Raw genomic sequence first — 57,671 nt, forward strand, 5'->3', positions numbered from 1 at the left:
CGTCCTTCTCTGGGCATTGATCCTGGGCGCCGTCGGCGCCGGTGCCGCCAGCAGCTCGGGCCCCGCCAGTTCCAGCATCAGCCTGCCCGGCACGGAGGCGCAGAAGGCCTTCGACCTGCTGGGAGAGAAGTTCCCAGCAGCCAACGCCGAAGGAGCCACCGCCCGCGTCGTGCTGCGCGCTCCGGACGGCGAGAAGATCAGCAGCCCGGAGAACAAGACAGCCCTCGAAGCGACCCTTGCCGACGTCAAGGGCTCATCGGCCCGCATCGGGCAGGTCAGCGACCCCATCGCCTCCAAGGCTCTGAGCGCCGACGGCACCACCGCTTATGCGCAGGTCACCTACACCGCCAAGGACGCCGACCTCACCGACGGCGACCATAAGGGCCTGGAAACAGCACTCGAATCGGGCCGTGACCAGGGACTGACGGTGGAAGCCTCCGGCAACGCGCTGGCCGCCCCCGAGGAAAGCCACACCGCTGAGGCCATCGGCTTCGCCTTGGCAGCCGTCATCCTCCTCATCACCTTCGGCTCCCTCATCGCCGCCGGCCTGCCCCTGCTGACCGCGATTGTCGGCGTGGGCGTGAGCATGGCAGCCATCACCGCACTCAGCGGCCCCCTCGACCTCAACAGCAATGCCTCGGCGCTCGCCACGATGCTCGGCATCGCCGTCGGCATCGACTACGCCCTGTTCATCGTCTCCCGCTACCGCTCCGAACGCGCGGACGGCTACGACGCCCGTGAAGCGGCTGCCCGCGCCAACGGCACCGCCGGCTCCGCCGTCGTCTTCGCGGGACTGACCGTCGTCATCGCGCTGGCCGGCCTCGCGGTGGTGAACCTGCCCATCCTCACCGCCATGGGCCTCGCCGCAGCCGGCGCCGTCGTCATCGCAGTCCTGGTCGCCATCACCCTGGTTCCCGCACTCCTGGGCTTCGCCGGCGAGCGCGTACGAGGCAAGAAGCGCAAGAAGAGCGCGCCCACCACAGCCACCACCAAGCCGGGACTGGGGCAGCGCTGGATCTCCTACGTCCTGCGCAGGCCGGCCCGGATGCTCCTCCTGCCCGTGGTCGCCCTCGGCGTGGTGGCCCTGCCTGCCACCCAGCTCGAACTGGGACTGCCGGACGACGGATCCAAGGCCGCCTCGTCCACCCAGCGCAAGGCCTACGACATGCTGTCGGAGTCCTTCGGGCCCGGCTTCAACGGTCCCCTCACCGTGACGGTCGACGGCAAGGACCCGGCCGTCGCCCGCAGCGGCGCCCAGGACATGGCCAAGTCCCTCGGCACCCTCGGGGACGTGGCCGCCGTGACCCCGGCCGCGTTCAACGAGAGCGGCGACACCGCGATCATCACCGTCATCCCCAAGAGCGCACCCGGCAGCGACGACACGAAGGACCTCGTCGCCGACATCCGCGCCCTGTCCGGTGATCTCCGCTCCGACACCGGAGCCCGCTCACTGGTGACCGGCACCACGGCACTCAACATCGACATCTCCGACAAGTTCAGCGCAGCGATCGTGCCCTACCTGGCGCTCGTCGTCGGTCTGGCCGTGCTCGTACTGATCCTGGTCTTCCGGTCCATCCTGGTTCCCGTCAAGGCAGCCCTCGGATTTCTGCTCTCCGTGCTCGCCTCGCTCGGCGCCCTCGTCGCCGTCTTCCAGTGGGGCTGGCTCAAGGACCTCATCGGCCTGGAACAGACCGGCCCCATCATGAGCCTGATGCCCGTCCTCATGGTCGGAATCGTGTTCGGCCTCGCCATGGACTACCAGGTCTTCCTCGTCACCCGCATGCGCGAGGCGTACGTCCACGGCGCCGACGCCCGCACCGCCGTCGAGACCGGCTTCAAGCACAGCTCCACCGTCGTCACCGCGGCCGCCCTCATCATGATCAGCGTCTTCGCCGGCTTCGTCGGCTCCCACGACGCCATGATCAAAGCACTCGGCTTCGGCCTGGCCATAGCGGTCGCCTTCGACGCCTTCGTCGTCCGTATGACGATCATCCCCGCGGCCCTCGCTCTCCTCGGCAAGCGCGCCTGGTCCCTGCCCACCTGGATCGACCGCATCCTGCCCAACGTCGACATCGAAGGAGAGAAGCTCACCAAGCACACCCCCACCGCCCCTACCGTCCGCGAACCCAGCTACGCCGGGACCACGGACCACAACCACTGAGACCTCCACCCACGGGCCCGCGGCGCCATGGCGCCGCGGGCCTGCCCCCTGCCCGAAGGACACGCCGATGCACCGAGTGGTCCTCGCCGGCGGCCCCACCCTGGTCCGAGATGCCTACGCGCACGTCATCGCCGCAGCCCCCGCCTTCACCCTCCAAGCCCACACCGCAACTCTCACCCAAGCACTGAACGGCCTGCACCCCACGGCGTGCGACCTCCTGCTCATCGACGCCCACGAACTCGCCCGCGCCCCATTGGCCCCGGTCAAGGCGCTGAGCCACGCTGCCCTGCACACGCGAGTCGCCGTACACGGCGCGGTCCCCTCGGCCGAACTGCCCCTCCTCGCGGAAGCGGGCGTGACCGGTGTGCTCGGCCCCTTCCTCGAGCCCCACGAATTCCTCACAGCGCTTGATGCCGTCTGCCGTGGCGCGATGGTCATCTCACCGGCGCCCCTCCGCGCACCGGCCGGACCACCTGCTCCCGGGGTTCTCACTTCACTCACGCAGCGGGAACGCGAAGTACTCACCCTCCTCGCCACCCAGCCCGACAACACCGCCATCGCCCAGGCACTCGGCCTCAGCCTCAATACGGTCAAAACCCATGTCAACCGCATCATGCACAAACTCACGGTGGCCAACCGATCCCAGCTCGTCGCCCTCGCCTACGAAACCGGACTGGTCGTCCCGGGGCTTCGAGCCGCCTCCGGTGCACCGCTTGAGTAGCCTTCGAATCACCGAATCGTTGGTCGGGCGTTTCGCCGGATACCGGGCCCGGATTCTGGAGCTGACCGCTCAGGTTCTGACACACCCGTACTGGGAGACGCTGGAGGGCCCGGACCGTGTGGCAGCCCGTACCGCCCTGAAGCACGTCCACGACACCGTCGGCCCCGACGCGTAGCCATGACCGACGACATGCCGACCTCCCACGCCATCAGCGACCTGGAGAAGAACAGAGTCCTCCTCGACTGGCTGCGGTGGCAGGTCGGGCAGACCGAGCGCCGCGTCCGGGAGCTGGAGATCCAGGAAGTCCAGGAGCGGACACGCCGCGAGCGGGCACGGGCCGAGATGGCGTGGAAGATCCAGCCACAGCGCTCCTCCTCGGTGGCGCTGCTGCACCGTGGCGGCTGCGCCACCTACCCGGACCAGGTGGGGCTGATCTCCCGCGAGGACGCCATGGTGGCACTCGCGCAGCCGGACATCGAGCCGTGCGAGGTCTGCCGACCGCAAACCGGACTCCAGGGCTGATCGGGTTCTTCCCCTCGAAGACCGGGAAGCCGTGGGCCGTGGCGCTGCTATCTCCAGTATCCGCCCCGGCACCGCCCCAGCCAGAGCTACGCCGCCGCGTACGTGTGCGCCCGCCCGCCCCGCCACTCCACCCACTGCGGCAGGTCGAGCAGCTGGTCCGCGTCCGGGAGCCCGGCACGGCGCAGGAACTCGACGACGTCCTGGTCCTCGTAGGCCAGCCCGGCGATCTGCCCACGGACGGTGACCCGACGCCCGCCCGTGGGAGAGGGCCGGTGAATGACGACCGGTGCGCTCATCTCTCCAGAGTGCGTCGCGTCGCCAGTCACAGCATGCCGGGGAGTCCCGGAGTCACGCGGCCCTGGGGTGCCGTACACAGGGGGCATGCGGGTGTGAGCTCACGCGCGGAGCCAGGGGCTCGAGTGGGCCGGGCAGGCGGCGGGGCGGCTTCATGCAGGGCGAGGCGACCGGGTCCTCGATCCCGGCCTCTGCCAGGACGAGGTCCTGCCGGGCGGTCGACTGCTGGTCGGTCGAGACCCGCTTGTAGACCAGGAGGGAGTTTCAGGCGTCCAACATCGGTGGTGCGTTGGCCGCCCGGCACCCAGGACGGGGGTGGTCGTTGTACTCCGTGGCGCATCCGCTGTCGCCTTCCGTACCGCGGGTGCGAGACGTCTACCTGAAAGGGCTCATTTCTATGAGTGCCGCACTCTCTGATGATCTCCAGAAGATCATTGACGAGACTCCTGTCTTCGCGACGGTGGCCACAAGCCAGCCCGACGGCAGCCCGCAGTTGTCCGTGACCTGGCTCAAGCGCGACGGTGACGACCTGCTGATCTCCACCACGGTGGACCGCAGGAAGTATCTGAACCTGCGCCGAGACCCGCGGATCAGCGTGATGATCAACCCGGCCAACGCGCCGTACACCTACGCCGAGGTGCGTGGTGAGGCAGAGATCTCCACGGATGGCGCCTCGGAGCTGATCGATGAGCTCTCGCGCAAGTACACGGGCAAGGACTACGCGGACTTCAACCCAGCTTCCGCCGACGATGCCGAACGCGTCGTTGTCCGGATCACTCCGCGCAAGATCGTCGGCTCGCTCTAGCCCTGCCCCCTGCCGTCGCCTTCGACACCAGCGCATACCGGGACAGCGCCGCCATCCGGTTCGGAGGGATCTGCGACAGCCTCAACCTGCCGAGCCGGTACGCGCTGATCTCGTCCACCCGCTCCAGCGCACGGGCGAACGCCGTCCCGGTAGTCCGCGTCGGCGGCCGGCGCAGCCGCTCCAGCTCCGAGAACCGCGAGCCCTCCGGCGTCTGTCTTCACGCCGCCATGGCGGAGAAGCGGCGCCCTGCGGCTTCTGGAGTGATCCGTATCCGCCGTCCACAGCGATCCGTTACGCACCCCTGCGGTGCGAAATCTGAAGCTTATATATCTATGGCCGAAAGATGATCACTGCTTTAGGTATCAGCGCATGCGTCGAGATTTGCTGAGCATGTCTGAGACGGGCGTTTGCTGGCCCTGGGCCTCGCAGGCCGGACGGAGCGGCATCAGCCCGATCCATCCACCCCCCTAGTGCAGGGAGAGCTTTCGCATGGCGACCGATGTACAGGACAGCTTCTACCGGCGGATCGACGCGGTTCTGCGTTCCAAGGACGAGGGACACATCGCCTGGATCTTCAAGGACCGCAACTACATCCGCTACGACCTCAAGGCCGACCAGGGGGTGAGCGGCCCGAGGGAGATCGCCGGGAACTGGCCCGGCCTGCAGGATTCGTTCACCCGCAGCGTCGACGCCGCGCTGAACCGCAGGGACCAGCCGGCCGTCGGCTACCTGTTCAAGGACGACCAGTACGTCCGCTACGACCTGGAATCCAACACCGTCCCTCCGGGCTACCCCAAGGCGATCGCGGACGGGTGGACGGCGCTGCCCGCGCCGTTCCAGCTCGGCATTGACGCCGCGGTCAACCACCCCACCGACCCGCAGGTCGTCTGGCTGCTCAAGGACGACCAGTACGTCGGCTACAACGTCGCCTCCGACAAGCTCCTGGGCGGCCCCAAGCCGATCAGGGGCAACTGGGGGGGGCCTGCCGGACTCCTTCACCCGCCGCATCGACGCCGCCGCGCCCCACGTCACCGACCGTACCAAGGTCTACCTGTTCAAGGACGACCAGTACGTCCGCTACGACCTCGCCGCCGACCGAACCGACGCCGGCTACCCCAAGCCCATCCGCGGCAACTGGCCCTTCTTCAGCTGAACCGGGCCCGCCCCGCCGCCTGCGCCGCCAGCCCTGCCTGTGCTGAGCGGGCTTGACGCGTCGTCGTAACACCGGGAGCGCGGGGGCCGTTCGCCGGAGTTCGCCTGAAGTGCTCGGCCGGGACATCCCGGCCGAGCACTTCTGGGAGGACGCTGTGCGGCTCAGCGGCCGCATCCAGGTCACTCGATGACGTCCTGGTCCTCCTAGGCCAGCACGGCGATCTGCCCACGGATGGTGACCCGGCGCCCGCCCGTGGGGGAGAGGCGGTGGATGACGATCGGCGCGCTCATCTCTCCAGGGTGCGACTCCAGGCCGGTCCCGGCATGCCGGGCGACCCTCCCGGTCGCGCCCCGTGCGGAGGGTCGTACACCGGTTACATGAACGAGGAACAGGCATCGTGCACCCGGGCGAGATCGTGCCGGAGAGCGGCATCTACGTGTGCGACTGTGGCGCGGGCCACCACTGGAGTACCGACGTGAAGGGACACCGTTTCCCGCCGCTCCCGGAGGGCTGCCCAGGGGGTTCGTGGACGCTCCAGACGGACGCGCACCCCGACTCCTGACCCAGGCACCCGACCGCGCTGGAGGGAGTCTTACGTGGTCCTGAGGCCTCCCGTGGAGCCGATGCTCGCCCGCGCCCGCGAAACCCTCCCGCCCTTCACCGGACGGATGGCGGTCCAGCCCAAGTTCGAGGGTTCTCCAGACATCTGAAGGTGTTTCATAAGGGCGCCCCAGCCATCCCAGCAACTGAGCCGCTTGGTGGCGCATCTGGCCGCCTTCTACTGAGATCTCAGTAGGTGCTCCTGCAGTTGCAGTACAGAGCGGTGTCCGTAGCCGCATGACGACGGGGCGGGGTCTGCCGAGTGAGCCTGGAACGGCTATCGGAGACGGATACGGAGACCCCTGACGTGGCAACTTTTCTTTATCGGCTAGGTAGGAATGCCTTCCGGTGGCGGGGCTATGTCGCCCTGGTGTGGCTGGCGATTCTCGCCGCGGTCGGCCTGGGCGCCATGCAGGCGCCCGAGGCGTCCGGTGGGGACGAGTCGATGCCGGGGATCGAGTCCCAGCAGGCGTACGACCTGATGCAGGAGCGTTTCCCCGGGGCCACCCCCGACAGCGCCGGCGCCACGGTCGTCTTCGTGGCCCCCGACGGGCAGAAGGTGACCGCGAGCGACAACAAGAAGGCCATCGAGGAGACGGTGGACGCGCTGGGCGGCGGCGCGCAGGTGGCCGGTGTCGCGGACCCGTTCACGTCGAACGCGGTCAGCAAGGACGGATCGACCGCGTACGCGAGCGTCACGTACAAGGTGGGCTCCGACGATGTCACCGACGCCAGCCGCACTGCGGTGGAGGACGCCGCTGCCCAGGCACGTGACGCGGGTCTGACCGTCGACCTGGGCGGGTCGGCGATGGAGGCCGATGACGGGCTGAGCGGGGTCGCCGAGATCGTCGGCATCTCCGTGGCCGCCCTGGTGCTGCTGGTCACCTTCGGTTCGCTGGCCGCAGCCGGGCTGCCGCTGCTCACCGCGATCGTCGGCGTAGCCGTGAGCCTGTTTTCGATCATGCTGCTCGCCGGGCCGCTCGGGCTGTCCTCGGACGCCAGCACCCTGGGCATGATGCTCGGCCTGGCAGCCGGCATCGACTACGCCCTGTTCATCGTTTCCCGCTTCCGTGAGGAACGCGGCAAGGGCCACGCGCCCAAGGAGGCAGCGGGCCGGGCGGTCGGTACCGCCGGTTCGTCGGTCGTCTTCGCCGGACTCACCGTGATCATCGCGCTGGCCGGTCTTGCAGTGGTCGGGGTGCCGAGCCTGACGCAGATGGGACTGGCTGCCGCGGGCGCGGTCCTGATCGCCGTGCTGGCCGCGCTGACCTTCGTGCCGGCCATCCTCGGATTCTGGCCGAATGCCGTACTACCGCGCCGTATGCGCAAGGGCGCGGAGCGCGCAGCTAAGGGTTCCCGTAAGCGCCGCAAGCAGCAGGGCTCCAGGGAGACGGACGCGGTTGCCGCGTCCACCACGCACGCTCCGGTCGCACAGTGGGCTGGCATCGCCGAGGCCGCCTCCGAGGCGTCGAAGAAGGACCGTGGCAATCTCGGCACCCGCTGGGCCCGCTTCGTGCTGCGCCGCCCGCTGCCCGTGCTGATCCTCGGTGTTCTGGGCCTGGGCGCGCTGGCTGTTCCGGCGGCGAGCCTGCAGCTGGGCATGCCGGGCGACGAGGCCCTTTCGACGTCGACCACCCAGCGCCGCGCCTACGACGAGCTCGCCGAGGGCTTCGGCCCCGGCTTCAACGGGCCCCTGACCGTCGTCGTCGACGCTCAGGGGGCATCCGACCCCAAGGCGGCCGTCGCCACGATCAGTGACAAGATCGCCGACACGGGCGGGATCGTGTCCGTCTCACCGGCGAACTTCAACAAGGCCGGTGACACCGCGGTGTTCCAGGCCACCCCGTCCACCGCCCGACCGACGCCAAGACCAAGGACCTGGTCAACTCCATCCGCAGTGAGCGCCCGGCTCTGGAGTCGGACACCTCCGCCACGTTCGAGGTCACTGGCACGACCGCGCTGAACATTGACGTCGCCGCCAAGGTGCAGTCCGCTCTGGTGCCCTACCTGATCACGATCGTGGGCCTGGCGTTCCTGCTGCTGATGGTGGTCTTCCGGTCCGTGTTCGTGCCTCTCAAGGCGGCGCTCGGCTTCCTGCTGTCGGTCCTGGCGGCCCTGGGCTCTGTGGTGCTGGTCTTCCAGCAGGGTCACCTCGCGAGTCTGTTCGGGATCCAGCAGACCGGCCCGATCATGAGCCTGATGCCGATCTTCCTGGTGGGCATTGTGTTCGGCCTGGCCATGGACTACGAAGTGTTCCTCGTGGCGCGGATGCGCGAGTCCTACACCCGCGGCGAGAGCGCCCGGCAGGCCGTGGTGACTGGGTTCCGGCACAGTGCCCGGGTCGTGGTGGCCGCCGCCCTCATCATGATCGCCGTGTTCTCCGGCTTCATCACCGAGACTGGCTCCATGATCAAGATGATCGGGTTCGGCCTGGCCACGGCGGTCCTCCTGGACGCTTTCGTCGTGCGGATGGCGATCGTGCCCGCCGTCCTGGCCCTGCTCGGTGAGCGGGCCTGGTGGCTGCCGAAGTGGTTGGACCGGCTCCTGCCGCGCGTCGATGTGGAAGGTGAAGCCCTCGACCACCAGTCGGCGTCCGACGACCAAGACGGGGAACCGGGCCCCACCGCCGACAAGCCGGACGCCGTGCACGTCTGACCCGGCCCACCCGCCCTGTGCGGGCCGCACCGAGAAGCCTTCTCGGTGCGGCCCGCACAGCCGTCCTCCTGATCATCGGCGACCATGGACCCAGCACAGGCACTCGGAGAACAAGCGATGACGAGCTACCTCGAACGGTTTGCAGAGCGCCATCCGCACCTCGCGGATGCCGTCCTGACCGTCGCCCTGTGCGCCTGCATGGTCTTCGGAGCCGAGGTCAGCACCACCGACTCCACGGCCCCGGCCAACCCGTGGCCCGCCCGCCTCCTGGCCCTCGCCTGCGCCGCCGTCCTGTTCAAGGCACGCAGCCATCCACGCGCCGCGCTCGCCGTCACCGCCGCTTGTGCTGCCGTCCTCACCTTCCTGGGCCACCTGCCCAGCCCGCTGCTCCTGGCCCCGGTCATGGCCGCCCTGTACTGGGTGGCCACCCTCACCGACGCACGGACGACCAGCTGGTGCGCGTATCCGACCATGGCCGTTCTGGTGGCCACCTCACTGTCGGCCGCGCCGATCGGCGACGACTTCATGCTCCGCTCCGTGGGCACCGTCTTCTGGCTCCTGCTGCCCCTGGCCCTGGGCGGCCTGAGCCGCTTCCGCCGCGCCTACCTGGAATCCGTCCAGACTCGCGCCGCGCACGCCGAACGCACCCGCGAGGAAGTAGCCCGCCTGCGGGTCACCGAGGAACGCATGCGCATCGCCCGCGAACTGCACGACGCGGTCGCTCACCACATGGCCGTCGCGCACGCTCAGGCAGGCACCGCCGCCCATCTCGCCCCCACCCAGTCCGAGCAGGCCCAGAAGATCCTCAAGGAGCTGGTCGGCACCACCTCGTCCGCGCTCCTCGAACTGCGCGCCACCGTCGGAGTGCTGCGTCAGACGGGCAACCCAGAAGTCGACACGTTGGAGCCCGCCCCGGGGCTGGAGCGTCTGCGAGCTGGTGGCCGCGTGCGCGTCGGCCGGTCTCACAGTCACGGTCACCACTGACGGCGAGCGGCGTCCTCTGTCCCCGGGTGTGGACCTGACCGCGTACCGGATCATCCAGGAAGCCCTCACCAACGCCACGAAACACGCCTCCGACCACCAAGCCCAGGTCCACCTCAGCTACGCGCACGCGCGCCTGCGCCTGGCCGTCACCAACTACGGCCCGCCCGTCGCCCCCGCCGTGCCCGGCGGCGGCTACGGCCTAATGGGCATGCGCGAACGCGCCGCTTCCGTCGGCGGGGCTCTGCACGCCGGGCCCCGCTCCCAAGGCGGCTTCCAGGTCACCGCCACGCTCCCGCTCCAGCCTCTCAGTCAGGCGGAAGCCCTGGCCGACCGACCAGAACCAGAGGAACAGCGTTGACCATCCGTGTCCTGCTCGCCGACGACCAGGCCCTGCTGCGGGGCACGTTCAAGCTCCTGATCGACTCCTGCACCGACATGGAAGTTGTTGGCGAGGCCGCCGACGGCAGGGAAGCGGTCGAGCGCGCCCGCGCCCTCCACCCTGACGTCGTCCTCATGGACATCCGCATGCCGGGCACCGACGGCCTGGCCGCCACCCGGACCATCTGCGAGGACGTCGACCTGGCCGGCACCCGCGTCCTCGTCCTCACCATGTTCGAGACCGAGGAATACGTCGCCCAGGCCCTGCGCGTCGGCGCGAGCGGCTTCCTCGGCAAGTACGTCACCACCGACGCCCTGCTCGACGGCATCCGTACGGTCGCCGCAGGTGAAGCGCTCCTCTCACCAGGTGCCACGCAGGCCCTGATCACCCGCTTCCTCACCACACCTGCCGCCGGAACGCCCCTGGCTCCGGTGGAACGTCTCGGCGACCTCACCCCGCGCGAGCAGGAGGTGACCGTCCTCGCAGCGCAGGGCAAGTCCAACGACGAGATTGCCGAAGAACTCGTCCTCAGCGTCCTGACCGTACGCACCCACATCCAGCGCGCCATGACCAAACTCGGCGCTCGCGACCGCGCCCAACTCGTCGTCATCGCCTACCAAAGCGGGCTGGTGAAACCCGAGTCGCCCAATCTCTAACCGGCTGGCCAGCGCCGTGTCTCATGAGACACGGCACAGTCTGGAGAACGACGGCTTCCGGGCCCTGCTCTACACCCCACTCCACGCGGGTGACCCGGTGCTCGTGCAGACCCGGCGCGGGGCGCTGGTCCAGGACCGATTCCCGACCTGACCACGGCCGCACGCAGCCTCCCGAACGGACTCGTCCTCGACGGCGAGCTCGCCGTCCTCGACCACCACGGCCAGCTCAGCTTCACCGCCCTGCAACTCCGCGCGACCGCCGGCCGCAACGCCCGTGCCCCGGCCGCCGAGCTCCCCGCCCACTTCATCGCGTTCGACGTCCTGCAAAACGACGGCCAGGAGCTCCTGGAGGAGCCGTTCGCCCACCGCCGCGACGTCCTGGAGGAACTGTTCGCCGGGCACCAGCTCGGCCCGCCGTGGACGCTGTGCCCCTCGACCACCGACCCCACGGTTGGGGACGAGTGGCTGCATGAATGGACCGACGTGCCAGGAGTCGAAGGGGTGGTGGTCAAGAGCCTGACGGGCCGCTGCCGGCCGGGCGTGCGCGGCTGGACCAAGGTCCGCCGCAGGAATACCACCGAAGCACTCATCGGCGCCGTCACCGGCTCCCTCCACCGCCCCCAAGTGCTGCTCCTGGGCCGCTACGACACCACCGGCCGCCTACGCCTGGTCGGCAAGACCGTCCCGCTCAAGCCCGCCCCGGCCCGGGACCTCGCCGAGCACCTCACCGCGGCCGGCCCCGAACACCCGTGGACCGGCGTCCGCTTCACCGCCTCCTGGACCAGCCGCACACCCCTGGAACCGGTCCTCGTCGACCCCGCCCTCGTCGCGGAGATCAGCGCCGACGTGTCACAGGACCACGGAGTATGGCGCCACCCCCTGCGCTACGAACGGTTTCGTCTGGACGCGGACGAAGCGGATGTTCCGCCGTTCGGCGAGACGTGAACTCACGTGCCGGGGGCTCCCATGAGTCGAGGCGCGTTCGGCCCGCAGCTCGCCGTACGGTGCCCCCGGGAAGCCCGTGCGCTCCAGGGCGTCCGAGGAAGCACTTGCGGGGCTAGCGCCGTCGGGTGTCACTTTGCTGCCGGAGAGGCCGCTGCGTGAAGTGCATCACAGGGGTGTCTCAATCTGGTCAGAGTGACACCTACGTCATTAGTGAGAGTGAAAATTCGAGACCTTCCCGACCTGCGTCTTCCTGTTCTCCATACCCGTGGGTGTCTGGCATACGCCAGACACCCACGGGTATGCCGTAACCGCAGGTCAAGACAGGTGTGTGGGTTCTCGTGATGTGTCATTGTGATGTGGCTCGGCCTGGTCCTGATGTGTCATCAGAGAGGAAGTTAAGCAGCCGCGTTGCCTATGAATCTGCCAGCCTGACCTGATCCGTCGGGCATTCGACTCGCTCTCACTCTTGCGAGAACTCACCTCCCGCTCCGTAGCACCGCCCGGACCTCCATTCAATGCCCCACCGATCGTTGAAACCGCAGGTCAGCCAACTTTTGCGTCGCTAACCCGCCCTTCGTGCACTGTGCTGCCCGCACCCGCCCTGCCCTCCCGGCCCGGGACGCAGGGCGCTGTTGTCTCCACACCCAGCCCGAACCCACAGGGATGCAGCACCAGCTGCTCACCCGTCATCAACCCAGGGGGAAACCATGACCACGACCGCCCCGCAGCCGCCCGCCGGCACACCTGCCTCGCCCGCCGCACCGGCTCAGCCCGTGTGAGTTCTCGGCTCTTTCGGGGCAGTTGAAGCAGCTTCGATCTGCTGCTTCGTGACTTGAGTTGGACGGCTGCACGGGATGAGGTGCCTCGTCTGAGCAGGGAAGTCTCAAGTAGCGCCTACAGCTGAAGGCTGTGACCTGTGACTCCGCTGAATGAGTAGATTCTCGTAAGCATCGCGAGAATCCCATAGCTTCGTCTCTCTATATGTGCAGGTCAGAGGCATAGTAGGGAGTGCGTCGCCTTTTCCCGAAGTTCGGTACCCGGCTGAGCGAGGTGGCAGCCATGCCACTCGGGTGCAGTCGGCCTGGACGGTGTTTGGTGCGCCGCGCAGACTGGGGGAGGCGCGACGCTGCTGACCGGTCTCGGCCGCTACCTGGACGGGTGCAACTGCCTGCGCGACGCCTACATGACGACGATGGCCGACCTCGGCGTCACCCACCGACCTGTCACCCGCCGACTTTCTGGCGGCCCCCGCCACGAGCACCGGGCCATCTACTTCGTCACCGAGCAGTGAGGACCACGACCTGAGTGACGGCCTGAGCCCCGAGGCCAACACCTGCCCGCCCGAACTGCTGAACGCCACTACGTCTTCGGCCTGGCACCCATCAGCTTCAAGGGCGGGGAGCAAAAGAGCGCACCCGCACGTCCTTCTCTCTCGCTTGTTCGATAGGAGGCCCGTAGAGCCTGCCGCTTGCGCACCCTGACGGGCTCCACCATCAGGGTCCAGCGTCAGCGCACCACGAGCCCGCAGCAGCTGGGGCCTGGCACGAAGCAACGCGGGACGCCGCCCTCAGCTGATGAGCTCTGGCCCCCATCTCCCCAACAAATGGGGCGCACTTCACCAGACAGCGGTCTACCGTCAACATCGTGACAACTGATGCCTGGCACCTGCTGAGCCACTCCCTGCGGCAACTACGCTCGGAGTTCGACGACACCTACGGTCGCTATAACGGCATCGCCGTGCCAGGTTCGCCGGCTGAACTCGAACCGCAATATGACTTGGCAGGCGAGTGGGGAGCGACTCCGGAGCAGGATGCCCACCTGGCTGCCATATCCCCTGTCATGGCTGTGATGGACCATCTTGACGGCCTGGCCGTGCTTTTCACTTCCCCCAGCGGTCTGATGGCCTCTCACACGGTTGCCCGCAGCACATTGGACATTGCCACGAAACCTTGGTTCCTTCTGGAGCCCGAGATCGGTTCACGGGAGCGAGTGCGGCGGTACATGAATTATCGACTGCAGAGCCTTAAGGAACAGTCGGCAATGGTCTCAGATGCCACAACGCCGGGAGCCGATCGTGCGCGCGAGTACCTGAGAGAACGCATGGAAAGAATTCTTCGTGCTGCTCGTCACCATGGGTTCTCTGTCAAGGGGAAAATCGCAGACAAATATCGGCCCTGCTACCTCGGGCCAAGCTCGGCGCCGACCACGACAGCGATGGCAAGCAAAATTATCGGGACTGGTAACTCCGATCTGGGCGTGCTGCTATGGCGGGCCACCTCGGCTGTAGCGCACGGGCAGCCTCATGGACTAATGATGTTCGTCGCAGAGGCTCCAGGTGCCCCTTCGACAGGGCCAGACGACCACTTTGCTTACCGACAGATTCAGTACAGCCCGCAGGACGCCGCTATCCGGTGCGCGGGCGCTCCACTTTCGACTCTGTCGATGTTGGATCGTCTGTACTCCCATTGCGGCTGGCCCGCGACCAACTTGGAGATGACCAGGCAGGAAGTTCTCAAGACCTGGCAGCAGGTCATGAGACAACCGGAGCTTTCCGAGAGCTGAACCGCCCGTTCCTCAAGGCGGTGCCCGCATGACCATCCCCCGCGACTGCTGGCGTCTCAGCGGCACGGATACCAATAGTGCCCATCCCGAACACCGAGCCCTGCGAGTGGGAGCCGTGACCGCCCGCAGCAGGCCCCCGCTTCCAAGAGCTGTGCCCTGTTCGGCAGCTTTCAGCTCTGCAGGCCGCGTTCGAGACGGTGCGCTGCCTCGGCGAGGGCCCCACCGGCGCGGGACTCCGGAATTCTGCCCCGGGAAAGGCCTTAGACGTCGTTTCTTATGGTGCAGGCAGGAGCGACTGCGGGCGCCTATGTGGTGGTCCACCCGGCTGTGTTGGAGTAGGACTCGTAGCTGTAGCGGGTGCTGCGGTCCCATTCGTCACCGGTGAGGTGCTTGTACGCGTTGTCGGGTACGTAGAGCAGGGCTTCGGCCCAGACGAGGTCGCTGGCGTACGGCATGAACTGCTCTGGGTCTCGAAGTACGCGCTCGAACTCCTCACGGCCGGCCGCGACGACCGCAGCCCGGGTGTACAGGAACTGATCGCTCGACAGGCCATCACCGTTCTCCTTGCGGTCCAGCCTGTACAGGGCCCAGGAGAGCTGCTCGGCGAAGCCGACCACGTCAGATACAGGGCCGTTCGTCAGGCGGGCGGTCAGGGCAGCGGCAAGCTCATCACCCTCAGGATCGGGGACAGAGGGACTGCACGCTTCGATGAGCTGCCAGAAGGCGTTCTCGTTCATGTCGGAGAGCATGGCGGAGGGGTGTGACAGATCGGGGTGTCAGGTGCTTGCCCTGGCTAGTCGGCGGTAGCCGATGAGGGCTGCGGCTATGCCGACGAAGGCGAGGAAATGCTCGGCCTTGCGTTCGTAGCGACGGTGGAGGCGTCGGCAGCCGGCCAGCCAGGACACGGTTCTCTCGACGACCCACCGATGTCGGCCCAGCCTCGTGGAGGATTCGACGCCTCTGCGGGCGATGCGGTGGCGGATGCCCCGCGAGCGGAGCCATCGGCGCAGGTGGTCGTAGTCGTATCCCTTGTCCGCGTGCAGTTTCGCCGGCCTTCGGCGCCGGGGCCCGCGGCGGGATCGGATGGGTGGGATGCCGCGCACGAGCGGCTCCAAGCCCTGGCTGTCGTGCATGTTCGCGCCGGAGATGCCCAGGGACAGCGGCAGCCCGTTCCTGTCGGTGATCAGGTGGATTTTCGATCCCAACTTGCCGCGGTCGGTCGGATTCGGTCCCGTCAGTGGCCCCCTTTTGCGGCCCGCACACTGACCGAGTCGATCGCGCACCGCGACCAGTCGAGCTCGCCCCGTGCCCCGAGTTCGTCGAGGATCACGCGGTAGAGCCTGGCCCAGACCCGGTCCCGGCTCCACTGGGCGAACCGGCGGTAGACCGTGGGCCACGCCGGGCCGAACACCGGCGGAAGCTGCCGCCAGGTGCAGCCCGACGTCGCCACGAAGATGATCGCCGCCAGCGCCTCACGGTCACCCGCCCGGCGCCGGCCGCCGCCCTGCGGACGTATCACCTCAGTCGGTGGTACCACCCGCCTGAACAGCACCCACAACTCGTCCGGCACCAGTCGCTCCACGAGATCCGTCATGCACGGATCAACGAACGATCACACCATAAGAAACGACGTCTTAAGAGCCGCTTCTCTCCACATGCCCTGAAGGCTACCCAGCAGCAGGCCCAGCCCCGAATGAAGGCGCCTGGGCCACGCGCCAACACCAGGTGGACGATCTCAAGCCGGATGCTCCGCCCAGCTGCGCCGACATCACGAGTTCAGATTCAGTAGACGCCCTGCCGACCGAGATCGTCGGAGACAAGACCCACAACGCAACTCTGAAACGATCAGTTAATCTGGCACCTCCTCATACGGCTGATTGGCTTGCATTCGCAGCCTATTGGCCTTGTCCTGCTGGGCCCTGTTGAATGTCTCCTGCAGCTTGGCGCGTTGCGTTTCGTCCTTTTCCTTCTCTATCATCCTCCTCAGCTCCTTCAAGTGCACGGCGCTTTGCGATCTCGCCATGCGGTTGTCCACGCGATTAACGAAGGCGGCGAAGATGATCGGAAGTAGAAGGATGAGGAGAGGCGTTGACCAGATGCAGATTTTCCCGGGCCAAGTGGTCGCACCGAGGTTGTAGCCGACTGTCACGACGGTCCCGGCAATGCTTGCACTACTGAAGTCTGCGGGAGTGAGTAGCTTCTTCGATTTGATGGCCCTAGTCATTGATCGACTCACCCCGCGCCGGGTCTTGATCTCCCGCGAAGCCGTCGAACTCGCCGTTGCTGGAATTTCGTTCGTTCACCGAGCGCGTGTGAATGTTGAACACGATGCCGCCGTGAACGTTGATGACGCTATGGGTCGTATCGCTTCTATGGCTGCTGTGACTGTGCCTTTGGGAGAAAACCGAGTGCTCAACAGGGACGCCCTCTTGGTCCACGATGGCGGAGAAGACGGCCGTGGCTGCGGCCTCGTCAGCGCCATTTCTAAGGGCGGCCAAGGCCTCTTCCTGCGCCTTGAAGAAAACCCCTTCTCGCTCCCGGCGGCGCTGAGTCAGGACGTGTTGGAGCGCGGCAAGGTTCACGATCACGGCTGCTGCCGCGACGAGGGCGGTCACTAGATCCACGTACCGAGAGTAGACCGGCAGGTGCGGGCGCAGGCCCCAAGTCTGCAAATATCAATCGGAGGTCAATCATCCACTTGCGAATGGAGTCGCAAGTGATCAAGCTCCACTTCGAGGACGACTGTGCGCCCCGCGAGAGGGCTAGAAGAGCTTGTTGTCCTGGCGGGAGTGTTTGGCAATGCAGCCGTTCCGTTCAAGCCGGAGCAGCAGCGGCAAGCGGTTGACCTGTCAGCCCGTCTCCCGGACCCCCGCCGGAAGGGCCCGCGGGCGACAAGATACGGGCTCCCGCGCGGCGACGGAGCGCGCTGAGAGGGTCCTGCAGCGGCCGGCCAGCCCAGGAGCCGTCGCCGCCGCAGCGTGGTCCCGGCAGCAGCTCAGGCAGTGTTTACCGGTTCGGCGTAGGTGGTGAAGAGCCGGTCGCCGGTGAGCTTGTGGTGCGTGAGCTGTTCCCCGACGGCCTGCTCGTCTGCCCACCGGTCCGGACTAGAGGCGAGCGCGGCCGTGTAGGCCATCACGGCCTCCTTCAGCTTCCCGAACAGCTCGGGCGTGATGACGCGCATGCCCGGCACCGCGATGGCCTCGGGGTCCTGTCCCGCGCGCCGGGCCTCGGTGGCCATGTCCGACCGTACGGAGTGGCCGGTGACGAGTTCCTCGAAGCCGGCGCGTAGGGCCGGCCGCCGTGCTCAGGTCGCCCGGCCCGCTGCGGGGTGAGGCCGGGGGCTGGACGGCGGCGTTCTGCCGACCGTGTGAAGGCTGATTGTCAGTCCACCTTGCTACAACACGACTGTGAAACGCCCCAAGACCGATCACTTAGCCGTCGCCCTGGAACTGCGTGCCTCCGGCCTTGAGCCGGTAGATCACTATCCTGGCGTGACTTCGAAGCCCTTCGCCGTGCGCTGCACCCAACCAGGGTGTCAGGGCCACACGGAGCCCTTCCCCGTTTACCTGAGTGTCGTCCGAAAGCTAGCCACGAAAGGCCGGGTCGGATGCGTTCACTGCAACAAGAGGAACCGGGCGATTTGCCGCCGAGGGGACATGATCCGGCTCGGACACGTATTGCCCATTGTGGAAATTCCCGACGTCAAGACCGCGGTGCGGTCATGGTGCTTGCGGTGCTGGAAGATCTGCGAGCCTGGCCCCCGGCTGGACAACATCAGGAACGGCAAGCAAGGAGGCTGCGGCCACTGCGGAGGGAAGCGACGCCTCCCAGACAGCGTGGCCCGGGAACGCGCTCGAGCCTGGGGCTATGTTCCAGATCCGAACATTCCCTACACAAGCGACGCCAACAAGTGGCCCGGCCGGTGCCTCGCCAAGAATCATTACTGCGACCCCGTGCTGAACTCTCACAAGAGGCAGGGCCCCTGCGCTGCCTGCGCCGCGAACGGCTTCAAACCGCACCTCCCCGCTCTCCTGTACCTGGTCACGAAAGCTGAGCTCGTGGCGGCCAAGATCGGCATCTGCGAAGACAGTCCCAGGAACAGACGGCTCTATGAACATCGGCGCAACGGCTGGACCACGATCGAGACGATGCGTTTCGCCGTCGGTTCTGATGCCCGCAAGGTCGAGGACATCATCGTCCGATCCTGGCGCAGTCGGCTTTTGGCGCCCGTGCTCGACAACGGTTACGGGTACAACGGATACACCGAGACGGTGTCGCTCCAGGAACTTCGCATCAGTGAGATCTGGTCCGAGGTCTGCGCCGCCACCGATCAAGTCATGGCTGGGGCCAAGTGACTGTCACTCGCTCCGAGCAGCTCGTCCAACTTGGAGGACAGGCGATTCATGGGGTCGGTGTCACCCGCCGACTTTCTGGCGGCCCCCGCCACGAGCACCGGGCCATCTACTTCGTCACCGAGCAGTGAGGACCACGACCTGAGTGACGGCCTGAGCCCCGAGGCCAACACCTGCCCGCCCGAACTGCTGAACGCCATCGGAGACGTCCTCGCCACCGCGCACCGCCATCAGAACGGCGTTGCTTTCGAACCAGACGGCGACGGATGGCACCTCCACTACCTCATCGATGAATGGCCGACTGTTGAAAAGTGCGAGCTCGCTGTGGTCGATGATCTGCACGAATGCCGTGCGGCTGGAGCCCTGGTAGCGGGCACACAGCTTGCCGTCTGCCTGGATACCGGGCGCGAAGCTCGCGACGAGCCAGTCACCGCGGTGTCAGGGGGTGAGGGTGTGCTGCCGGCCGCCGGGCTCCATAACGAGCCGGCCCCCGCGGAGTACCGGTTTGGCCCCGTACTGTCGACCCGTCCGTAGGTGTGGCACAGGATCCGCTGCGGTGAGGTGTGGGCGCTGGGTCGCGCACGAAGCAAATGGTGCTCGATAAGCGCGTCCTGGGATGGAACAGGAGGAGTGCTGGCGAGACCAAGGCATCTGCATCCCAGCACCACCGGGACCTCGAGAGGCGCCCGTCTCATCAAAGCCGATTCATATAGCACATGAAACTTCATCAAGGCAGGCGTAAACACCCACTCAAGGATGACCTGGTCATACTCGCCACGCTGGTCTGCTCGGCGGTGGCGCAGGTCGAAGCGGTTGGCGATCTCGAAGAGGGCGCCTTCGTCTTTCTCGAGCATCAGAAAGGAGAGCCGCAACATCAACAAGATCGGCTGGCCGAGGGGCGCGGTTTGGCTTGCACTTGTGCGTGGGCTGATTCCCGAAGCAGGGTCCTTCCTCCTCAGCGGAGGAGGAAGGACCCCATGGTGTGCTATCCGCTTTGGTTCAGTTGATGGCTTGGAAGTCGAGCCATCCGCCGGTTCCTACGACGACGCCGCTGCCGGAGAGGTTGGGGTAGACGTAGAGCTTGCCGTCTTCGCCTGTGGCGAAGATGTCGGCTTTGTTGTCGGCGCCCGCATCGGGGAAGGCGGTGAGCAAGGGTCGGTAGGTGCGCGTCCAGCCGGAGCCGATGACGGTGGAGGTGGTGCCGCTGCCCAGGCCCTCGCCGGCGGGGCCGGTGCCTTCGTAGAGCCGAAGTTCTCCGCTCGTCTTATGGCGGGCCAGGAGGTCGACGTGATTGTTGCCGGTGCGGTCGCCTGGGGCCAACAGGTCGTAGTTGGACCAGGAGCCGTTGCCGACGAGGACCGGGGCCTGGGTTGCGTCGAGGTAGAAGGACTCCGAGCCGTAGTAGAGCCAGAGGAGGTTGCCTTCCTTGACGAGGAGATCGGGGTAGCCAGCCACGTCGATGGTGCCGTCGTTGTCGACGTCGAGAGGGCCGTCGACGTCGCCGATGGCGAGGATCTGGTCGGCGTTTGCCCAGTGGTTGTTGGCGTCGTCGGAAACGGCGAGTTCCTGTCGCTCGTAGAGGCAGGAGCGGGAGTGGCCATCGGCTTGTTCGTCGCGTTCGGTGCATGCCCAGCCGACCCCGTTGTTCGGGTAGAGCTGGAGGGTCTTGCCGCCGTCCCCGGGGATGGCGGCTACGAGGTCTTCGAGTCCGTCGCCGGTCCAGTCACCGCGGTGGGTGATGCTTGCCTGATCGAAGTCGCTGATGCTCGCGGTGGTGCCGGTTCCGACGTATCCGTTTCCCTGGCCCGCGTAGAGCCACAGCTCCCCGTCGGTGCGGACGCCGTAGAAGTCGGCGTGGTCGTCGCCGTTGAGGTCGCCGGCTTTGTCAGGGATGGCCAGACCGTTGGCGTAGAAGAGGTAGGAAGCTCGGTCGGAGCGGTTCTGTGCGGCGTCGAGGCTGCGCACGTAGAGCCGTTGTGATCCGGCGGCGGGCGGAGTCAGGGTGATCTTGGCGTCGACTTTTCCGTCGCCGTCGAGGTCTGTGCTGGGCAGGACGTTTCGGACGGTGGGGTCGTAGTCGGTCCAGTACTCGTAGGATTTGACGTCGCTGACGTTGCCGTTGCCGAGGATGAACGTTCCGGGGGTCCTGGCCTCACCGGTGACGGCCGGCCAGCCGTCGGTGCCGTCGGGAAAGTCCTGAGAGCTGATGGTCGGCGGGGTGCTGGGCCGCGTGGGGTCGAAGTCGAACCGGCAGGTGCCCGTGCTGGGGTTCCATGCGGAACTGGTGCTTGAGTCGAGGGTCTGGACCTTCCAGCCGAAGTTGCCCTTGGCTGCTGTCAGGTACTGCTGGAGGGTGGCTTTGGGCACCTTGACCTTGGCGACGGTGCCGGATGTGGCGGAGACGATCTGGTTGAAGATCTCACTGCCGCCGGAGAGGTCGTTGGTACCCCAGAGCCGGAACTGCGCGCGGACCGTTCCGCCGTCCGGGTCGGAGACCTTGGCGGTCAGCGTGACATCGGTGTTCCCGATCGTGGTGTAGGGCGCGACCGTGTCGCAGCCGCCTGAACTGGGGATGGTGTCGAGGCTGCTGGGCACGTTGGGGGTGGTGTTGTACTCGGTGGACAGGACGGCGGATTTAGCGTCGAACTTCTTCCACGAGTATTCGTCGCTCTCGTTGGTGGCCCGTATGCCGAGTGTGAGGTTCGGCCACTTCGAGCTGGCTGCTGTCTTGGCTCCGGATGTGACGTCGAAGGCAAGATTTCCGGCAGGGCAGTTCGCTCCCCACCCTCTGGAGTCGTCGACGGTGGAGAGTTTCTGCTTCCAGAATGCGTCCGTGTTGGTGTTGGTCCAGTTACTGGATGCAGAAATCGATCCTGTCAGCCACGTCTCCACCTTCCGGTTGTCGCATGACCACGACCAGGTGTTCTTGATCCGGAATGTTGAAGCCGTAATCTGCTTTTTTGTGTTCCAGAGGTTGTTGGTGTCCATGCGGAAGATTGAGCGACCGAGGCCGTTGGTCTCGTTTTCGTATCCCGCTCGGGCAACGGAGGTGGTCTTCCCGTCCCAGCCAGCCCCGTTGTAGTAGCCGGAACCCGGTGTCTTCTTGTAGGCGATGGTCCAGGCTTCACGCGCGCCGCTGACGGCGGGGTCGATGTACACCGGGTACGTCGTGTTCTCGCCGGTGAGGAGGGTCTGATCCGGGGTGAGGAGCATCTGGTCTGAGGAGACGTCTATCGGTATGACGGCTTCCTGCGCTCCGTGCCCGGGCTCGAACTCGCCTGCGGGAGGGGCTCCTTGTCCGGGTGTGATGCTGGAGCGGGCTGCCTCCTGGGGTTCGGATGCGCTGGTGCTGTCCCACATGCGGGGCGCGGGTGCGACAAAGACCTGCTGTCCGGCTGGGTCGATGGCGGAGAGGTTGCCGTGTTCGTCGGCGGTGATGTCGAGACCGTCCGCTCCTAGGTCGAAGGCAACAGTCTTCAGCTCGGGCTGGGCGGCGGCCAGGGCGGACTTGACGACCAGGAGCTGGCTGAATCCGTCGTTGTCGGCTCGTAGCTTCAGGTCGACTCCGGGCAACACCTCGGGGTAGGTGACCGTATCGTCCTCGAGCACGGGCTTTGGCAGAGGAGACGGCCACTTCAGGGACATGGTGCGGCCATCACGGACAACTTCGGCCACCGGTTCCGTTCCACCGTTGGAGAAAGTCACACCGACAGAGGTTGCGGTTGTACCGAGCCGACCGTCCCCGGTGGCCTTGAGTCTGGTGTCGATATCTACCAGCTTGTTGTTCTGACGCGTCCACTGCGCTGTCGCGTAGGCCTCTTGGGTGAAACTCCCCGACGGGTTGGCAAATACCCGGGACGTCTCGCTCCGCTGCTCTAGCACTTCGACGGGCTGTCCCAATTCCTTGGCTTCCCGGAACGCGTCTTCCTCGGCGCTCAACTGCCGGCCCGAAGCCCCCGCCCCTTCGCTGGCCGGAGCCTCCTCTGGCGCCGCGGTAGCCGGCACCACGATCCCAGGCGCGCCGAGCACACAGGTGGCCATGAGCGCTACCACAGCAAGCCGGATACGAGACGTGTCGTTTTTGGCTATATGTCTAGTTAGTGCCATTTTGTCAATTCCCCTCCCTGGTGTGAACGAGTCGCACCTTAGAACGTGAAGGAACTGTGGCGAGTGCGGGTGTGATGTGCCCTGCTATTGATTGGCCTGGATCTGAGGTGGCGCTCCCGGCATTTGCTTGCATATGCCAATCAAATATCTAGCCAGTGCACGATGTCTTGGCTTGAAGTAGCTCTGACGTCGCCGTCTTTCTGTGTTGCAGGTGTAAGAGCCCTGCTAACTTCCGTGACCAACTGTGATCTTTGGTCAATGGGTGGGGAGTCTTACGGATGTCGTGGGGTGGGGGCGTCGGTGTCGGACGCGTGAAGAGACGGGTGCGGCTGATAGCTGTTGCCCTGACCGCGTTCCTGTTTGTGGGGCTGCTGAGCGGACCCGTCGCGGCAGCTGCCGAGCTCAGCCTGCGGAAGCTGGCGAAGCCGGACCCCGTACCGACCGCGAAGGTCGAAAAGCGGGAGGCGGGGAAGCCTGACCAGGCCGGCCGCCACCCGTGGGCGAAGCCGAAGGTCACCTGGCCCAAAGCAGACACCGCATCCTCCGCGCTCCCTGAGGCCGGCAACCCGGTCAAGGCAGGATCCCTCCCAGTCCAGCTGAAACGGTCCCCAGGAAAATCGGCCAAGGCGACGAAGGCGAAGTCCTCCGGCCCTCAGAGCGTTCAAGTGCAGATCCTGGACCGGAAGACGACCGAGTCGCTCGGCGTCGAGGGCGTAGCACTGGCACTTCGTCCCGCCACGGGAACCAAGGGCACCGTAAACGTCAAGATCGACTACTCCGGCTTCCGCAACGCCTACGGCGGCGACTGGGCCTCCCGCCTGACCTTGCGCGCCCTCCCCGCCTGCACGCTCACCGATCCCGGCAAGAAGGGCTGCACCGCCGGTGCAGCGCTGACGACCAAGAACGACACCAAGGCTGGCTCCCTCACCGCCGAGGTTCCGCTGCCAGCCGCGGTATCCGCACCCGGAGCCTCCGCAGGTGCCGATCCCGTCGCACCAGCGGGCGCCTCGCACGAAGTTGCGGCCAACACAGTGCTCCTCGCCGCCACCGCACAGGATGCCGGACCGTCCGGCAACTTCGGAGCGACCTCGCTCGCCCCGTCCGCCTCCTGGGCGGCCGGCGGATCGAACGGATCCTTCTCCTGGACCTACCCGATCGGCACCCCTGACGTCGCTGGCAGTCTCACCCCCGACCTGCAGCTCGGCTACTCCTCCCAGGCCGTCGACGGACGTACCGCGGCGACGAACAACCAGGCCAACAGCATCGGTGACGGCTGGTCTATGGAACCCGGCTACATCGAACGCCAGTACATCTCATGCTCCGAGGACACGAAGAACAGCAACACCACAGCCAAGGTCGGTGACCTGTGCTGGAAGAAGGACAACGCCGTCATCAACCTCGGCGGCCAGTCCAACACCCTCATCAAGGACACCACCAGCGGTACATGGCACTTGGAGAGCGACGACGGCACAAAGATCGTCAAACTCACCAATACCGTCCTGGCCAACGGCGACGACAACGGCGAGTACTGGCGGGTAACGACCCCGGACGGCACCCGCTACTACTTCGGCTACAACCGACCCCAAGGCTGGGCGGCCGGCAAAGACGACACCAACTCCACCTGGACCGTGCCCGTCTACGGCAACCAGACCGATGAACCCTGCCACGCCACCGAGTTCAAGGACTCCTGGTGCCAGCAGGCGTGGCGTTGGAACCTCGACGCCGTCATCGACCCGCACGGTGACGCCATGACGTACTACTGGGACAAGGAAACCAACTACTACGGCCGCAACGTCAACCCGTCGACCGGCGCCTCCACCGCAACCCCCTACATCCGGGGCGGATCCCTCAAGCGCATCGAATACGGACTGCCCTCCAGCAACTTCTACGCCCAGCCCGCAGCCAAGGTCGACTTCACGACCGCCGAACGCTGCCTCAGCGACTGCACCACCTTCGACACCGCACACGCCAAAAACTGGCCCGACGTCCCCTTCGACCGCTACTGCGCCTCCGGCACCGAATGCAAGGACCGCTACTCGCCGTCCTTCTGGAGCCGCAAGCGCCTCACGAAGATCGACACCTCGGTCCTCGTCGGCACCGCGTACAAGCCGGTCGACACCTGGGCCTTCACCCACCAGTTCCCTGCCACCGGCGACGGCAGCGCCCCAGCCCTATGGCTGGCCTCGATCACCCGCACCGGACACGGCGGAACCGGCGACATCACCCTCCCCGCCGTCACCTTCAAGGGACTGACCCTTCCCAACCGGGTAGAAGGCGCCACCACCGGCGGTGACCCCGACCCGGTACCGCCTCTGTGGCGCTACCGCGTCTACGGCATCAACACCGAGACCGGCGGAACCATAGGCGTCACCTACTCCGCAGCCGACTGCAAAGCAGGTGACGTCCCCACCCCGACGTCCAACACCCGCCGCTGCTACCCCGTCAAGTGGTCCCCGCCCGACGCTCCCGCAGCGAACTACGAGCCGTACCTAGACTGGTTCCACACCTACGTTGTCACCCAGGTCCTGGAAACCGACAACACCGGCGGCGCGCCCGCCAAGGAGAGCAACTACACGTACCTGGACGGCATGGGTTGGGCCAAGTCCAAGGACGACGAGTTCACCGACGCCAAACATCTCACCTACGGCGACCGCAAGGGCTACGGCCGCGTCCAGGTCCGCACGGGCACCACACCGGACCAGCCCACCCTCGAGGAGTACCGCTACTTCCGCGGAATCGACGGGGCAGCCGTCAAGGACCACGAAGGCGTAGCCGTCACCGACCGGGAAGCCTTCGCCGGCATGACCCGTGAACTGGCCGTGTACAACGGCGACGGCGGCAAGCTCGAAAGCACCACCAGCTACGAGCCGTGGCGCTCGGCTGCCACGGCTACCGAAACCCGCACCGAAGAACTGCCCACACGCTACGCCTACGCCACCGGCAGCAAGAGCGAGCAGACGCGCACCGCTGTCGGCTCCGGCTGGCGCACCATCCGCACCGAGCGGACCCACGACGAATTCGGGCAGGTCCTGACCGAGTCCTTCCTCGGTGATACGGCGGAGACCGGCGACGAGGAATGCACCACCACCACTTACGCCCGCAACACAGCGAGCAACATCCTCGACCTGGTATCAGAAACTCGGACAGTCGCCAAGGCCTGCGGCACCACGCCCAGTCTGCCGGCCGACCTCATATCGACCGCTCGGCACTTCTACGACGGCGCCACCAGCCTCACCACGGCCCCAGTCAAGGGTGACGAGACGCGCCTGGACGAACAGGACGCCGAGGGCACCGGCTACCTCACCATCGCCACGCGCACCTACGACACCCACGGCCGGGTGACGGCCTCCACGGACGCGGCGAAGAACACCACCACCACCGCCTACACCCCTGCCACCTTCCAGGCCCCCATCACCACCACGGTGACCAATGCCCTCAAGCACGTCTCCACCACCACGCACGATCCGGTCCGCGGCGTCGTCACAGCCGCCGTCGACGCGAACGGCAAGCGAACCGACGCCGTCCACGACGGTCTCGGACGCGTCCTGAAGGTATGGCAGCCAGGGTGGGCCAAGGCCGACCACGCCGACAAGCCGTCCGCCGAGTACGCCTACACGATCTCCCGCACCGCCGCGAACGCGGTAGAAACCAGGACGCTGAAGCAGAACGGCGACTACCGCACTGCCTACACCCTCTACGACGGACTGCTGCGCGAGCGCCAGACACAGGCACCTGCCACCGGTACCACGAACCGCATCATGACGGAGACTCACTACGACACCAGGGGCTGGGCCTCGCAGGCCTACTCCGCCTACTACGCGACCGGGGAACCGTCGGCGAAGCTGGAATCTGCCGCCGTCAACACGATCCCCGCCGCGACACAGAACCTCTACGACGGGATGGGGCGGATCACTGATGCCCTCTCCCTCACCTTCGGCGACGAGAAATGGCGCACCAAGACGCTCTACGAGGGTGACCGCACCACGATCATCCCGCCCAAGGGCGGCACCGCAACCACAACCGTCACCGACGCGCGTGGACGTACATCAGAGCTGCTCGAGTACACCGACGCCGCACGGACGGCATCGCAGAAGACGACCTACACGTACGGCAAGTACGACGAGCCCACCGCGGTCACCGACCCCAGCGGCAACACCTGGACCTACACCTTCAACAACCGCGGCCAGAAGACAAGGTCCGATGACCCGGACCAGGGCACCGTCACGACCACCTACGACGTCCTCGGCCGCCCGGTCACCGAGACCGACGACCGTGACATCACCCTGACCACGGTCTACGACGCACTCGGCCGCAAGACCGACACCAAGCAAGGCGACACGGTCCTTGCCAAGTGGACGTACGACACCCTCGCCAAGGGCCAGCTCACCAGCAGCACCCGTTACGTCGACGGCGCCGCCTACACCACAGCCACCGACGCCATCAACGACCGCTATCAGCCCACCTCCACCACCAGCACCGTCCCCTCACAGGCGGGCGGCCTGGCAGGCACCTACACCTGGACATACGATTACAACGAGGAAACCGGGGCCCGGCTCTGGACCCGCAATCCGGCCGTGGGCAACGTCCCCGCTGAGCTCGTCGCCACGAACTACAACAGTGACGACCAGCCCTACCGCACCAGCGGCCAACTCGGGGCCCTCGTCGGCAACACCCAGTACGACGTCTTCTCCCGACCCGACCGGATCGAATTCGGGGCGACGCTCGGCAAGAAGGCATACCGCAGCCAGGTCTACGACGAACACACCGGCCAGGTGATCCAACAGACCACGGACCGCGACCTCGCACCCAAACGCGTCGATGACACCCAATACACCTACGACCCGGCAGGCAACCTCACCGGCCAGAAGACCACCAGCGGCCAGGACGAACAGCAGTCCGTCGACACTCAGTGCTTCACCAACGACCCCCTGGGCCGCCTCACCGAAGCCTGGACCGCCAAAACAGACTGCACCACCGCACCCACCGCCTCCACCGTCGGCGGCCCAGACGCCTACTGGCACACCTACGGCTACGACAAGACCGGCAACCGCACCACCCAGACCGAACACGCCACCACCACCGGCAGCACCGACGCCACCACCACCTACACCCACCCCACCCCCGGAGCCAGCCTGCCCCACGCTGTGCAACAGGCCACCATTGCCGGCGGCCCCGACAACGGCCGCACCAGCACCTTCAAGTACGACCAGGCCGGCAACACCATCAAGCGCACCATCGGAACCACCACCCAGGACCTGACCTGGGACTCCGAGGGGCACCTCGCCAGCCTCACCCAAGCCGGCAAGACAACCAGCTACACCTACGACGCCGATGGCAACCGCATCATCGCCAAAAACGCCGACGGCTCCAGCACCCTCACCCTCCCCAACGGCGACGAACTCACCCTCGCCGCGAACGGCACCAAAGCCGGCACCCGCTACTACACCCACAACGGCGAAACCATCGCCGTCCGCACCGGCGGCACCATCTCCTACCTCATCAGCGACCACCAGGGCACCGCGATGACCGCCATCACCGCCGGCACCCTCGCCCTGACCCGCCGAAAGCAACTCCCCTTCGGACAACTCCGAACCGAACAATCCACCACTTTCGGCACCCGCGGATACGTCGGCGGAACCAACGACACCACCGGCCTCACCCACCTCGGCGCCCGCGAATACGACCCCGCCCTCGGCAGGTTCCTGAGCGTTGACCCCATCATCGACATCAGCCAACCCGCCCAGATGAACGCCTACAGCTACGCCCACAACAACCCCCTCACGCTGTCCGACCCCGACGGCCTCTGCCCTGCAGACCTCTGCGGCAACGGATACCCCATCGGGGGCACCGGCACCAGCAAGAGCAATCCCACCCGATACGTTAAGAACGCGTCCACAGGGACTCGGTTCGAACTCGGTTCGTACATCAGCCGGAGCGGGAAGTCCGTTGTCACTTTTCCGAACAGAGCGACCAGGGCGCAGGCTCAGGCACAGCGAAGAGCGCAGGACGCAATAGATGCCGCCCGCAAGGCGCGACAGCGGCAGGAAGCTCGGGCGCGAGCGATCCTAAGTGTCATTGATGCGGAAAACGCAGAAATGAACGAGGGTATATATGCCAAGGCTAAACGAGGCGACTGGAAGGGAGCGCTCAAGCTGCTGGTGACCGGCCCAGAGTGCCACCAGCCCTCAACTCCGTACATTTGCGCAGAAAACTACAGCGTTGCTGTGCCGGGGCCGATGGGGCGACCCGGACCCCCGAGGGTCCCGCAGCACGTGGACGATACACTCAAGCACGTCGACCAGCATGGTCATGCGCCCCGTTCACATGGACTGCCACGTTGGCAGGGCAAGAACCGCCCCTACGCGAACGATGGTCGACAAAACGGCCAGATATTGCCTCAGACGGTGAATGTGAACGGGGCAACCGTCAGCGTCCGATATACGGAGTATGACGTGCACGCCTTCACGGGCGCCAATCGCGGCATGGAACGACTGGTAACCGGCAACGATGGGTCAGCGTGGTATACATCTGATCACTACACATCATTTAGGCGACTAAGGTGAATTAATGAAGTGCGACTGGTGGACCGACTTGCCCCCCTGGGTGCATGGCGTATCGAAATCGAAGGCAATCGAAGTCATCGAAAGGTCACCTTCTTCGATCGTGATTTTTCGGCTACAGGGATCAGGTATGAGGGATACTCATGACCTCTTCCTCGAGTTCAAGCGAAAAATGTCCTTCCCGGGGTATTTTGGGCACAATTGGCCTGCGCTGGAGGACTGCCTGTTCGATATGACATGGCTACCCTCTCCTGGTGGGTATCTATTGCTGATCGACGATTGGTCTCTGGTGCTCAGCGAATCGAAGGATGAGATCCCTGTGCTCTTGAGAATTCTCGAAGACGCTGGGTCCTCCTGGTCTCAGTACCCTGAAGCCGGCGTGCCATTCAATACCCTCCTCGTCAGGGAGGATGAGGAGGGGGACGTATAGCGACAGCGCACACGTCCACGCGGGCCCACCTCCCGATCCCCAAATTCCTTCAAGTCCAGTCTTGGCAGAGGGGCCTTGGGTGTGACGTGGAGCGGACGATTTGCAGCGGCTAACATGGTGACGTTGTCGATTGTGTTAGCCGTTGCCAAAGGGGTAGAGCCAGCGGTTTCCGCGCGAGCCGAGGACGCCAGCTCCGAGGGCCCGTAGGGGGTGGCTTCGGGGTACCGGCCGTGACTCCAGGGCTGGCCATGGGTCTGGGTATTCGGATTCTGAAGCACCGCACTACCGGAACTCCCCGAACTCGCAGGAGGAGGCGGGGGATCTCCGGCTCAGTGTCCGCCGCCGATGTGAATGGCGTCGAGTTCGGTGCGGGTGATGTTCTCGGTGCCGGTCAGGATGGCGAGGGTGGCTGCCTGGCAGATCAGCTGGGACAGGGCGAGGAAGTATCCGCCGGTGCGGTTGTGGAGGTACTCGTGGTGCTCGGTCAGGGCATGCTTGTTCAGGTTGTGCAGGCTGAGGTGCTTCTCGTACCCGGCCAGGACTTGCAGCCATGAGTCTTTGTCCTGGGCGTTGAACGGGATCGGGTCGAGCCAGGTGATGGGCAGCAAGGAATGGGCCTGGTCCTGCTGCTGCGTGTCTTGCTGGCCGGGGCTGTGGGCGGCACGGCGTGTGAGGTGCCTCTGGATGGCGACTTCGTGCCGGTCGGCGATCGCGCGGGCTTCATAGACGATGTCGCTGGCGCCGGTACCGCAGAAGATGGTGGTGATCCCGAGCCGGTTGCGCAGGTAGTCGAAGTAGTGCAGGACCGGGGCGAGCTGGTGGGGCAGGACGCGCTGGATGTCGTCGACGAGCAGCAGCCGCGTGAGGGCGTTCTCCAGGACGTAGTTGACCGGCACTGACAAGTCGGGATAGCTGCGCCAGCGCAGGAGATCGTTCTCGTTGAGGGGCTCGGGGTTGAGGCCGAGGAAGCAGGCGATCTCCCACACCCAGTTGACCTTGCTGTCGGTATCGGCCGGCGCCAGGATGTGGACGACCGGGATGTGCGCGCCCAGCTCGCCTCCGCCGCGGTCCTCGATGTCGCGCTGGACCGTGCGGCCGATAGCCCGTAGCAGCAGGGACTTGCCTGTGCCGCTCATTCCGTCGATCACCCGGTCCAGGATTCCCTCCCGGCGCTCACTGTTCACCATCACGGCTCTGAACGACGCCAGCAAGACCTCGTCGTACCCCTGGTGGGACACCAGCTTCAGGTGTGCGTGGTAGGCCAGGCGGGGGTCGCTGAGGCGTTCGTCCTCCGTCGGTAGCGGGGGGTGGTCGGCCAGGTCGGGCTGGGCGATGTCTTCGCGCGTGAAGCTGTTCCACCCTTGGCGGCGGTAGATCCATTCCGGGCGCATCGGCGCCAGTTGAGCCCGCTGCAGCGCCCGTTCCTCCTGCTGCTTCTGGAGCGCCGTGGTCGCCTTCACATCTCTCCTTCAACGGCTTCGGTGCTTCCTGGCAGGCCCAGGTCGAATGCGGGGTGGTCTGGGGCCTCATCGAGGTCGTCGTCAGGCGCGGTGTCCGCGAACAGGGCAGCCAGCCCGTTCCGGTCAGAGGGCGTGGAGACGGCGCCAGCCGGCGCGGCGGTCGGTCGCGCCGGGATCGGCAGGGATTCGTAGGGAGTGATGGAGTCCAGGTCGATCTCGCCGATGCCGGCGTACGGGTCGGCCGCAGGCTCGTTGACGTCCAGCTCGGGGCCCTGGAAGGGGATCCAGGGCCCGGTGCGGGTATGGCGCGGGGGAGCGGTGCGGGTACGGCGGCGGCGTTCCTTCACGGCGAGGGCGATAGCGGCCTGGTGCTCCTTGCGGCCGCCATCAGCCAGGACCACAGCGGTGGCCTCCTCCCAGTGATCCACCGTCCAGTGGACGTCGGTGAGCAGCCGCCGGTGGACGAAGTCCGCCTTGATCCACCGTCCCTGGCCGCGGTGGTCGTACAGCCAGGCAACATCAGGCCGGTAGGGGTTGAAGCGCGCTTCCCACCGTCCGCCCTTGCCCGGTCCTGCCAGCCCGGAGTGCAGCCCGGCCATGAGCCGCAGCTCACCCGCCTCGTTCTGGTAGGTGCGGTTTTCGATGTCGAAACCCTTGTCGGTGACCGTCACCCAGGCCGGCAGCAGCAGCTGACGGTTGTCCTGCGGTGACAGAGGCCTGGGCCGGTATCCGGCCCCGGGTACCAGCGCCGCGTACATCTCGTTCGGGGACAGCGTCAGGCCCGGCAGCTCCGGGTGCTGCAGTCCCTCGTGGGGCAGCTGCTGATGGTCCAAGGCCACCCACTCCTGCGCCATGTGCTGCACCTCATTGATGGTCCACAGCGGCTGGCGCTCGATGCCCCGCCCGCGCAGCGCGTGACTGCGGCCCGTCCAGCCGGCGACGTGCTGGCTGAAGGAATCGGCGAACGAGGAGAAGACGCGCTCGACGATCGGCTTGTCGTCGGGCTCCTCCTTGCGCGCATAGAGGAGGGTGATGCCGAGGAAGTTGCAGACGTCTTCGAAGTGCTGGCTCAGATAGGTACTGCCCTGGTCGATGATGATCGTCCTCGGATGGATCACCGGACGAGCCGCAGCGGCCTCGGCGAAGCGAGGGTCCGCCTCACGCAGCTTGATGAACGGAAGCGCCGAGGCACTGGCCGCGGTCAGCGGGTCCCAGCCGGGCAGCGTCGGCATGGGCGCATACGCCTGGGCGAGCAGGAGGACCAGGTCGAACGATCGTGTCGCCCGGCCGCCGACCCGCTGCCCTGGCCGCCCCTCGCCCGTGACGCAGGGGACGATCATCAGCGCGACGATGCTGCGGGTCGCGACATCGATCAGGATCGTCATCTCCGCCGACACGACCTCCCCGCCGTCACCCAGGACCTTGATCCGCAGCGGAGTGGTGTCGATCTGCATGATCTGCCCGGGCCGCACCGCGTATGACGGGGTGTAGGGCTTCTTGGGCTTACTTGCCTGGGAGGCCCGCTGCCGGGTCGTGCCGAGCAGGATGGCCGACAGGCCGAGCTCGTGCATCCGCTTGTAGAACGTCGAGCGTGGCAGCCGCAGCCGCTTCGCCTCCTGCGGATCCTTGAGCTCTTTCGCGTACCGGGTCTCGACGCGTTCCTCGACCAGATCGAATGCCCGCCCGATCCTCCCGCCCGACTGGCGCGCAAGGATCGCGGTCACCTCCTGCATGATTTCGAGCAGACGCGGGTCGGTCCTCCCTCCCGGCGAGGGCGCCCGCCCCTTGCGTCCATCGATGATGAGGACCAGGGGGTTCTCATCCGCCTGCTTCCACCGGCGCCGCTTGTCGTCCAGCGTGCGCCAGCTGATGCTGATGTCCAGCTCGTCGAGCTCGGCAGCCTTGCGTTTCAGCCGCTGTTCCATCGTGGTGGCCGCCGGGTCGTAACCTGCCCGTGGAACGCGCCGGCCGGGACGGATTCCGGTCTCGACCTCCTTCATGTGCCGGTGCCACATCAGTGCCCGCTTGCGGTCCTCCTTGTCGACGACCAGCAGCAGTCTTCCCAGGGGAGGCAGCTTGGTCCGCTCGACGGCCTCACCTGCCTCGTCCAAGACGGCGAAGTCTGCCGACCCCGCCATCTCCCCGTACGAGGCCTCCACCAGCGCAGCAGGCTCCGACAGAGGCTGGAGTGTGACATGAGGACCGGCGAAGGCAATCACACGGAACTCCCGCCCTTGCCAGCGCACCCGGTCTTCGAGGCTGACCCGGTCGCTCTCGAACCAGCCCCACAACTTCCGCTGAGTCATGCCGCCCCCTACGCCGTCCACACCAGCGGGCCCCGAGGCAGCGGCTGCTCCCAGTCGAATAGCAGCCGCCGCTGCCACATCAGCCCATACACAAGATCAACAGCGGTCAGTTCCGGGACCCCGCTCGCACCGGCACCCTCGAACAGAGGCCGTTTGCGGCGAAAAGCATCAAGGACGGCCTGTTCCTGCTTCGGGTCCACCCCGTCCGCGAAGCGGTAGTCCGCCAGCCGCATCAGGTTCTCCAGCTGCGTACCCTCCAGGACGGACCGCATCTGAACCTGCCAGCCCGCAGCATGTGCGACCTCATTGAGCGCTGCCAGACGCTCCTGCCAACGCGGCCCGAACCCGCGCGGCGGCTGCACGACCACGACACACCGAGAACCGTCCCGCATCCTCGCAACGAAGTCCGGCCGCCACCGGTACTTGGCGCGCCCTGACTGCCAGTGCAGCTCTACCGGCTCCCCGCTGAAGCGGATCACCTCGGGGTCGAAGTCCAACTCCACTGCCACCCGCAGTCGACGCAATGATCCGCATACCACCTTCGACCGCGACGACGACGGCCACGCCGTGATCTTCCCCTGCCGCCCGTGATACGCCACCGGATCCGTGGGCGGCTGCCTTTCCTCGAGTGCCACACCCGCCAGAGCTGCAGCCGACGATGCGGTCAGTTCACCCCACTCATCAAGGTGCCAGCCGCTCACATTCCGCATGCCCCTATTCACCCCGCCTGCTTCGCATGACCATCACGCGTGCTGTATCCGAGCCCTGTCTCACCCCATGCGACCGCGCACGCTTCCCCACGAGCCGTGACGGCCCGGCCCAAGACCGGAGAGGGGGGAGCACTTGTAGCTGGCTGCCAAGGCCACGTCAGGACAAGCACGAGCGCTGCTCCACAGACCCTGTCGGCGAGGCGAGCCGATCGTGCCCCGGCGCAAGCGGCAACCCTCCCCGCCCGGGCCTGGCGGCCGGTGGTGCTTCCGTGCCTGCCGGCGTCCTGTGCCGGTGCAGCCAGTCCAGCAGCGGGTCTCTGCCCGCCTGGACGTCCAGCTCCCACGACTCCATCAGCGCCTCGACCTGGCCAAGCCACCGGGACCGAGCATCGGTGTCGCGGACGTCCGACTGCTCGAACTCGGCCATCAGCTGCGCGAGTCGTGCCGCCTCCGGATAGACCACCAACGGCATCACCCGGCTGCTGCGGTCCTCCAGCCCGCACGCCCACGCCCGGTGGACCCAGCGCAGCACCATAGGCATCGACCGCCACCAGCCCGCCGCCACCTGGAAGGCGTCGGCGAACAGTTCCTCGCCCGCCCGGCCGAACTGTTTCTGCAGCCGGGCACGTTCCAGATGCGCGGTGACGACCTCGGGAAGCTCCTTCAGAGACAGTCCGTCGAGCGGCTCGGTCCGTGAGTCATCGCACCAACGCCAGTGCCTGGCACACACCCGCCAGCTGTCCGACGCCAGCCACCAAGCCGGTTCCCTCACCCCGCGGACCTCAGCGCATCTCGTGCAGTAGCGCACGAGACACCCTTCGGACGGCTGCCACGGCCACTTCCACACCGCCTCCCCGTCACCCCGCAGCCGGGAATGCGGAGCCAGGCCAGGCAGTGCCCGCTGCAACACGGCCACCGGTTCGCCGGCTAGCACGGCCAGATACTCAAGCCCCGGCCCGTTGACATACATCTCCGTGCACTGCGGGTACCTCTCCACACGCGCCACATCGCCCGACGACGATCCCGTGCCCTGGCCCACACGGGCAAGGAAATCCGCAAGACGCAGTCCGTTGGCATGAGCCAGCCGGTTCACGAACGACCCCGTCGACTCGCCAGGCAGAGGCCGAACCAGAAGCGGAAGAGGCTGACGCGGACCGTAAAGCCCCGGCACCTGCAGCACCATGACGTTCCCTCTCCGAAGCACCCGTACGCCTGCCTGCGTCCTATCGTCGCCAGCCGACATACAGGACGGTCAAGGGCCCTTAACTCCTTCGGGTGAACCCCGCGGCAACACCGCGACACCCCCCACGACATGGGTCTGAACCTTGATCCGTACCAGCACGATCCGCTGCCAGGAGGGCGCCGTGGCAACGCTGACGAGCAACGGCCTGAGAACACCACTACGCGGCCACCAGACACTCGCCGTCGACGCCTGCGTGCACGAGTTCACCGCCGGCGCTCCCCGAGTGAGCGTCATCATGGCCACCGGAACGGGAAAGACCCTCGTCGCCCTCAACGCCGCCCAGGACACCGCTCCCCAGGGCAACGCGCTGATCGTGATGCCGACCCTGGACCTTCTCGAGCAGACGGCCGCCGTCTGGCAGAGCGAAGGCCGCCAGGGGATCTACCTGGGCTACTGCGGGCGCGACGAAACCCACGTCCGCTCGCTGCGTGGCGTTCTCGCGATGATCCACGACCCGGGCGAACTCGCCCGCCGTGCTGCTCGGAGCGACGGCCCGGTGAACGTCTTCTGCACCTACCACTCACTGAACCACCTGGCCCGAGCCCACCGCGACCACCTCCTGCCGCGCTGGGGCATCGTCATCTCCGACGAGGCCCACCGCACCGCCGGCAACCGCCACAAAGCCTGGGGCGTCATCCACGACAACCGCGCCCTGCCCGCCCGCCACCGTCTCTACATGACCGCCACCCCGCGCATCTTCGATGAGAAAGCCGGCTCGCAGGCATCCCTCACCTGCGAAGTGGCCTCCATGGACGACCACAGCCTCTACGGCCCCGTCGTCTACCGCATCTCCCTCGCCGAAGCGATCGACCAAGGCCTGCTCGCGGACTACCGCATCGTCGCCGTCGAGATCAGCGACGCCGAACTGCACCGCGTCCTCAGATACGCCTCCATCGCATCCGCAGGCGCCGAAGGCCTGCGCGTGGCAGCCGCCCAGATCGCCCTGCTGCGCGCCCAGAAACGCTACGACCTACGGCGAACCCTGACCTTCCACCGCCTCATCGCATCCGCCAGCATCTTCGCCGAAACCCTCCACGAGACAGCAGCGCTCATGCCCCCCGAGACGCAGTCACCTCTTCTCGTCGGCACCGTCAACGCCAAGCAGCGCCCCGCTCTCCGCCGAAAGTCACTCGCGGACTTCGGGTCCGTCCCCATCAACAGCACCAGCACCGGCATGGCCCTGCACCGAGCGGTCCTGACCAACTGCCGTTGCCTGGGCGAAGGTATTGACGTACCTAGTATCGACTCCATCGTCTTCGCCGACTCCAAACAGAGCTCCCTCGACATCGTCCAGGCCGTCGGTCGCGCACTGCGCCAGAACCCCGGCGACGACAAGATCTCCACCATCGTCGTCCCCGTCTTCATGGAACCGGGACAAGACCTCGAGGAAGGCGTCAAAGGAACCCGCTACCGCCTCCTTTACCAGGTCCTCATCGCCCTGAGCACCTACGACGAGCACGTCATCCACCGCGTCGAATGGGCCACCTCGGGCGGCGACTCCGAGGAGGACCTGGGAGTCGCCGCCCGCCCCGAACGCGCCGACGAGATCATCCCGCTGCTCGACCTCCAGGCCACCGGGGCACCCCACCGCGTATGGCAGATCGGCTTCGAAAGCGCCCAGCGCTACCTCAACACCTACGGCCATCTCGACGTCCCCAGCCGCTACTTCGGACCCGACCGCTTCTATCTCGGCTGGTGGCTCGGCCGCCAGCGCTCCCTGCGCATCAACAACATGCTCCTGCCCGAACGCATCGAACAGCTCGACACTCTCGGCATGATCTGGCCCCACCCCCGCAGCAGCATCGAGTACAAACTGCAGATCGCCCGGGACTACAAAGCCCGCCACGGTCACCTCGCCCCACACACCGAAGAATCCTTCGGTGGCATCCGCCTCGGCCGCTGGATCGCAGACCGTCGCCGAGAAACAAGAAAACGCACCCTGCCCTACGGCTACCAGCGCGCCCTGAACGAGATCTACCCCTGGTGGAACACCTCCTGGCCAAAACACTGGCACCACACCTACGCCCAAGCCCTGGAAGCGGCCCGCACCGGCAACCTCACCTTCCCCGACCTGCGTCCCGACACCGACGAGACCCCCCTCACTCGCTGGCTGGACGCCCAGATCGACGCTCTCCCCACCCTCCACAGCGACCAGCACGAGCTCCTCGGCGCCCTCCCGGTCCGTCACCCTCTGGCCCTGCTACTGCGCCGCCCCCGCGGCCACGCACAATGGGCCTTCGCCAGAGGCCTACTCGCGGCACGCGCCTTCTGGCGCAGCCACCAGCACCTCGACGTCCCCTGGGACTACCTCTGCCCCCACACCGGACTCAACCTGGCGCTCTGGATCGCCAGCAAACGCCGCAACCCACTCCGGCTCACCCAAGAGCAGCGCCTCGCACTCGAAGCCCTCGACTTCCGCTGGATTCGCTGACTCGCACACCATTCCTCCTTGCCGCAGTCAGCGAGCGGCAGAGCTGTTCACCCGCGGCTCTCCACAAGAACTGCCGAGCGGATACTGGGTGCTGGAGCTCGCATGGTTGTCCGCGAAGTCACACACCGCTGCCCAGAGGTCTGGCTTGTTCATAGGCGCGGACTGAAGAGGTCCGGAATGCCCGACTATCCTTATCCCGCAAGGTGCAGAAGGCCGGGGCTTTGAGCGTCTCCCTTCACACTGTCGGCTTGTCCGCGGAGTCCTCTGCCGGGGGTTGGAGGCTTTCGTGTCCGGCCGTTCGATGTCCGGCCTCGTCCGGGTGGAGCTGGACCCGGGCCGAACGCCAGGCAACATCGAATGACATGGTGCCACCGCTGGCCCGGGCAAGGCGCCAGGCTTGCCAGCTGGTCCGCGGTGCCAGTACGACGCGTAAGACGGTCAGCTTCATCAGCACTGTCTCCGTATGCCTCAAGAGCCGGGAATCTGAGAGGGCGGCGTGACCGGACTGGGGACCTGGGCAGCGAGATCCGGTTCTCCGAAGTCGTGGAACAGCGAGCGCAGCGTGACCAGCAGCGCATCGGCATCAGCTTCGGAGAGGCGATCGATGAAGGTGTGGACGAGCTGCGCGATCACGACCCACCGCGACTGCGGGTTCCACCGCTGGATCTCCTGCACAACCCCGTCCACGTCCAGACCGGGCGGCAGCACACCCAGACGGGCCGAGTTCTCGAGCATCAGATAGATCCGGGCCGAGGCAGGGGAGTGGAGGATCTTCTCGTGCATGAACCTCATACGTGCCTGTACCTGGCGCTGGGCCAGAGCATCGAGTTCCAGTTCCCGGCGTGCCTGGGCGATCTGCTCCGCGTACGTGCGGGCCTCCACCGCGACCGACACGCTTACGCGCGCCCAGCTGACCTCAAGTTCATTCGTCCGTAGCGGCAGCGAACGGGCAAGCAGACTGTTGATCTCCTGCTCCGCAGCGGCCGGTCGCAGCACTGTGTGCCGTGCTGCGGCCTGTTCGGCCAGTACCCGAACGGTGCGGCTGGCCTCACCAGCGGGAAGACGGGCCACGGGAGTGGAGCGAGGAGCACGCCACTCGGTGCGAAACGCCACGGTGAAGTCCAGCCCCGACTGCGAGCTGGTCACCTGGTCCTCGAAGAGCTCCGGCTGCTGGTCGCGCAGCCCCCACCTGAGCCAGCTCACGGTGTTGGCCCACCGCGGCCCACGCGCACGGGCCGGTACAGGGCGACCGATCGGCTGCGGTCGTGATCCAGGAGATCGACCAGTTCGTGGCGCAGCCGAACCCGCTCAGGATCGGCATCGACAGCGGGCACGGGCTGCCACAGGTACAGGAGGTCACGCAGCCGGTGGCGGGGATGACTTCCACCTGCCCGCCCCGCGGTGTCTACCGCGCCGCGCAGCACGTTGAACACGACCGGCCGCTGATCCGGATACTCCACGGCGGCGTCCATCCACAGACTGACCGCCCGCGCGCTCTCGCTGGCCACTGAGCCAGAGTCCAGCAATGTGCGCCACCCGGAGACCAAATCCGCCGTCGGGAATTCCGGCTGGTCCGCCCCGGTGCTCAGGAGTACTGGCAGGCCGGGGTCCTCCTGCGAGAGCAGCGTTGCCAGCGCCAGGAAGGAACGACGGCCGGCCTCGGTCCGTGACGGGTCTGCCGAGCACCATTCCACCACCGAGCTGAACAGCGTCGGACGCGCCGAGGCGTCCGCCCACAGGTTCCGGACCGCCCTGTACAACGAGGCCTGTACGTCATCGTGGGCCGTCTCGGCGACATGGCGAAGCCGCCGCAGCGCTTTGCCGGTGTGCCGGCGGCCGAACTCGCCGGCGCAGACATCCACGGAAAGCTTCTGCAGCGCCGACCTGTCTGCGGCGGCGTTCTTCGACCAGCGCAACAACACGGCATGCACGAAACGGCTCATGGTCGGGTGAAGTGCTGCGGCGGAGATGAGGTCGACAGCTGTCGCCCACAGCGCGTCGTCCTTGCGCCATGCGATAACGACCTCTTCCAAGGGGTTGGCCTTGCCATGCCGCACAGCCCACCGCACGGCGAACGTCCCGACCCGGTTGGCGAGCAGAAGACGGTCTTCCGGTGTGAACGTCTCCAGGAATTTCGTCGTCCTGGCGATGGGAGCCTTCGCCATCCAGGCCAGAAAGTCTGTGCGCGCCATGGGCCGGTCGACCCAGAAGTAGTTGAGTACCGCGTCGTCCCAGCCGGGTTTGGAGAACTGAACCGTGTCGTCCTCAGTCAGCTCCGCATCGATCGAGTCGACCATCTCGATGACGCCGGGCGAACTCTGGCCTTCCAGAGCCACCGCCTCCCGCTCTTTGAGGTGGTCCGACAGCTCCGCGGTCTGTGCGTATACGTGCGCTACAGGCGCGTTCCTGAACATGGCCGCCACGAGAAGGAAGTTCCGCTGGAAGCTGGTCCTGCCCTCCTTGCTATGCCACTGCAGCAGGCTGGAACGCCAGTTGTTGCGGGCCGCCACGACGTCCAGGACCTGCTGGGTGAATGCATCGGGAAGGGTGATCTCGCTGGCCGGGGAGACCCGGCGGGGGGCCCTGCTGGCGTTGAGGATCAGGCTGACGACTTGCAGGACATCGGCGGGAGGCTGGTTACACAGAAGACCTGTGATCCGGGTGTCCTGCACCCACCGGGAGGCATCCAGCTCAGGCGCCTCGGCACGAAGCCATGCAGTGGCGATCTCCGTGGGATCAGGCCGTCCCAGCAGGGGCACCACGCCGGACGGCGCACCCCGGCAGATCCTCGCCCACTGCTCCGGTGTCGTAAGAACGACCAGATGCGAGTTCCGCTTGCCCAGGGTGTACTGAATCTTGCCCAGAACCGCACCGAAGTCATCTGCGACCTCGAACTTTTCTTCATCCGCGGGCAGTTCCAGCAAGTACGCAACGTTCTCTTCCCGTGGCAGCCGGCGCACCGGGAACCGGCTCCCACCCCCGAAGCTGAGTGGTCCGACCCTTGCCCCTGTGCGCTGACGCAGATCAGCGAGCAGTGCCTGTGCGGTGAACGACCGTCCCGCACCTGGCTCACGCAAAAGCACAACAACCGATCCCGGCTCCATGAGCAGCCTCAAAGCCGCCGCGTAGCCCTCCGGCGGTGCGAACACAGCCCGAACCGTGTCCAGATAGGCATCAGGCAGCTCGGAGTGCTCCAGCATCTGCTCCAGGACCGCGGTCAGCTTCACCCCGGTCATCTCACCGAAGTTGAACAGAGCCTCCTGCCGGAGGTCCGCAACTGCTCCGGCCAGGGCCAGCGCTTGCTTCATACCAGCCCCAAGGCCCCTGACCGCCTCGATGTCCTCCGGCGACAATCCCTCATACGCCGCCGGGCCTGGAACCGAACCGTTTCCACTGCCGGTCAAACCCGCCCGCCGCACTTCGCTTTCATGGCTCTCCGTACCAGAAGATGTGCCGGACAATGGCATGGGTGAGCCTTCTCCGGGCTCAGTCAAAGTCATGAAGAAATTCTCCGTCAACACGAATTGCCGCAGAGGTGGGATTCTTGTTCGAACCGTCAGCGGATTTCGTCGATTTCAGCTCCGATGATCTCCGCACCCTCGCGGACGGTGCCCGCCCTCTGCCGCACGCTGACATCCGCCGACTCAGCGACACGGCGTACCTTCAGCGCTGCAGCCTTGCCGTGAACGTCATCGAGTACCTGCTCGATCCGAACCCCGCTCGCCGGCCGGTTCTCCCCAGCGAACGTCAGCCGCTGCCCCTCGACTTCCTCCAGAACGGCGCGCAGCCCACCAAGGCTATGACGCAGCCGTTCGTCATCAGCCCTGATCAGCTCCCTGTGATCGTCATAGACGCCCAGGACTCCCAGCAGGGACTCGATCCGTTGCACACGCTCCGACGTCAGTGCCGAAGCATCAAAGACAGGAGGCCCCGGGGTGCCCACCACGACCGCAGGGGCCGATTCCAGCTCACCAGACCCCACCTCCTCACGGCGTAGGGCCCGGCGGTCCAGAACCGCACCGGCCCGTCCGTAGAGAAAGCCGAAAGCCTGTGTCAGAGCCGACGCCGCCAGCACGGGAAATGTGAACGCGTCACTCAAATCAAGCCCCTCCCCTAGAGCACACTGAAATACCCCCTGATGCTCACACCGCACAGAGTCTGGCTGCCGCAGAGCCGCACGACACGGGAAGCGGAAGGAATGACCGAAACTTCGCCATCCTGACAGAAATCGAACCCGAAACGAACACTCTCAAGATCAATTATCTTAAAAGGGGGCGCTGCCCAGCGCACACGCCCTACGTGGCTGCATCGTTCCAGGTTCGTGCAATGGCATGACAAGGGGTGCAGGGGCAGGCAAAGAGGCTGAAAAGCTCCCACGCCGCCGGTGCGCGCCTGATGCACCCTGCTAACGAAGAGAAGGTCCTCACCACCGCTCGGGGCGCCCACCTCGCACGCGAGGTGGGCGCCCTCGGCCCACCGGTCCGGTACGTGGGGGAGTGGCTGGCCACCCAGCTGCGCTGGCAGCTGTCCGCGGACACGATCGAGCTGGAGGCGCTGAAAGTGTTCACCGAAGGGCCCTGCGAGGACACCGTCGTCTCCTGCAAGCCCGTCCCTGGCTGCGGGGTGCCGGAGCCAGATGGCCCTGGCACCCCACAGTCAGCGTTGCTCCTGATTGCTCCGTATTGCCAGAGAGTCGTGTGTCATGAGCCGAGGCCTGATCGTCGCGGACATGTAGAACGACTTCTGTGAGGGAAGGAGCGTCCCCGCCGCGGGCGGCGCGCGGATCGCCACCGCGATCGCAGGGATGGTGGAACAGAAGGAGGACGGCGACTGCCAGGTCGTCGTCGCGACCAGGGATCACCCCAACGACCCGGGAGGCCACTTCTCCGATACAGAGCGGCTTGCCCGGGAGGGCGACGGGCATAGCACAATGTAGCGACGGTGCGGCACACATGACCATCTGTCACCAGGGTCGCTGGTCTGGGACGATGAGCGTGCAACGATGCCTTCCCCCTTTTTGGAGCGCCCCGGTGACATCGCGCTGTCTCGTCCCTCTGTCCGCGATAGTGCTCGCGGCTGCTCTGACTGCCTGTAACCCTCAGGCGGACGGCAAGCCTGCCGACGGTGCGCCCAGCTCTACCGCGTCCGCCGCGTCACCGGCTGCGGGTGGCCCTGCCCCCGGGGCCGGCAGCCTCAGCCTGCCCGATGCCATCGCCGCCCTCCCTGACGGTACGGAGAAGCGCGACGGATACGAGCGGGACAGCTTCAAGCACTGGGTCGACGAGGACGGCGACGGCTGCCCCACCCGGGCCGAGGTTCTTCTCGAGGAGGCCACCACGAAACCCGAGCAGGGCGAGCGCTGCGCGCTGGCCGGCGGTACGTGGATGTCCTACTACGACGAGGTCGAGATCACTGACGCGCGCAAGCTGGACATCGACCACATGGTTCCGCTTGCCGAAGCCTGGGACAGCGGCGCCTACGACTGGACACCCGAGCGCCGCCAGGCCTACGCCAACGACCTCGGCAGCCAGCGCTCCTTGGTCGCCGTCACCGCGAAGACCAACCGCTCCAAGAGCGACAAGGACCCCGCCCAATGGCTGCCACCGGCCCTGGGCGCCCGGTGCCCCTACGCAGCCGACTGGACCGCGACCAAGCTCCGGTGGAAGCTGAGCGCGGATCAGAAGGAACGAGGCGCCCTGCTTGAGCTTGCGAAGGAGTGCCCTGACACCACAGTCGAGTTCGAAGAGGCTGGACAGTAAACGGTCAACACCTGGGTGCATATCTGCGCGTATGCCTGCTCCCGGTCGGGAGTAGCGAAGCCGGGGTGCAGGCTCAGTCGCCCTGCTCGCCCCGTGCGATCCGCTCTGCCCTTCCCGGGGCAGCGGGTGAGGTGCTTCCGATCCGGTACGTCGCCGTCACACGCGCCCGTCGGCGCCTCGGAATCGGCAGCCTGGGCTGGAAGGACGACCCGACGGGCGGAAGCGACGCCGGGCGCACACCTCACCGCAGATTCGCGAGACCAAATGAGGGCGCGAGGGGAGAGGGCGGGGCGGCGGTGCCAGGCGACGGGACGTGTCCCTTACCGGCTTGACCGGCTCCAGGCGTGTGTTTCTTGCGGCAGCGCACGCGGGGCGCACGGAAGCAACAGGTATGGGCGTAGGAGCTGTTGTCAGTGCGCTGCGCTACGGTCATTTCCCCATTGTCGGGGTGTTTTGTTCCCGCCCGGCCTCTAGCTCAGGCCGGGCGGGAACGAGTGGCGCGCTCCCAGTTGGTTCTCGGCACGGGACCGGCCCCTTCCGGATGGAAGGACGACACCAAGGTGTCCTGTCTCCATTTGGGGGTCTCGCCGGTGGGAATGCAAGGAGAACCGGGAACTTCACCCGCCAAGAGCTACGGGCGTGCCCCACATGCGCGGGAACGGTCATCCCTGACCGCTGGGCGTACCTTCCACGCCTCGTAATGTTCCGTAATTCCATGATCACGTGGCGTTAGCGACCCCCGGCGGTACATGCTGATGCTCCCTCAGCAGCGGATCGGCACCCGCTCGTTGAAGGGGCCGCATCGATGTGGCCTTCCGGATGTAGAGCAACACGACACACAAGGAAACGCGATGAACAGCAAGTTGATAGCGGCAGCAATGGTGCTGTCGCTGGGCGTCCTCGGCTGGAGCGTGGCGATGGCGGCGATGGGGCACGCCGCCATCATCGCCACGCTGGCCCCGGTCCTCGGCCTCACCGTCACCCACGTCCTGGCCGGCTTCCGCAACAAGTCCGCGGTCTCCAGCCCGGTCACAGCCGTGACCGACGAGGAGGACAGCGCCCCGTGACCCCCTCGCTCAACGCGTCGGGGCCGGCTTCCGAGCCGGCCCCGCTCCGCCCCGGCCGCAAACTCGGCCCCATCGCCTCCACCGTGGGCAGCTCGCACCGCGCATGGCTCGGACCGACCCGCGAGCACTACCTCCTCAGCGGCCGCACCCTTGCCGACCTCAGCGCGAGCGTCCTCGCCAAGTCCAAACTCTCCGAGCTGCTGCGCGGCGTCGGTCACTACCCGCGCTGGGAGGTCATCCACCGCCTTGCCGAGGAGCTGAACATCCCGACCTGGCCCCTGCACCGGCTCTGGAAGCAAGCCGCCATGGACGCCGGAAAGAGCCGGGACTGGGTCGACCGCTCCACCGGAGGCACCCTGGCCCTCACCACCCAGGCCGGACCGCCCCTGGAACACGGTGCCCTGCGCTCCATCGTCGAAGACGGCTACCGCCGCTACGCCGGCGTCTTCCTGACCGATGACGTCCTGGACGCTGCCGTCGAGGAGTCCTTCGCCATTCTGTGGCTCTCCTTCGACGATGCCCTGGCCAGCCCCGACATCCGCCGCTACGCCTGGAACATCCTCAGCGCCACGGTCAGGGCCAAGGCCGACCACCGAGACCAGCGGCCCGTCCTCGGCAGCGCCGCCTTCGACACCGTCGCCCTCCTGCACGCCCAGACCTCCCTCGACGACCAGGTGGTCCAGCTAGCCGAAAGCCTGGAGACGTTCACCGCCATCAGCAAGCTGCCCCTCACCCAGCTCGACGTCATGGTGCTGCGGCGCCTGTGCGGCTACACCACCGAGAAGGTCTCCGACCTCCTCGGCATCCCGCTGGCCCTCGTACGGTCCAGCCAACGCCACGCCGACCGGTTCCTCGCCGACACCGTGGAGCCGCCGGCCCCGACCGGAGGAACCACCTCATGAGAAAGACAGACCTCGACAGCATCCTGTCCCGGACACTGCTCGTCTTCGACCGAGCCGTGCCACGAGACGCCGTCCCCGCCCGCGACCCGGCCCTCAAACCCCGCTGCCCCGTCGCCCCCCGCTACGCGACCGACCAGAACACGGCATCGGCCGCCGAGGACCTGCGCGCCCTCTGCGAGGCCCTCGTCACCCACACCCCCGCGCGCGCCGTCGCAGACTTCATCACCGACCAGGTCCCCGAGCCGCGCAGCGCCATGGTCCTGGCCTGCGTCCTGCAGCTCACCGACACCGACGACGGCGCCCGCTTCTGGTGGCAGTACGCCGCTGGCGCCGGACACCCCGCGGCCGCCTACTGCCTCTACCTTCACCACCTAGCCCTCGGAGAGACCCACGCCGCCCGCTGGTGGCACAAGCAGACTGACGACGACACTCACCAAGCCAAGACCATCCGCACCACAGTCCACCGCGACAACAAGACCGTCGCTCTCTACCACGACGAGGAGACCTCCGCAGCCACCCTCTTGCGACTCCTGCGCCGCCTTGGCAAGCACACCGCACGCCCTAGGTCTGCCGTCGTATCTGAGCTGATGGCCTACATGCCCACCGCCGTCGCTGTCGGCTACCTCCGTGAACCCGACAGCGAACTTCCGTTGCCCGGAGACCAGTTCGCCCACGAGATCCACGCTCTGCTCACAACCAGCGCCACCCAACCCCACCGTCCCAGCAACCTTCCGGCACGTATCCGCACGCGCACCCGCGGCCGCCCTCGCCCCGAATCACGCCAAGCAGGAGCCGATACCCAACTCCGAATCCCGCAGCCTCTCGACGAGGCTGCCTCACGTTGACCAACCACCCCGCTCCCGGTGGGCAGCTGACCTTGAATCTCACCTTGCCCGGCTGCTACACCATCATCGAGCTCGACCCCGAGCAGGCCATACACGGGGGCATGCCTGCACGCACATCGTCTGTGGAGATGCCGGGACACCCGCTGGTCAGCGAACAGCGCGGACGTTCCTCTAGACCGAGCAGCCCACTGAGGATTTCTCAGCGACCTTCTGATGGGCGCTCTCAGCTGACGATGCGAGCCGTGGCGAGGTCGGCGAGGATCTGATCCACGGTTTGGTGTGGTGTCTGATTCGACGTGTCCAGCCAGAGCGCCTGGCGCGGGGTGCCGCGGCGCAGGGCCGCCGTAGCCGTTCTTGTGGCGGCCGGCCTCACGCGTTGCGACTGCTTCGGGGTGGGGGACAAGGGCGACCAGATACAGGGGCTTCGCCGTCACGGTGTCAAGGTAGGCGTCCAGGTGCTTGCCGAGAACGACGTCTTGGACGATGACGGTCCATCCCGCCTGCGCGTACAGGTCTGCGACCGCAGCAGATGCCTGGTAGCGCAGTCGCAGCTGTGCTATTGCCTCGGCGGGCGGCTGGGGCGTGAATTCCTTGCGGCCGGACACGATCATCCGTCGGAAGCCGTTGCCGCGCAGGTGCGCGGAGGGCCTGGCGACGCCGAACCGTGTCCTGAGCCGCTTGACCGGTGCCCGTCCGAACCACCGGGCCAGCCGTCATGTGGTGCCGTGGCCGCGTGGCTGAACGACCGCTGGCGCCTGATCCTGCGGGGGACTCCAGTCGATGGCTGCCATGCCACGGAATCGCAGCAGGCCCCTGCGAGCTCGATGCCGTCGCGGTATGACTTACCAGCCTCCGGAGTGACGGGCCAGCACGTCCGACCGCTCGGCGGTGTCTATCGCCGGTACAAGAGCATCATGATCAACAACGTTGTGCGGGGCTTTGCCGCCGCCACTCTCACTCTCGTGCCGTTTCTCGCTGCAGCTCCGGCTCACGCCGCCGAAGTCACGACCCTCGCGGAGGGCGTCCAGGCGCTGCCGCTGGCCGCGGAGTCCCGCACCGGCTACCAGCGCTCGTCCTTCAGGCACTGGGTCGACGCGGACAAGGACTCCTGCAACAGTCGCATGGAGGTCCTGATCGCCGAGTCGAGGATCGCGCCTACCGTCGAAGCCGGCTGCAAGGTGACTGCGGGGGAGTGGTACTCGTACTACGACGGCCTCACCCTCACCGCACCGGGCGGCCTGGACATCGACCACATGGTGCCCCTCGCCGAAGCCTGGGACAGCGGAGCCTCCCAGTGGACCCCGGCACGCCGCGAGGCCTACGCCAACGACCTGGATGCCGAACGCTCCCTAGTCGCCGTCACCGCGAAGACGAACAGGTCGAAGGCCGACCAGGACCCCTCCACCTGGCTCCCTCCGCTTGCCGACGCCCGCTGTACCTACGCAGCCGACTGGGTCGCTACCAAGCTCCGCTGGGGCCTGACCGTCGACCAGCCTGAAGCGGAAGCCCTCACCACGCTCGCCGAGACCTGTGGCAACCAGCTGATCACGTACGAAGCCGCCGCTGACGCCGGTAAGTAGACGTCCCGCATTGTCCGAAGAGCGTCCGCATGCGATGTCTGCACGTGCGGACACTCAGTGGTAGGTCTCCCCGATTGAGGCAGCCCCACCACTCTTTGCCGGTGGGGCGTCCGGTGGGCGGGGTAGGGGCGCTGTCTCGAACGGCACGTTTCGCCAGTGCGGTCTGACACCGGACAGGACGCTGGCCCCCGCCAGCCGGCGGTGGCGGTCAGTCGATGTCGCCCTCCCAGACCCAAGGGCCGGCGGGTCGGCTGAAGGTCGGACCGTATGAGGCGCGCCCGCCGGGTCCGTATGTGCTGTGAGGGGTGATCAGGTACGCCCCGGCTGTGCGCTGGTCTGCCGTGAGACCGGTGACGTCCAGGAGCTGTCCGTCGAGCGGTCCGCCGTCCAGCTGTACGTACTCGTGGCCGGGGCGGGTGGCGCAGGCGTCGGGATCGGCGTGGTCGGCCCCGTAGATCCGTGGGCGTGTGTGCTTGGTCATCTGCTCAGGCTGCCAGCTGACGTCGGGAGGGTGGAGCATTTCAAAGGCATCCCTCATGCGCTGCCGGACTGCGTGACTCCGAGGGCTGAAGGGCTACCCGACTCAGCCTGACTTTCAGGACCGTCGGCGCCGCTCTTTCGTGCGGGCCGGTATGCATGCCGCCCGCCCGCCCGCGGTGCATTCTCGGTCGGCGGCTTCTCCGTGATCCAGGATGCACAAAAAACCGAACAGATGCTCTAATCGCTGGATGGATTCCTTCCTCTTCCCTGACGACCTGGTCCAAGCGCAGCGCGCTTAGCAAGCCAGCTACCGTGAGCTCGCCCAGCCTCGACCCCGCCACACCACCACGCTGCGCCGCGGGCTGCTGCTCTTGTCGGTCCGGATCCAGTGGCATCCGTTCTGGTCCACTCCTTGCGGACGCGTTCCCGCGGCCCGGGTGGAGCCGAGGCGCCTGGCAATGTGATGTCACCACGGGGGTGAGATTCTGCCGTCCGGTTCGAGCCCGAACCGCAGGATCTCGTCCACCGCGGGGTCGGAAGGCCTGGCTTGCCGTCGCAATCGCGCGAGGTCGTCCAGAGCGCCGATGTGCCCGGCGTCCACGGCGGCCTGGCAGAGGCGTTCGGCGCCTGCGGCGTCGCCGGAGCGTTCTCGGTACTGGACCAGGAACACGAGCGCGTCGCCGTGCCCGGCGGCACCGGCTTCCAGGGCGAAGCGCTCGGCACCTTCGAAGTCGCCGGCTCTTGCCCGGGCCTGGATGAGTGAGGTGATCGCGGCGACGTTGCCGGCGTCTGCGGCCGAACGTGCCAACTCCTCCGCCTGCGAGGGGAAGCCTGTGCGTTCTCGTATCGCCGCCAGTCTGCCCAGAGCGATGGTAGATCCTGCGTCAGCTGCGACTCGGTACAGACGTTCGGCGCCGGCACGGTCCCGGGCAGACTCGCGCTGGTCACCGAGGTGGAGCGCCAGACTCACTTCTCCAGCGTCGGCTGCTGTACGGGCGAGGCGCTCCGCCCCCGCGATGTCCCCTGCGTTGAGGAGGCGGTAGCCCAGACGGGTGGGTGTTTCCGTGTGCCCTTCCTCGACCGCGCCCTCGCTCTGTTCCGCAATCGCAACTTCATCCGCAGGTTCCCGATGACGGGTGAGCTCGTTGGGTGCATGCCTGCCCTTGGATTCACGCGCAGCGGAAGCAGGCTCCTCGCTGTCAGGAACAGGGAGCTCGCCGGTCGCAGTTGCCTCCTCCTGCGGGGTGGCTGTCCACCGGGCGGCTTCCTCATCCCTGCCCATTTCTCGCAGCAGGCTGATCAGTAAGCTGCGCGCCTCGGAGTGTCCGGCCTCCGCGGCAAAGCGTGCAAAACGTGATGCGAGGGCGAGATTACTCGCATAGTTATCCAAATAGTTAGCACGGTTCAAAAAGTCGGGGGCTGCACCGGCTTTGGCGGCGGCAATGAAGAATCTGTCCGCACCCTCCGTATCGCCGACGTGGTCCCTCAACTCAGCCAGCCGGCAGAACGCGGCGGCGTCCCCGGTTTCGGCTGCTGCCTGCAGGAGCTGCTCGGCACCATCGGTGTCCCCTTCGGCGAGCCGTTGCTCAGCACGCTGATGGGCAAGCAGGACGAACGCTTTCAAGTTGCCGGCTTCCGCGGCGATCTGGTGGAACCGCTCGGCGCCCGCCCTGTCGTGGATCACGTCTCGTTGCTCGGCAAGCCCCATGGCCACTGAGGTGTCCCCGCCGCTGGCGGCGGCACGGGCGAAGTGTCTCGCGCCTTCGGCGTCACCGGCATCCTGCCTCCGCTGAGCCATGACAGCCAGCAGACCGTGTTCGCCCTTCTTCTCAGCGGTAAGGGCGAGCTGTTCTGCCCGTGTGAAGTCGTGGGCATCCCCGCACCGCAGGGCGAGGTCGATCAGGGGCCGCAAGGCCCCCAACTCGGCCGCGGCGCGTGCGAGGCGTTCCGCCCGCGTGAAGTCATGAGCGATTCCGCACTGCAGGGCGAGGTCGATGAGGGGCTGCAAGGCCCCCTGCTCGACTGCGGTGAGGGCCAGTGACTCTGCTTCATCCGCGTCGCCTGCCTGCATCCGCAATGCAGCCAGGCGAGCGAGTGCGTAGCTGTCCCGCCTTTCGGCGGCGGCGCGGTAGATCTGTTGCGCGCTCTCAAGGTCTCCGACGCTTTCGCGCCGCTGACCGAGCTGGGCGAGGGCGCGAGTGTCACCAGCTTCGGCGGCCGCATGCGCTATGCGCTCAGCCGCCTCGGCGTCGCCGTCGTGTGTGAGTGCCAGGCGCGTCAGGAGGCTCGGGTTTCCCGCCGCAGCAGCTGCGTGGGCAAAGCGCAGTGCGCCCTCGACGTCACCGGTCTGGTGGCGTAGCACGGCAAGGGCGCTAAGTGATGACACATTGCCGGCCTCGGCGGCGATCAGGTGAAGGCCGGCGGCATGCCGGTAGCGCGCGCGCTTCTGGGCAGACCATGCCAGAGCCCGCACACTCATCAGGTCGGGCGGATGACGAACGGCGGCTTCCCAGAATGATGCAGGCGGGCAGACTCCGCCGCGGGTGCGCCGGCCTTGTTGTTCAAGGTAGTCGGAGAGCCGTGAGGCACGCCCCGCCGAAGGGCTGCGCGGGGGGAGCGCAGCCAGGGGGCCCGGGGCCCCTTTGCAGGGTGCGGCACAGTACTGGAGGGCGTCCTGAAACCATCCCGGCCCGAGCTCGTTGCGCGTACTGGTGCTGAGGTAGCCCTCGGCGGCCTCGGCCAGCAGTTCGTGAGGGAGCACAGGTGCGTGCCCAAGACGTCGGAAATCCATCGCGGCATGGATCAGCGCCGATGCACCCGCAGGCGCTGTGCGGTAGCGGGTGACGAGCTCGGGGACCCCGGCCAGGTACTGGGTCACCTCTCCGTCCACAGCCTTGGCCAGAGCATCCGCAAGCCTTGGATCCTCGGCAGAACGGGCCCGTACGGCCTCCAGGTCCGCCCCTGTGAACGCGGTGGGCACGACGGTGTATTCGCCCGTGTTGGTGAGCAGCTCCCGCTGCTGGCTGAAGGCGTCTTCGCCCGTCACCGGCCGCATAGTCAGTGAGGCCCAGTACTGGGGCCACATCGTCGCCACGACCAGGACCGGCCCGCGGCGCCGGTCCCGCAGCAGCGTACGCAGCCCGGCCGTGATGCGCTCAGCAACGGCCGGTTCAGGTGAGAGGAAGTAGTGCTGGGCTTCGTTGAGCCAGATCACGGTCCGCGGCCCGACGGCAGAGATTGCCTCAGCGGCGGCATGTGCCCGGGTGGGATCGTAGGGGTGCCACACCCGCCACCCCTTGGGCAGCCGCCGCACAGCCTCCCAGCAGGCCCGCGTCTTCCCGGTCGAGGACCCGCCCACCAGCGTGACCAGCACACTTGTTCCCGCCATCGCGCGTGAGACGGCCTCATCCAGATACCGGTCGTGGGCGCGCTCCACATAGACAGGCAGAGCGGGAAGCGCCATGGAAGCCGAGGGGGAGATAGCGCGGTGGACCTCCAGAACGAAGGGGTCCAGGTCGCCGACCGCCACTGTCTGCGGTGCGGACACGCCGGCTGGAGGCTGAGCGGGCGCGGTGCCACCCAGGTGCAGGTGATGGATATGAGTGGTCCCGGAGGCAAAAGCTCCCGGCGCCGTCGCCGCAATGGTGGCGATGCTCGGATGAACATCCGCTGGGGAGGCGTCTTGAATCAGGGCCCGGACTGACCGGGCTGGGTAGGGTTTGCGGGCGCGTCCCCGAAGTTCTGAACGCCGGCGGCGTAGCCCCCGTGCTCGGCACGGATGGTCACATCCCCAGCGGCTGCAAAACCGCCGTCACCGGCTGTCGCCGTGCCACCTGCCGCAGCGGGCCCAAGCTGTGCGACGGCAGCAGCCAGCTCTCGCAGGTAGTCGGCCAGCTCATTTCGCTCCGGACCATCGGCGGCGTCCAGGGCATCGGACAGGCGCACCGTCCACTCGTTCTGCAGGCGGCCGCGGGAACGCACCACTCCATCCGAGTCGGTGTCGTTGGACTCTAGCTCGGCAGCCGTGCGGTCCAGCCGCTGCAGCGTTACCCGCTCGGCCTCGCCGTCACCCCGGCTGGTCAACCGGGCGATCCGAGAACGAACGGCCTCCCACAAATCGGTCCCGGCCGCCGACACCAGAGCCGCACCACCCGCCGTAGCGAGTGCTGCCAAAGCCTCCAGATCCATCCCAACCCCCTCAGCGCTGCACGTCCCCCGAGCAGACAACACCCCTCTTTTGAAGAGTACTTGGCCGCATGCTGCTCGGCAGGTGAGAAGCAGCCAGAGAAAGGCGCAGGCGAGGTTGTAGATGCCGGCGTGCTACGAGAAGGGTCGACTCGCCTCGACGGAACGGTGGTGAGGTCATCGGTCAGAAGCGTGGCGTTAATGGTGAGTTTGCTGGCGGCGATCCGGTCCTGCCCGGGTAAACAGAAGGGGGTGCTCGTGGGTGGCGGTCAGCTCCGTTTCGCCGTTGGGGGTGGGCTAGTGCCAGTTCATCTGGAGCGAACCCTCATGCGCAACGAGAGTGATCCTTCCGCCTTGCGTTGAGGGTGCGGGTCCCGGGTTACCCAGTCGTCGGGTGCCCGCTGATTCGAGACAGGTGAGGCAACTCCCACAGGACCTCGTCCTCCAAGCCCGTACGATGCCATGAGGACAACAGCCTCGAGCTGGTCAGCCGATCGAGGAGATCGCTGAGCTGTAGAGGTGTCTGCCCGCACAAGTGGGTGAGGAGCTCCACGTCCGCTGCTCCGGTGCCGTCAGAGCGGGTGTGCGAGGCCAGTGCGAGAGCGGCGAGCCGGCTCGCGCAGGGCAGCGAACGGAGAGTGGCCCGGGGAAGCGGCTGTAGCGCCCAGTGGGCGGACCGGGCGCGCTGCGGGCGCCGAGGCTGGCCCTGCATGGCCGCGTCGAGCAGATGGGCCCGCACCTGAACCCGGCTGCGGGCGCCGCGGCGAAGCCAGCCTGCGTACTCCAGCTCGTCCCACAGATCTGCGCGCTGGTGCAGCCGCATGCCGCGCAGCAGCCCGAGCGGCAGGCGAACCTCGCCGTTCAGGTCCGCGCGCAGAGCGCACTGGAGGGCCACCAGCCGGGCGCCGGGGGAGCAGGATCGGGGAAGGGCCGAGGCGAGATAGGTGAGCGTCTGGCGCACGCGTGCCTGTGCGTCGGCGTGCTCCGCGGCCGTGTCGCGTCCTGGCCGTGGATCCCTCCGGCGCGCCGGCATCGGCGCGAGGGATCCGGGCGTGCCCTCGGGGACGAGAGCCGTGTGTGAGGTGGCTGCGGCGCAGGCGGTGCAGACGTCGGCCAGACGCCACCGGCGGCCACCGTGCTCGCCGGTGAGGGCGAGCCGGACCGGGCCGTGGCAGCCACGGTGGCGCCGGTGCCAGCAGCAGCCCCGCTCCCTGCACTGGCAGGTCCGCAGGTGCGTCGGCAGGGTGTCCCGCCGAGCGTGCCGTGCCAGGTGCAAGAGCGCGGCCGAGCGCGCGGCCGCTCCCGGCGGCAACGCCTCACAGGCCAAGGTGCACTGAGAACACCTCAACGCCGGGCCGGGCCGGTAGGGGCGTACCTCCACCGTCCACACGCGCCGTGCCGTGTCATGGGTCAGGCGCCTCATCGGGCCCGTGGTCTCCGTTCCGTTCTGCGCCGCGGAACCGTCCCGCATCGGCGAATGTCACCCCTTCACTAGCAAATAGTGCAGAGGTCTGCACTGACAGGGCAGACCTCTGCACCATCGGATGGTGGGGTGACGATCTTCCCGCCCGACCCCGACCTTGCGGCGCTGCGCCTGGAACTCGCGCGCCTGCGGGCCGAGCGCGGATGGACCTACGACGAACTCGCCGGCCGCACCGGCCTGTCCCGCCGCACCGTCATCGACCTGGAACAGGGCCACACCATCGGCACCCTCACCACCTGGCACACCCTCGCCCACGCCTTCGACGTCTCCCTGAACCGGCTGCTCGGCGCCATGTGCTCCGGCCACACCCCGCCCGGCACCCCGCCCGCCTGAGCCGCCCGCCCGGACACCGCAGCAGCCGGGCCGACATCACCCGAAAAGGCGAGACCAAGACGAACTCCAGTTCCCCACAGGCTCGCAAGTTCCTTCGCGTTGCTCCGAACGCGGGACGCCCACCGGTAGCCCGTGGTCCCTAGTCGCCGCTGCCTGACACTGTCCCGGCCATGCGCCCTCACCACCGCACGCACAGGCGGAACACCCGTCAGCACCCCAGCCCGGGCATGACCCTGCACGGACCCGGTGGCCTGCCCAGGGCCGGCCGCTGCCGCCAGTGCGCCAATCCGGTCGTCTGGCATCCGCGCGGCGACCAGCGGCTCATCGCGCTGCACCCGGCTGAACTGCCCACCACCCACGTCCCCGACTCCTGGCGCTGGCACCTGAGCAGCGGAATCGCCCACCCTCACGCCGGCGGCCAGGCCTGGTGCCGCATCCCGCACACCGCCCTGTGCCCTGCCCGCACCCCTCTGTCCGACACTCCGCGCCCCGTGCACAACCTGCGCCGCCAACTCGCCCTGCGCAGCCGTCGCCTCACCGATGCCGCATCCCTCACCCCACCCGCCACTCCGCCTCGCGCCCCGCGCACCGGCCCACTGCTGGCCGTCTCCCGGCCGGTGGTGCAGCTCCTACTGGGCCGCTACCTCGCCGACGACTCCCTCGAACGCATCCAGTGCGTCTCCACCGCAGGGCCGGATGGCCAGCGCTGCCCTCGCCCCGTACAAGACCCGCACGCCCCCACGGGCATCTGGAGGCTGCTGCCCCTGCACCACCCGCGTGGCGCCGCGGCCCGGCCCGCCCGTCTCATGGCCGTCTACGACCTCACCCGGGCGACCCCCGGCGATCAGCGACGCTGGCGCGCTCAGCGCTGCCCCGAACACGCCGCCGCCCGGCCGGATCTGACGAACACCGGATGGCAGGCCTTCGACTCAGTGCGACACAGCGTCCACATCCATACCCGCCTCCCGCACCCCGGCGGCCCCATCCCGGCGTGAACGGCGGCGTCGAGCACCCTCGTCCCTCTGCCGTCGTCACCACCCCGCCTCAAGGAATTGACCTCGTGAACCCCACCGATGAACAGACCGCCGCCGCAGACGCGTTCACCGCCGGCCAGCACCTGGCCCTGCAGGCCGGTGCCGGCACCGGCAAGACCAGCACCCTGGCCCTGCTCGCCCACAGCACCAAACGCCGCGGCCGTTACCTCGCCTACAACCGGGCCATCGCCACCGACGCAGCCACCCGCTTCCCGGCCACCGTGACCTGCAAAACCGCCCACGCACTCGCCTACGCCGCGATCGGCCACCGCTACACCCGCCGCCTGGGCGCACCCCGCCGTCCCGCCTGGCAGACCGGCCAAGCCCTCGGCCTGACCAAACCCCTGCGCATCGGCGACCGCGCGATCAGCCAACGGGCCCTGGCCAACGCCGCTCTGCGCACCGTCACCCACTTCTGCCATACCGCCGACACCCAGATCACCCGCCACCACGTCCCCCGGCTGCGCGGCCTTGATGACCGCGGCATGCACCACGAACTCGCGGACCACCTCGTGCCGTTCGCCCAGCGAGCCTGGATGGACCTGCAGCACCTCGACGACGGCGCCGTGCGCTTCGACCACGACCACTACCTCAAGATCTGGGCCCTGACCCGACCGCGCATCGACACCGACTTCCTCCTCCTGGACGAAGCCCAGGACACCAACCCCGTCGTCGAACAGGTCTTCCTCGCCCAGCGCGACCACGCCCAGCTCGTCCTCGTCGGCGACTCCGCCCAGGCCATCTACCACTGGCGCGGCGCCAAAGACGTCATGACCGGCTTCGACGGCAACCACCTCACCCTGTCCCGGTCGTTCCGCTTCGGCCCCCGCCTGGCCGAGGAGGCCAACCGCTGGCTCGACCTCGCCGGCGCCCCGCTCCGCCTGACCGGCACCGACACCATCCCCACCGAAATCGGCCCCATTGAGCGGCCGGACGCGGTGCTGTGCCGCACCAACGTCACTGCCATGGTCCACGTCATGGACCATATGGCCGCAGGCCGCCGTGTTGCCCTGACCGGCGGCGGTGAATCCTTGCGCGCCCTCGCTCTCGCCGCCCGCGACCTCAAGGAAAGTCGGCCCGCCCACCATCCCGAACTCGTGCTCTTCACCACCTGGGGCGACCTCCAGGACTACGCCGCCTACGACCCCTCCGGGCGCGACCTGCAACCCCTTGTCGACCTCATCGACACCCATGGCACCGACGCCATCCTGGCCGCCGTCACTCACCTCGTCCCCGAAACGCAGGCCGAGGTGACTGTATCCACCGCCCACAAGGCAAAAGGGCGAGAATGGCAACGAGTCCAGCTGTCATTCGACTCCGGCCCCTGGAAACCCGCCCCCGACGGCACGCCGCCCGCAGCCTCGGACATCGACGACGTCGAGGCCCGGCTCGCCTACGTCGCCGTCACCCGCGCCCGGGACCAACTCGACCTCAACGGCCTGACGCTGAACGAACAGGTCGAGGATCCCGTCCAGCCGCCTGGCAGCGGCACATTCTCGGATCGGCCCGATCGAGTCGAGCGCCCGCGCCCCGCCGGACCGAACAGAGGTCTCCTGGCGGCAGCACACCGCTGACCCCGTCCTTGATGGCGCGGCCGCACAGTCAATCGCGTGCCCCTCGACGAGTGGCACCGCGGCAAAGCAACGCACCCGGAAGACGAGCAGACGGCCCCGGCACAGGAGGGGGAGAGGTAGGCAGACGCCCGACAGGAATCTAGAGTTCGGCAAGTTCGGTGCTCGCGGCATTAACTGATCGTTTCAGAATGACTCTGGCTGAGAGCAGCACTCCTGTTGGCACTTGTGCGGCTGAGTTGGCACCTTGGCCCATGGCCGCGTGTCTGCGGCCTGAGCGAAGGAGGCCGATCCGGACGGGTCGGACGTAGGAGTGGGTGTATGGGCGGAGATGCGGAGCGGGAGTGCTGGGAGTTGCGGTCGGGAGTCGGTGTGGGGCCGTTGCGGTTCGGGATG

Annotated in this window: 41 protein-coding genes and 4 pseudogenes; 26 read left to right on the forward strand and 19 right to left on the reverse strand. The window is 67.1% G+C overall.

Annotated elements, in window-relative coordinates:
- The 4 genes from AMK10_RS35715 to AMK10_RS35725 all read left to right on the forward strand — a co-directional run.
- On the forward strand, positions 1 to 2,161 hold a 2,161-nt coding region (locus AMK10_RS35715; protein ID WP_107428573.1), incomplete at its 5' end, for an MMPL family transporter.
- Positions 2,162 to 2,228: 67 nt separating this feature from the next.
- A complete protein-coding gene (locus AMK10_RS35720; RefSeq protein ID WP_073753804.1) occupies positions 2,229 to 2,882 on the forward strand; it encodes a response regulator transcription factor in 654 nt (217 codons plus the stop codon).
- Positions 2,875 to 3,057: a hypothetical protein gene (locus tag AMK10_RS37385; protein WP_143195010.1), complete on the forward strand. Its 183-nt coding sequence runs from the start codon at positions 2,875 to 2,877 to the stop codon at positions 3,055 to 3,057. Before AMK10_RS35720 ends, AMK10_RS37385 begins: the two co-directional genes overlap by 8 nt.
- A 14-nt stretch (positions 3,058 to 3,071) precedes the next feature.
- Positions 3,072 to 3,404, forward strand: a complete 333-nt coding sequence (locus tag AMK10_RS35725; protein ID WP_073753901.1) for a DUF6233 domain-containing protein — start codon at positions 3,072 to 3,074, stop codon at positions 3,402 to 3,404.
- A gap of 86 nt (positions 3,405 to 3,490) precedes the next feature.
- On the opposite strand, the gene AMK10_RS35730 is transcribed toward AMK10_RS35725, so the two are convergent.
- Positions 3,491 to 3,700, reverse strand: a complete 210-nt coding sequence (locus tag AMK10_RS35730) for a hypothetical protein (protein WP_073753806.1) — start codon at positions 3,698 to 3,700, stop codon at positions 3,491 to 3,493.
- A gap of 395 nt (positions 3,701 to 4,095) precedes the next feature.
- On the opposite strand from AMK10_RS35730, the gene AMK10_RS35735 reads away from it, so the two are divergent.
- Positions 4,096 to 4,503, forward strand: coding sequence for a PPOX class F420-dependent oxidoreductase (locus AMK10_RS35735; RefSeq protein WP_073753808.1), 408 nt, complete (start codon positions 4,096 to 4,098; stop codon positions 4,501 to 4,503).
- Here AMK10_RS35735 and AMK10_RS38835 read toward each other — a convergent pair.
- Positions 4,484 to 4,717: pseudogene (locus tag AMK10_RS38835) on the reverse strand (hypothetical protein); the annotation flags it as partial. The gene AMK10_RS35735 and the pseudogene AMK10_RS38835 overlap by 20 nt on opposite strands.
- Before the next feature lie 275 nt (positions 4,718 to 4,992).
- Here AMK10_RS38835 and AMK10_RS38395 point away from each other — a divergent pair.
- The 9 genes and pseudogenes from AMK10_RS38395 to AMK10_RS37390 all read left to right on the forward strand — a co-directional run.
- Positions 4,993 to 5,319: pseudogene (locus tag AMK10_RS38395) on the forward strand (hemopexin repeat-containing protein); the annotation flags it as partial.
- A 31-nt stretch (positions 5,320 to 5,350) separates the two neighbouring features.
- Positions 5,351 to 5,656, forward strand: a complete 306-nt coding sequence (locus AMK10_RS38400; protein WP_241839820.1) for a hemopexin repeat-containing protein — start codon at positions 5,351 to 5,353, stop codon at positions 5,654 to 5,656.
- A gap of 907 nt (positions 5,657 to 6,563) precedes the next feature.
- Positions 6,564 to 8,911 (forward strand): annotated as a pseudogene (locus tag AMK10_RS35755) (MMPL family transporter).
- Positions 8,912 to 8,995: 84 nt separating this feature from the next.
- Positions 8,996 to 9,895 carry a sensor histidine kinase gene (locus AMK10_RS35760; protein WP_338014690.1) on the forward strand — a complete coding sequence of 300 codons (900 nt, stop codon included), beginning with the start codon at positions 8,996 to 8,998 and terminating at the stop codon, positions 9,893 to 9,895.
- A gap of 28 nt (positions 9,896 to 9,923) precedes the next feature.
- Positions 9,924 to 10,253 (forward strand): ATP-binding protein, encoded by a 330-nt coding sequence (locus AMK10_RS38645; RefSeq protein ID WP_338014691.1) that lies wholly within the window; start codon positions 9,924 to 9,926, stop codon positions 10,251 to 10,253.
- Positions 10,250 to 10,930, forward strand: a complete 681-nt coding sequence (locus AMK10_RS35765) for a response regulator transcription factor (protein WP_073753814.1) — start codon at positions 10,250 to 10,252, stop codon at positions 10,928 to 10,930. Before AMK10_RS38645 ends, AMK10_RS35765 begins: the two co-directional genes overlap by 4 nt.
- Positions 10,931 to 11,077: 147 nt before the next feature.
- Positions 11,078 to 11,431: pseudogene (locus AMK10_RS38840) on the forward strand (ATP-dependent DNA ligase); the annotation flags it as partial.
- A complete protein-coding gene (locus AMK10_RS38410; RefSeq protein WP_241839811.1) occupies positions 11,432 to 11,875 on the forward strand; it encodes a hypothetical protein in 444 nt (147 codons plus the stop codon). It begins immediately after the preceding pseudogene.
- 1,644 nt (positions 11,876 to 13,519) lie between these two features.
- Positions 13,520 to 14,437 (forward strand): hypothetical protein, encoded by a 918-nt coding sequence (locus AMK10_RS37390; RefSeq protein ID WP_143195011.1) that lies wholly within the window; start codon positions 13,520 to 13,522, stop codon positions 14,435 to 14,437.
- Between the two features lie 305 nt (positions 14,438 to 14,742).
- Here the strand turns inward: AMK10_RS37390 and AMK10_RS35785 are convergent, their stop codons facing one another.
- The 5 genes from AMK10_RS35785 to AMK10_RS35810 form a co-directional block, all read right to left on the reverse strand.
- Positions 14,743 to 15,174 (reverse strand): DUF4240 domain-containing protein, encoded by a 432-nt coding sequence (locus AMK10_RS35785; protein ID WP_241839812.1) that lies wholly within the window; start codon positions 15,172 to 15,174, stop codon positions 14,743 to 14,745.
- Positions 15,175 to 15,213: 39 nt separating this feature from the next.
- Positions 15,214 to 16,031 (reverse strand): IS5 family transposase gene (locus AMK10_RS35790; protein ID WP_382564468.1). Its coding sequence is split into 2 segments (ribosomal slippage): positions 15,214 to 15,674 and positions 15,674 to 16,031, totalling 819 coding nucleotides; the frame shifts between segments, so codons are not numbered across the junction.
- 255 nt (positions 16,032 to 16,286) lie between these two features.
- Positions 16,287 to 16,661: a hypothetical protein gene (locus AMK10_RS35800; protein WP_073753826.1), complete on the reverse strand. Its 375-nt coding sequence runs from the start codon at positions 16,659 to 16,661 to the stop codon at positions 16,287 to 16,289.
- Positions 16,654 to 17,061, reverse strand: coding sequence for a hypothetical protein (locus AMK10_RS35805; RefSeq protein WP_143195012.1), 408 nt, complete (start codon positions 17,059 to 17,061; stop codon positions 16,654 to 16,656). The genes AMK10_RS35800 and AMK10_RS35805 overlap by 8 nt, the downstream gene beginning before the upstream one ends.
- 371 nt (positions 17,062 to 17,432) lie before the next feature.
- A complete protein-coding gene (locus AMK10_RS35810) occupies positions 17,433 to 17,675 on the reverse strand; it encodes a hypothetical protein (protein WP_241839813.1) in 243 nt (80 codons plus the stop codon).
- An 820-nt stretch (positions 17,676 to 18,495) separates the two neighbouring features.
- On the opposite strand from AMK10_RS35810, the gene AMK10_RS35815 reads away from it, so the two are divergent.
- Positions 18,496 to 18,792, forward strand: a complete 297-nt coding sequence (locus tag AMK10_RS35815) for a hypothetical protein (RefSeq protein WP_143195013.1) — start codon at positions 18,496 to 18,498, stop codon at positions 18,790 to 18,792.
- A gap of 114 nt (positions 18,793 to 18,906) precedes the next feature.
- Here the strand turns inward: AMK10_RS35815 and AMK10_RS37565 are convergent, their stop codons facing one another.
- Together AMK10_RS37565 and AMK10_RS35825 are read right to left on the reverse strand one after the other, a co-directional pair.
- Positions 18,907 to 19,131, reverse strand: a complete 225-nt coding sequence (locus AMK10_RS37565; protein WP_158070921.1) for a hypothetical protein — start codon at positions 19,129 to 19,131, stop codon at positions 18,907 to 18,909.
- A gap of 657 nt (positions 19,132 to 19,788) precedes the next feature.
- Positions 19,789 to 22,830, reverse strand: a complete 3,042-nt coding sequence (locus AMK10_RS35825; RefSeq protein WP_241839814.1) for a VCBS repeat-containing protein — start codon at positions 22,828 to 22,830, stop codon at positions 19,789 to 19,791.
- Between the two features lie 389 nt (positions 22,831 to 23,219).
- Between AMK10_RS35825 and AMK10_RS35830 the strand changes: the two genes are divergently transcribed.
- On the forward strand, positions 23,220 to 29,459 hold the full coding sequence (locus AMK10_RS35830) for an RHS repeat-associated core domain-containing protein (protein WP_241839815.1): 6,240 nt from the start codon (positions 23,220 to 23,222) through the stop codon (positions 29,457 to 29,459).
- Between the two features lie 4 nt (positions 29,460 to 29,463).
- Positions 29,464 to 29,886, forward strand: coding sequence for a barstar family protein (locus tag AMK10_RS35840; RefSeq protein ID WP_079181020.1), 423 nt, complete (start codon positions 29,464 to 29,466; stop codon positions 29,884 to 29,886).
- A 329-nt stretch (positions 29,887 to 30,215) separates the two neighbouring features.
- Here AMK10_RS35840 and AMK10_RS35845 read toward each other — a convergent pair whose 3' ends face one another.
- The 4 genes from AMK10_RS35845 to AMK10_RS35860 form a co-directional block, all read right to left on the reverse strand.
- On the reverse strand, positions 30,216 to 31,346 hold the full coding sequence (locus AMK10_RS35845) for an AAA family ATPase (RefSeq protein ID WP_073753837.1): 1,131 nt from the start codon (positions 31,344 to 31,346) through the stop codon (positions 30,216 to 30,218).
- On the reverse strand, positions 31,343 to 33,652 hold the full coding sequence (locus AMK10_RS35850) for a DDE-type integrase/transposase/recombinase (RefSeq protein WP_079181021.1): 2,310 nt from the start codon (positions 33,650 to 33,652) through the stop codon (positions 31,343 to 31,345). Before AMK10_RS35850 ends, AMK10_RS35845 begins: the two co-directional genes overlap by 4 nt.
- Before the next feature lie 8 nt (positions 33,653 to 33,660).
- Positions 33,661 to 34,362 carry a TnsA-like heteromeric transposase endonuclease subunit gene (locus AMK10_RS35855; protein WP_073753840.1) on the reverse strand — a complete coding sequence of 234 codons (702 nt, stop codon included), beginning with the start codon at positions 34,360 to 34,362 and terminating at the stop codon, positions 33,661 to 33,663.
- Between the two features lie 157 nt (positions 34,363 to 34,519).
- Positions 34,520 to 35,545, reverse strand: a complete 1,026-nt coding sequence (locus AMK10_RS35860) for a TniQ family protein (protein WP_073753843.1) — start codon at positions 35,543 to 35,545, stop codon at positions 34,520 to 34,522.
- A 181-nt stretch (positions 35,546 to 35,726) separates the two neighbouring features.
- Between AMK10_RS35860 and AMK10_RS35865 the strand changes: the two genes are divergently transcribed.
- Positions 35,727 to 38,036 (forward strand): DEAD/DEAH box helicase, encoded by a 2,310-nt coding sequence (locus AMK10_RS35865; RefSeq protein WP_241839816.1) that lies wholly within the window; start codon positions 35,727 to 35,729, stop codon positions 38,034 to 38,036.
- A 468-nt stretch (positions 38,037 to 38,504) separates the two neighbouring features.
- Here AMK10_RS35865 and AMK10_RS35875 read toward each other — a convergent pair whose 3' ends face one another.
- Genes AMK10_RS35875 through AMK10_RS37395 form a run of 3 tightly spaced genes read right to left on the reverse strand, consistent with a single transcriptional unit; the run spans position 38,505 to position 42,135 of the window.
- Positions 38,505 to 39,239, reverse strand: a complete 735-nt coding sequence (locus AMK10_RS35875) for a hypothetical protein (RefSeq protein ID WP_073753847.1) — start codon at positions 39,237 to 39,239, stop codon at positions 38,505 to 38,507.
- Positions 39,236 to 41,536: a hypothetical protein gene (locus AMK10_RS35880; RefSeq protein WP_241839817.1), complete on the reverse strand. Its 2,301-nt coding sequence runs from the start codon at positions 41,534 to 41,536 to the stop codon at positions 39,236 to 39,238. Before AMK10_RS35880 ends, AMK10_RS35875 begins: the two co-directional genes overlap by 4 nt.
- Before the next feature lie 56 nt (positions 41,537 to 41,592).
- Positions 41,593 to 42,135, reverse strand: a complete 543-nt coding sequence (locus AMK10_RS37395; protein WP_073753849.1) for a hypothetical protein — start codon at positions 42,133 to 42,135, stop codon at positions 41,593 to 41,595.
- 889 nt (positions 42,136 to 43,024) lie between these two features.
- Here AMK10_RS37395 and AMK10_RS35900 point away from each other — a divergent pair.
- The 5 genes from AMK10_RS35900 (at position 43,025) to AMK10_RS35925 (ending at position 48,189) form a co-directional block, all read left to right on the forward strand.
- Entirely contained in the window at positions 43,025 to 43,795 is a 771-nt protein-coding gene (locus AMK10_RS35900; RefSeq protein ID WP_073753910.1) for an HNH endonuclease family protein, read from the forward strand.
- Positions 43,796 to 44,646: 851 nt separating this feature from the next.
- Entirely contained in the window at positions 44,647 to 44,862 is a 216-nt protein-coding gene (locus tag AMK10_RS35905) for a hypothetical protein (RefSeq protein WP_073753853.1), read from the forward strand.
- Positions 44,859 to 45,764: a sigma-70 family RNA polymerase sigma factor gene (locus AMK10_RS35910; RefSeq protein ID WP_073753855.1), complete on the forward strand. Its 906-nt coding sequence runs from the start codon at positions 44,859 to 44,861 to the stop codon at positions 45,762 to 45,764. The genes AMK10_RS35905 and AMK10_RS35910 overlap by 4 nt, the downstream gene beginning before the upstream one ends.
- Entirely contained in the window at positions 45,761 to 46,609 is an 849-nt protein-coding gene (locus AMK10_RS35915) for a hypothetical protein (RefSeq protein ID WP_073753857.1), read from the forward strand. Before AMK10_RS35910 ends, AMK10_RS35915 begins: the two co-directional genes overlap by 4 nt.
- A 914-nt stretch (positions 46,610 to 47,523) precedes the next feature.
- Entirely contained in the window at positions 47,524 to 48,189 is a 666-nt protein-coding gene (locus AMK10_RS35925; protein ID WP_073753912.1) for an HNH endonuclease family protein, read from the forward strand.
- A gap of 208 nt (positions 48,190 to 48,397) precedes the next feature.
- Here the strand turns inward: AMK10_RS35925 and AMK10_RS35930 are convergent, their stop codons facing one another.
- The 3 genes from AMK10_RS35930 to AMK10_RS35945 all read right to left on the reverse strand — a co-directional run bounded on the left by AMK10_RS35930 (position 48,398) and on the right by AMK10_RS35945 (position 52,857).
- Positions 48,398 to 48,670, reverse strand: a complete 273-nt coding sequence (locus tag AMK10_RS35930; RefSeq protein WP_073753914.1) for a hypothetical protein — start codon at positions 48,668 to 48,670, stop codon at positions 48,398 to 48,400.
- A gap of 465 nt (positions 48,671 to 49,135) precedes the next feature.
- Positions 49,136 to 52,216 carry a sel1 repeat family protein gene (locus AMK10_RS35940; protein WP_143195014.1) on the reverse strand — a complete coding sequence of 1,027 codons (3,081 nt, stop codon included), beginning with the start codon at positions 52,214 to 52,216 and terminating at the stop codon, positions 49,136 to 49,138.
- Between the two features lie 140 nt (positions 52,217 to 52,356).
- Positions 52,357 to 52,857 (reverse strand): hypothetical protein, encoded by a 501-nt coding sequence (locus AMK10_RS35945; protein WP_073753861.1) that lies wholly within the window; start codon positions 52,855 to 52,857, stop codon positions 52,357 to 52,359.
- Between the two features lie 1,549 nt (positions 52,858 to 54,406).
- On the opposite strand from AMK10_RS35945, the gene AMK10_RS35955 reads away from it, so the two are divergent.
- From AMK10_RS35955 to AMK10_RS35965, 3 genes are all read left to right on the forward strand, one after another.
- The gene (locus tag AMK10_RS35955) at positions 54,407 to 54,670 is read left to right on the forward strand and encodes a helix-turn-helix transcriptional regulator (RefSeq protein WP_073753863.1); all 264 of its coding nucleotides are present in this window, start codon (positions 54,407 to 54,409) and stop codon (positions 54,668 to 54,670) included.
- 227 nt (positions 54,671 to 54,897) lie between these two features.
- Positions 54,898 to 55,665: a DUF6083 domain-containing protein gene (locus tag AMK10_RS37570; RefSeq protein WP_073753865.1), complete on the forward strand. Its 768-nt coding sequence runs from the start codon at positions 54,898 to 54,900 to the stop codon at positions 55,663 to 55,665.
- A gap of 65 nt (positions 55,666 to 55,730) precedes the next feature.
- Positions 55,731 to 57,278, forward strand: a complete 1,548-nt coding sequence (locus AMK10_RS35965) for a UvrD-helicase domain-containing protein (protein ID WP_073753867.1) — start codon at positions 55,731 to 55,733, stop codon at positions 57,276 to 57,278.
- Positions 57,279 to 57,671 lie beyond the last annotated feature (393 nt).

The sequence above is a fragment of the Streptomyces sp. CB02058 genome, from assembly GCF_001905505.1.
Classification (GTDB): domain Bacteria; phylum Actinomycetota; class Actinomycetes; order Streptomycetales; family Streptomycetaceae; genus Streptomyces.

Excerpts from the sequence above, each read along its gene's own strand:
- AMK10_RS35720 (WP_073753804.1), top strand. The coding sequence starts at position 2,229 with ATGCACCGAGTGGTCCTCGCCGGCGGCCCCACCCTGGTCCGAGATGCC.
- AMK10_RS35725 (WP_073753901.1), top strand. The coding sequence starts at position 3,072 with ATGCCGACCTCCCACGCCATCAGCGACCTGGAGAAGAACAGAGTCCTC.
- AMK10_RS35730 (WP_073753806.1), bottom strand. The coding sequence starts at position 3,700 with ATGAGCGCACCGGTCGTCATTCACCGGCCCTCTCCCACGGGCGGGCGT.
- AMK10_RS35735 (WP_073753808.1), top strand. The coding sequence starts at position 4,096 with ATGAGTGCCGCACTCTCTGATGATCTCCAGAAGATCATTGACGAGACT.
- AMK10_RS35760 (WP_338014690.1), top strand. The coding sequence starts at position 8,996 with ATGGACCCAGCACAGGCACTCGGAGAACAAGCGATGACGAGCTACCTC.
- AMK10_RS35785 (WP_241839812.1), bottom strand. The coding sequence starts at position 15,174 with ATGAACGAGAACGCCTTCTGGCAGCTCATCGAAGCGTGCAGTCCCTCT.
- AMK10_RS35800 (WP_073753826.1), bottom strand. The coding sequence starts at position 16,661 with ATGACTAGGGCCATCAAATCGAAGAAGCTACTCACTCCCGCAGACTTC.
- AMK10_RS35810 (WP_241839813.1), bottom strand. The coding sequence starts at position 17,675 with ATGGCCACCGAGGCCCGGCGCGCGGGACAGGACCCCGAGGCCATCGCG.
- AMK10_RS35825 (WP_241839814.1), bottom strand. The coding sequence starts at position 22,830 with ATGGCCACCTGTGTGCTCGGCGCGCCTGGGATCGTGGTGCCGGCTACC.
- AMK10_RS35840 (WP_079181020.1), top strand. The coding sequence starts at position 29,464 with ATGAAGTGCGACTGGTGGACCGACTTGCCCCCCTGGGTGCATGGCGTA.
- AMK10_RS35850 (WP_079181021.1), bottom strand. The coding sequence starts at position 33,652 with ATGACTCAGCGGAAGTTGTGGGGCTGGTTCGAGAGCGACCGGGTCAGC.
- AMK10_RS35855 (WP_073753840.1), bottom strand. The coding sequence starts at position 34,362 with ATGCGGAATGTGAGCGGCTGGCACCTTGATGAGTGGGGTGAACTGACC.
- AMK10_RS35860 (WP_073753843.1), bottom strand. The coding sequence starts at position 35,545 with ATGGTGCTGCAGGTGCCGGGGCTTTACGGTCCGCGTCAGCCTCTTCCG.
- AMK10_RS35880 (WP_241839817.1), bottom strand. The coding sequence starts at position 41,536 with ATGACTTTGACTGAGCCCGGAGAAGGCTCACCCATGCCATTGTCCGGC.
- AMK10_RS35900 (WP_073753910.1), top strand. The coding sequence starts at position 43,025 with ATGAGCGTGCAACGATGCCTTCCCCCTTTTTGGAGCGCCCCGGTGACA.
- AMK10_RS35905 (WP_073753853.1), top strand. The coding sequence starts at position 44,647 with ATGAACAGCAAGTTGATAGCGGCAGCAATGGTGCTGTCGCTGGGCGTC.
- AMK10_RS35915 (WP_073753857.1), top strand. The coding sequence starts at position 45,761 with ATGAGAAAGACAGACCTCGACAGCATCCTGTCCCGGACACTGCTCGTC.
- AMK10_RS35925 (WP_073753912.1), top strand. The coding sequence starts at position 47,524 with ATGATCAACAACGTTGTGCGGGGCTTTGCCGCCGCCACTCTCACTCTC.
- AMK10_RS35930 (WP_073753914.1), bottom strand. The coding sequence starts at position 48,670 with ATGACCAAGCACACACGCCCACGGATCTACGGGGCCGACCACGCCGAT.
- AMK10_RS35945 (WP_073753861.1), bottom strand. The coding sequence starts at position 52,857 with ATGGATCTGGAGGCTTTGGCAGCACTCGCTACGGCGGGTGGTGCGGCT.
- AMK10_RS37570 (WP_073753865.1), top strand. The coding sequence starts at position 54,898 with ATGACCCTGCACGGACCCGGTGGCCTGCCCAGGGCCGGCCGCTGCCGC.